Genomic DNA, 57,671 nt, shown 5'->3' with positions numbered 1-57,671 from the left:
AGTTTGAAAATACAAAAGCAGGTTATCTGGGGTCAAAAGGAAGCAAAAATGTTTCCATCCTGATGACACAAACGGAAAAGGTAAAAGTGACCGTCTATAAAGTTTTTCAAAACAATATCTATGCCTTCACAAACAGGGGTTCAGAATGGGGTTATTCGGACGAATACGATGAAACAACCAATAACTATACTTATCACGACTTCCAGTATTATGAGACGTCCGGATTCGGTGAAAAGTTATTTGAAAAGAATTACAAGACCGGCGATTTAAAAGATTACGGTCATGCCAAATTGCTGAACATAGATTTTGAGGATAAGCTGAAAGAGTTCAAGGGGATTTATGTGGTTAAAGTGGAAGACAACGACCGAGTGTGGCTGCAGGATTCTAAGATCATTGCTCTATCAGATATCGGTTTAATTGTGAAACAGGATAAAAAATCAGTTCATGTTTTTGCCAACTCGATCTTAAATACCGAACCGCTGAAAGATATTGAAGTAACCGTCATCAGCACCTCCAATCAGGAACTTGGAAAGATAAAAACAGATAAAACGGGGTACGCCACTTATGAAATACCGGATGCCTACAAAGATTTCCAGCTAGGGATGATTACGGCCATGTCGAGCGACAGCGATTTCAATTATGTATTATACAACAACACGCACGTCGACAACACCCGTTTTGATGTCGGTGGCAAACGGCTGAATGCAGCGAATTATGATGCCTATATTTACGGAGAACGCAGCATATACAGGCCGGGCGAAGTGATTCACCTAAATACCATTATCCGAACCAACGACTGGAACCTGCCGGGTGAGATGCCGGTAAAAGCGAAACTGTTACTGCCATCCGGTAAAGAATTTAAGGTTTTTAAAAATGTACTTGACACACAAGGCGCCTTTGAAACCACCATTCCCCTCAATGCCAATGCGGTAACAGGCGTATATTCCTTTCAGGTTTTAACAGGCAATGATGTATTGCTTGCTTCGAAAGCTATCATGATAGAAGAGTTTATGCCGGACAGAATCAAAGTGGATATCAAAACAGACAAGGCAGACTATAAACCGGCAGAAAAAGTACAAGCTATATTCAATGCTACAAACTATTTTGGACCTCCTGCTGCCAACCGAAATTACGAGGTCAATTTTTCTTTGGAGAAAAACACCTTTTCCGCTAAAGAGTTTGAGCAGTTCAATTTCTCCGTCAGCAAATATGCCGAATATCTTTCCGTTGTCCGAAACGGACAGACGGACGCATCGGGAAATGGTGTGGAAGCATTTGATATTCCCGTCGAATACAGGGAAACCGGATTACTAAAAGGAAGGATACTCGCAACCGTTTTTGATGAAACAGGAAGACCGGTGAACCGCGTTAAAACGTTCGATGTCTTCACCCAGGATGTTTTCTTTGGTGTCCAAACGGATAAAGATTTTTTCAGCACCAAACAACTCATTAAGATTCCTGTAATCGCACTGGATAAAAAAGGTAACCCATTGACCACACAATCCGCGCATGTTCAAATTATCCGAAGAAAATGGGAAACAGTACTGCAGAAATCTGACGGTCAGTTGAAGTATGTCTCTCAGAAAAAAGAAGAGGTCATAGAAAACAAGTACATCACTATCCGCGGCGTCAGCTCTCATTATGCTTTTACCGCTAAAGAAAGCGGTGATTATGAGTTCCGCATCGGCGGGCCGAACAGCGACAGTTACGTATCTTATTATTTTTATGCGTACGGATGGGGCGACACCTACTCCTCTTCCTTTGAAGTCAACAATGAAGGAAAAATCGATATTACGCTGGACAAAGACAAATACCTGGTCGGTGACAAAGCAAAAGTATTGCTCAAAATGCCGTTTGACGGAAAAGTGCTGGTAACGGTGGAACGCGATAAGGTGATGGAACACTTCTACCTGAAATCGGATAATAAGTCCGCATCCTTTAATTTGAAACTGGAAGACAACCACGTTCCAAACGTTTATATATCCGCCACGCTCATTAAACCCAACACGAACGATGGCATGCCGCTGACGGTGGCTTACGGGTATGCTCCGGTCGTGGTGGAAAATCCGGATAATAAGATTGCCATTGATTTACAATGTGTTTCTGAAACACGTTCCAAAACCAAACAAACCATCAAGATAAAATCCAAACCCAACACAGAAATGACGATTGCCGTGGTGGATGAAGGCATCCTGGCATTGAACAATCAAAAGTCACCGGATCCTTATGCTTACTTTTATACCAAACGAGCACTTGAAGTGGAGATGTATAACATCTACCCGTATTTATTTCCGGAAGTCACTTCGCTGGGCGGCGGTTTTGACGATATCGGAAAACGGGTGAACCCGCTCACCAACAAACGGGTGAAACTGGTCTCCAACTGGAGCGGCATCATTAGCACCAATACCTTTGGAAATGCCGAATATACATTTGACATCCCGCAATTCTCCGGCAGCCTGCGCGTCATGGCAGTTGCCTGGGACGGAAAGAAATTCGGTGCCGCGGAAAAAATCATCCAGGTCGCTGACCCGATTGTCATCAGCGCCGGTATCCCAAGATTTACGGCACCAAATGACGTGCTGACCGTTCCGGTAACCATTAGCAATACCACTAAAAATAAATCACAGGCAACCATTTCCCTGAAAGCGGAAGGCGTATTGCAAACAAATACCGCCAATACCTTTACTGTGGAAATAGCCGCCAACAGTGAGCAGCAAATAGACGCACAGATACTCACTAAAAACGCCACCGGCGAAGGAAAAATCATCATCCGTGTGAAAGCATTTAATGAAACCTTTTCAGACACCACTTATCTAACATCCAGACCGAATGCGACCTTCCAGAAAATCTCCGGAACAGGAACGATCAGCGGAGGGCAAAAAGGAACGATCTCTTTCGCATCCACTTCATCTTTGTTATCCCCCAAAAGAAAATTAATCATCAGCAATTCGCCATTGGTGCAGTTCGGTAAAAATCTGAGTGCACTCGTCAACTATCCGTATGGCTGTGCGGAACAGACCATCTCCGCAGCCTTTCCGCAGTTGTATTATTCCGACTTAGCCAAAAACCTAAACAACACGACCGTCCTGAATAGAAGCGCGGTGAACAATGTACAGGCTGCTATCGACAGGCTGCAATCCATGCAGTTATCGAATGGTGCACTTAGTTACTGGCAAGGCGGCGGCAGCGAATCCTGGTGGGCTACCATCTATGCCGCCCATTTCCTGCAGGAAGCGGAGAAAGCAGGCTATTCCGTGAATCAGGGTATCTTATCCAAAATGTATGGCTACCTGAACGCTCGCCTGAAAACAAAGGAACTGGAATTTATGTATTACCCGGACGGCAGTAAAAAAGAGGTCGTAAAAACAGAAATTCCGTATAGTTTATATGTGCTTGCACTGGCAGACGAATTGAAACTGTCGAATCTCAACTATTACAAATCCAACCCGGAACTGCTGACACAAAGCGGCCGCTACCTGATAGCTTCCGCTTTCGCCTTGTCAGGTGACAAGAAGAAATTTTACCAGATGCTGCCGAAAGGCTATGTCAGTGAAAAAACGGATCCCGCCTTTAATGGAAATTTCTACTCCGATTTCCGCGACATGGCATTGGTCTTGAATACACTGCTGGAAGCGGACCCAAAAAATTTACAGATTAATTATATGGCAAAACAGGTGGCACAGCAGCTGTTGAACCGGCAATACCTGAACACGCAGGAAAATGTATTTGGATTTTTAGCAATGGGGAAAATTGCGCGGGCGGCCAACAAAGGAAATGCAACAGCTACGGTCGTCTCCAACGGCAAGACCATCGGTGCATTTGACGGGAAAAATGAACTTATCCTATCCGGTAAAACACTTTCTGCCAACAGCCTGAGCATCAACACCGGTGGCAGCGGCAAAGTGTATTACTTCTGGGAAATGGAAGGCATTCCAACTACAGGCAGCAACAAGGAAGAAGACAATTTCCTGGAAGTGCGCCGTAAATACCTGGACAGAAACGGGAAGGAAATAAAGGCGGCATTCTTCCAGAATGACCTGGTGGCTGTTGAGATTGCGATACGCAGCACGAACGGCATCAACGTGCCGAATGTGGCCATCACCGACCTGTTTCCGTCCGGATTTGAAATTGAGAATGCGCGCATCACAGAGATACCGCAGCTGGCCTGGCTGAAGCCAGACGCACTGCCGGAATACAAGGATATACGGGACGACCGCATCAACCTGATTGTAACCGCAACACCGAAAATAACAAAGTACCATTACCTATGCAGAGCCGTATCCTTAGGAACCTTTAGCGTTGGACCTGTAGGCGCTGATGCCATGTACCGCGGCGAGTACCACTCGTATCATGGTGCAAGGACAATTACAGTGAGCAGGAAGGTAAATCTGTAAGGGTTTAACTTTGATGGGCAGTCGGACTGTAGATTACTAAATTAATCCTGTTATACGTTTTTTTGTTCCTTTTTAGTCCTGCAATTGGGCTACAAAAAAAGAGCAACATTGCGTTGCTCCATAGGGTTATGTTTCTGTGGGGGTTTTGTGCTTCTGCACCTCAGTTCCTGTTTGGGTGTTTATGTTTCCAGACTTTGGTGTCTGTTGCTGGTGTAAAGATGCGGCAGCATCCGTCCATTTCCTACCATACTTCAGCGCAATGTGTGACATGCTTATATTCATAATATTTTTTAGCTGATTATAATCAGTTTTTTAAAGGTTTTCTTAAAACAACACAATGGAAATAAATCTTAAAAAACAATATCGGTTTGGGATGGACAACACACACATCTGGTTGATGTCAGCAGAGGAAACAGCATCATTGAAACGGTATTTTCCGATAGGGAAAGTCAAGTTCGTTTCAAAGGCGAAGGCAGCAATGTTATATTGTTCGGAATAACATGGCCACCAACGACGAACACCATCAGCACCGAAGAGAGAAAGAAATCAGCAAACAGTATTATGAAGTGCTCACAGGTGTTTTAGAAAAATGCGACTCCATTCTTTTGTTTGGCCCGACTCATGCGAAAGAGGAACTCTTTAACCAACAGAAAGCCGATAAGCATTTTGAACAAAAAATCATTCGTGTAGAATCAGCGGATAAGATGACGGAAAAAGAGATGCCGGTTAAAGAGTAAGAAATACTTTACATCCAAAAAATAATAAATCAGTTATTTTGTAAGTATGTCAAATTATTTCCAGTACTTTCTCCGGCGGGCGGGCTACAACAGCTTTAGTACCATTGATAACTATTGGTCTTTCCATTACTATCGGATGCTCTGTCATTACCTGTATCCACTGTTCATCCGACAGATTTTTACCTTTGTAGTTTTCCAGATATACCGGCTCCTTTGTCCGGATTAAATCGTGGGGTTTCAGTTTCAGCTTTTTAAGAACAGCCTTCAATTCCTCAGCCGTAGGAACATCTTTTAAATATTCTATTGTTTTATAAGGCTGACCGCTTTCTTCAAGCAGACAAAGTGCGCTTCTGCTTTTCCCGCAGCGATTGTTATGATAAATGGTGATCATTTGATTTATTTCATTAAACACAGATTTCGATGATATTTATGAGAAGACATTAATCCTAAGCCAAATCCTCTTTTTAAATTCCTGTATAATTAAATGGGGTTATCCGTTTCAGTTCATCACGGATTTCCTGCCGGATTTTCAATTCATCTATAAATGCATGGATTTCCCGTTCACCTATTCTGGTATGGGTGCGCGTTAAGTTCTTCAATTCTTCATACGGTTTTTCGTAACCTTCGCGGCGTAGAACCGTCTGGATGGCTTCCGCGATGACAATCCAGTTGTCTTCGAGATCCTGCCTGATTTTTGCTTCATTTACCAGCAATTTATCCAGTCCTTTCACGATGGATTCCATTGCAATGATAGTATGCGCCATGGGCACCCCAATATTTCTCATGACGGTGGAGTCGGTCAAATCACGCTGCAGCCTGGATACAGGCAGCTTCTCCGCCAAATGGCTGAACAGCGCATTCGCAATACCTAAATTTCCTTCTGCATTTTCAAAATCAATCGGGTTCACCTTGTGCGGCATCGCACTGCTTCCAATCTCCCCTTCTTTTATTTTCTGTTTGAAATAATCCATAGAGACATAGCTCCAGACATCCCGGCATAAGTCAATTAAAATGGTATTGATGCGCGCATAATTGTGAAATAATGCGGCCAGATTATCATAATGCTCTATTTGGGTGGTCGTTTGGGAGCGGTGCAAACCAAGCGTACCATTCACGAAATGATTACCGAAATGTATCCAGTCCTTGTGCGGATATGCCACATGATGTGCATTGAAATTTCCCGTTGCCCCACCGAATTTGGCTGAATACGGTATTTGTGCAAAATATAAAAACTGATGATCCAGCCTTTCCGCAAAAACCTCTAACTCTTTTCCCAATCGTGTCGGGCTGGCAGGTTGTCCGTGCGTTTTTGCCAACATTGGGATATCCTTATAGGCGTCCGCTTTTTTCAGCAATTCATTGTACACGGAATAAAATGTATTTTGATACACAACCTGAAAAGCTTCTTTCAGCGACAACGGAATGGCGGTATTGTTGATATCTTGTGAAGTGAGGCCGAAATGGATGAACTCACACTTTTGCTCCAAGTCCGGGTCGATGATATTTTCCTTGATAAAATATTCCACCGCTTTCACATCATGGTTGGTCGTTTTTTCAATTTCCTTAACACGCTGAGCATCTTTCAGACTAAAGCACTGATAGAGTTTTCTTAATTCAACTACCTGATTGTCTGATATGTTTCCGATTTCACCGATTACCTTGGATAGCTCAATAAAATATTCAATCTCTACCCTGACACGGTATTTGATAAGTGCAAATTCAGAAAAATAATTTTCTAAATCCGACACCTTATTTCTGTATCTGCCGTCAACGGGTGAAATGGAAAGCAAGGTATTCATAGAGGAAGTTTTACCAAAATTACGGATTAATACAGAAAAAGAATTTGATTTTTAAATAAGATATAGTGAACAAAATGGAAATTTTAGTTTTATTTGCGGGTTGGTAAAAGTAATAAGCCATCTGTCAATAGGCAAAAGCGGCACTTTTGTTGTTTATATTAAAACTGGTGTTACTAGATTACTTATCACTAAATACGAAGAATTATCATGGCTAAAAATTTACTGATAGTAGAGTCACCGGCGAAAGCAAAAACAATTGAGAAAATTCTGGGTAAAGATTTTATGGTGAAGTCGTGTTACGGACACATCCGTGATCTGGCAAAGAAAGAAATGGGGGTAGATATCCATAATAATTTTGAACCCACCTATATCATATCTGAAGATAAAGAACAGGTTGTCCGTGAACTGCAGAAACTTTCCAAAACATCTGAAGTATGGCTGGCAACGGATGAGGACCGTGAAGGGGAAGCCATTTCCTGGCATTTGTGTGAGGTACTGAACCTTGATAAGGACAATACCAAACGAATCGTATTTAATGAGATTACCGCTCCTGCCATTAAAAATGCGGTGGCCAATCCCAGAAAATTAGACCAGAATTTATTTTATGCCCAGCAGGCCCGCCGCGTATTGGACAGAGTGGTGGGGTTTGAATTATCTCCCGTGTTATGGAAAAAATTAGGACGAAGAACCTTATCTGCCGGACGTGTGCAATCGGTAGCGGTAAGATTAGTGGTGGAACGGGAACGGGAAATCAACAACTTCCAGTCCGAAAATTTTTACAAAGTAGTTGCCTTTTTCATTACGGACCAGAAGACATTTAAAGCGGAACTGTCGGAAAAGCTAAAAACGGAAAAAGAAGCCGAGGCATTTTTGGAAGCGGTGAAAGACGCACTCTTCAAAGTAGAAGATGTACAGGTAAAACCTGCTCAAAAGAGTCCGGCAGCACCATTTACAACATCTACTCTCCAACAGGAAGCCTCCAGAAAACTGGGATTTTCCGTTTCGCGTACGATGTCCGTAGCACAAAAACTGTATGAGAGCGGTAAGATCACCTATATGAGAACGGACTCTCCCAACCTATCCGATCTGGCACTGAATACCATACAGTCTTATATCAATAAAGAGTTTGGAAAAGAATATTCCAACCGCAAACAATACGCCTCCAAAAATTCCAGCGCACAGGAAGCCCACGAAGCCATCCGTCCTACTTATATAGAAAATACGAATGAGGGCATCAACCGGGACGAAGAGCGACTGTATGATTTAATCTGGAAGCGTACCGTCGCCTCACAGATGAGTAATGCGAAGCTCGAAAAGACCATCGCAAAGATTGACATTTCCACCCGCAAAGAAAAGTTTATTGCGGAAGGAGAAGTGTTGAAATTCGACGGATTTTTAAAGGTATATATTGAAGGTACGGACGATGATGAACAGGAAGAAAGCGGCATGCTGCCTCCGTTGAATGTCGGACAGTCATTGACCTATAAAAATATCGAAGCCCGCCAACGCTTCACACAGCCGCCTGCACGCTACACGGAAGCAAGCCTCATCAAGAAATTGGAGGAACTTGGCATTGGACGACCATCGACCTACGCCCCTACCATTTCCACCATTCAAAACAGGGAATATGTGGTGAAAGGTGACCGTGAAGGACTTCCGCGTGCCTATCAAAAAATTGAGTTGTCTGCGAAGAAGGAAATCAGGAAAGAGTCGCTGTGTGAAAATACCGGTTCCTTAAAAGGAAAACTGCTGCCGACTGATATCGGTAATTTGGTGACGGATTACCTGATGGAAAATTTCACCCGGGTGATGGACTATTCCTTCACGGCAGAAATGGAAAAGGACTTTGACGAAATTGCGGAAGGTCATAAAGACTGGAGAAAATCATTGAAACAATTCTATGGCCCTTTCCACAAAGAAATTGCAGCTTCCGAGAATACTGCGTACGTCACCGGTGAGCGAGAACTGGGAAAAGACCCGGAAAACGGTAAAACAGTCGTTGCCAAATTGGGCAGATACGGACCTATGATACAAATTGGGACAAATGAAGAGGAAGAAAAGCCGCGTTATGCGAAATTAAAATCCTCCCAAAGTTTGGAAACCATCACGATGGACGAAGCGATGGAATTATTCAAGCTCCCATTAATTCTGGGCGAATATGAAGGACAGGAAGTATCGGTCAATGCCGGCCGTTTCGGGCCATATGTAAAATTCGGTGAGCAATTCATTTCCCTCCCTAAAGGAGAAGAACCTTCTGATGTAACCCTCGAACGAGCAATAGAAGTCATAAAATCCAAACAGGAAGACGATGCACCGATTGCGCAATATGAAGGAAAACCGGTCTCCAAGGGAAAAGGACGTTTCGGACCTTTCATAAAATGGAACGGATTATTCATCAATATACCGAAGGGCTATCATTTTGATACGATTAATGCGAAAGAATGCGGTGAGTTGATTGAGAAGAAGCTGGAAAAAGAAGCCAACCGTTTCATCTTAAATTTCCCGGAAGAAAAGATATCTGTAGAAAACGGCCGATGGGGTCCGTACATTAAGTTCAATAAAAAAATGCTGAAACTGACCGGCCGGAAATATACCGCTGATGAAGCAGCCCGGTTGTCTTTGGTAGATATAAAGGCGATGATAGAACCCAGGTACCGAATGCTTTTTCTAAAAAGAAAAAAAGGCACCCGCCAGGAAGGCTGCCGCAAAAGGCAAAACGACTAAAAAGAAATAACGTTATTCTTCCATGTGTGGAAAACCCTTCTTGACATTCTATAAAAAAGAACTAAATTAGAATTAAGAACTAACGTGAGTAACCTGACTGATACCGAATTTAAAGCACTCATCACCTTGCTGGATGATAATGACAATGAAGTGTATTCGCATGTCAGCAATAAATTGTTTTCACTGGGCGTGGAAGGCATTCCGTTGTTGGAATCAGCCTGGGAAACCTCAGAAAATCAATTGATTCAAACGCGCCTGGAGGATTTGATTAACAAAATCCAGTTCTCAAATGTAAAAGACAGGCTGATAAAATGGAGAGATAAAAATGGGGAGGATCTGCTGGAAGGCGCATTGCTTGTTTCAAAATTCCAATATCCCGATCTGGATGAATTCAAAATCACGCAAAAAATTGAAACGATCTCAAAGAATGTCTGGATTGAATTAAATCCGGCTCTTTCGCCTTTGGAAGAAGCACATGTGGTCAATCATGTATTCTTTCAGTTACATAATTTTTTTGGACTGCAGACACAGCAACTCGACCCTGACCTGGGTTATATCAACAACCTGATTGAATCCAAGAAGGGTAATTCGCTCAGTCTGGGTATCTTGTACATTATACTGGCACAGAAAAATGACCTGCCGGTGTATGGTGTCAATCTGCCCTATCACTTTATTATGGCCTATACCCGAAAGCATCTTAATAAGGATGAATTAGACTGCAACAACCAGGAAAAAAGTGTGATGTTTTACATCAATCCGCTGAATAAAGGCATTGCTTTTTCCAGAAGCGAGATTACACATTACCTGGAGCAGATGAAAGTGAAAACGCATTCTAAATTTTTCTCGCCATGTAACAATCTGGAAATCATCAAGACACTTATCTATAACCAGCTTTCCTGCTACGACCAGAACGGCAATACAGACAAGGCACATCAGCTGAAGGAATTATTTGATTTGTTTGTAAATGAAGACGAGGCAGATCAATCGGATGATTGATTAACGGCACAATTTTAAATTATAAAACTGCCCGAATCCACATGCAATGCCGCCAATACCACTCAGCAAATGTTCAGGGTTATCATGTACGTCAAATACTATATTGATGATGGAAGAGGCACACAACAGCATCAGTCCGCCGAAAAATACATAGGCCGGAATTTTATTTTGATGGTGGTATCTATAGCCATGAAGGATGGACGATGTGCCCAACACAAAAACACTGGAGATGATGATGTATTCCACCCAGTGGTATTGCTGGAATAAGCTGCCGGCCACCGGCAGCAAAACCACTAAAATAGGTGTTAAAATACAATGAACGGCGCACAAAAGCGAAAGAAACACGGCAATTTGTTCTGAATAATGTTTGTGCTTATGTTTAATTTTATGTACTTTCATCTGTATTTTATACTTGAAATTGGATTACAAATATACTGCATTTTTGCAACATTATTGCATTTTTCAAAATTAAATTAATGGAAATAACGGAAAATATATTAAAACACCACGATTTGCGCATTACACAGGTGCGAATGGATATTCTGCGATATTTTCAAAAAAACAAAAATGCCCTCTCACACGCCGACCTGGAAGGCAGTTTCCAAACGAAATTTGACCGGGTGACCATTTACAGGACACTCACCTCCTTTATGGAAAAAGGGTTGCTGCATAAGATAGCAGACGACTCGGGCATCGCTAAATATGCACTTTGTCAACATGAAGGAATGGAACATTCCCACAACGATGAACATGTGCATTTCAAGTGCAGAAAGTGTGCAAAAATTGAATGTATGCATTCCATAGAAATCCCCAAACTGCATTTGCCTAAAAAATACAAAGTTGAAAACGCCAACCTGCTGATTGAAGGAATCTGTGCTGCCTGTAACCAGCCTTAAACCGGTTGCAACTATTTTTGTTATAAAAATATGGAAGATAAACTAATCCATACCATACAGCCAAAAGCATACGAACGAACCATCCAAAGGAAGTACAGAAACTACAGATGGATCTTGTATTTCTCGATTGGAGGCCTGTCGTTCATGTTTATCAGCTTAACGCTCCGGTATTTCATCAGCAGTATCTACAAACCGTCAACAATCTTATCCTTAAACCCATTATTTTACTGGAATACCCTTATTTTATCTGCAAGCAGCTGTGCTGTTGAACTCGCAAAATACCATTTCAGGAAAGACCATTTCAGGAATTATAAGACAGCGCTTTTGTCTGCACTTGGATTGGGTATTTTATTCTTGTTCGGACAGGCAATGGGCTGCATACTCTTGTTTGGTTCCGATTTTACATTTAACCATCCATCTGCTGCCTATCTGTACGTGATTTCTGGTTTTCATGCAGGGCATATTATAGGCGGGTTGATTTTTCTTTCCTTCTTCCTATCGGAGAGCTGGAAAATGCTTACGGATTACGCCATTTCTGTCGTCTATTTTACGGATCCGGTTGCCTTTTCACAATTGAAGCTGTTTGCGATTTTCTGGCATTTTTTGGGTTTCTCCTGGATGTATCTGCTTTTCTTCTTTCTACTGATAAAATAAAAACATGTTTGGATTATTCAAGAAAAAACCGGAGCTGGAAGTGACTGACATTGTCTGGAAAAATGATTCCGCCAAACAAAATGGAATTTTAAAACATATCAGCACTGCTGAAAGATTTATCCTGTACTATTATTTTCAGGACACGAAAGAAACATTTACAGAAATCCTCCGTAATTCTTCCATTTCATTTGCTGATCAAGTTGGAGCGCCTGAAAAACTGGTTCTCCTTCAGGCGAAACATCCTGGCAATCCCCATTCAATCAACGATAGAAATGTCTTTTTTTTGGAACACCATCCCTCCTTCTCTGCTGAAAAACCGATATTAGATGATCTCTTTATGGCGGGTGTAAAAAAAGTGTTGTTTTTCAATTCATTGAAAGAACCCATTTTTCAATTCTTCGGTTCAGAAAGAATCGTGTTATTATTGGAAAAAATGGGATTGGAGGAGGAGGAATCCATCGAACATCCGATGATAAGCCAATCCATCAGAAATGCACAGCAAAAGATGGATGAGAAAGTCATTTTCCCTTCCAGTACAAGGAATGCCAAGGACTGGATCAGTAGCAACGTAGGAAATATCAAAGCGGAGTAAAACGGGCAAGTATGCTGCATACTGCTTCAGCCATTTCTTTGGTAACATCCAAATGTGTGACCATCCTGATTTGATTCCTGCCAAACTGAACGGCTGCTACCTCATTTTCTTTCAAATACGATAAGACCGTATCCACATTTGTAAGTTTATCGTTTATTTCAAAAATCAATATATTGGTTTCCACAGGCAGTACTGTCTTTATCCAGGACAACCGTTGTAATGTATCTCCTATCCGTCTGGCATTTTGGTGGTCCTCTTCCAATCGTTCCCTATTATTTTCCAGCGCATAAAGACAGGCTGCTGCCAGATAGCCTGCCTGCCGCATTCCGCCGCCAAACGCTTTCCGGATACGCCTTGCCTTTCTGATAAATTCTTTATTGCCAACCAGCACAGAACCCACCGGTGCACCCAACCCTTTGGAGAAGCAGATGGCAACAGAATCAAAGAGGCTGCCGATTTGCTGTGGAGTGTATTTTTTGGCAACCATCGCATTGAACAGCCGGGCGCCATCGAGATGCAGTTTTAAATTCCGTTCGAGGCAAACCTCCCTGATTTCCCGAATGGCTTGCAGTTCATAGCAACTGCCGCCGCCTTTGTTGGAAGTATTTTCCAGACAAACCAGACTTGTTTTGGGCAGCCAGTCAAAATCCGGCTGTATATTTTCTCTGACTTGTTCCGCAGAAATAAGCCCTCTGGCACCATTCACCAGTTTTACCGAAACGCCCGAATGAAAGGCAAAACCGGCCGTTTCGTAATAATAGATATGAGCAGTCTTATCCAGAATGATTTCATCCATAGGCTGTGTATGCGCTTTTACCGCAATCTGATTGGCCATCGTTCCGCTGGCACAAAACAATCCTGCTTCCTGCTGAAACAGCCCTGCCACTTTAGCTTCCAGTAAGTTTACCGTCGGATCTTCACCAAATACATCATCGCCCACTTGAGCGGCAAGCATCGCTTCCAGCATTTCAGGGGAGGGTCTTGTAACGGTATCGCTGCGTAAGTCTATCATGGCTTTTAGGATAAATATTATGTGCTGTTCGTTATCGGAGAATGATTACCCAAAAACCTGCCGGATAAAATTACTCAAGGCTTCTTTCCAGATAATCAGGATAAACAGAATCCCCCACAAAGCACCAAAAAGATGGGCATCGTGGCCGATATTATCCATTCCTTTTCTTCCCATATAGTACGAATACAACAGATACAGGGGGCCTACTATATAAGAAGGAATAAAAAAAGGAATCGGAAAAATCATCAGCCTCATTTCAGGATAGATAAGAATGCTGGCAAACAATACCGCCGATACCGCTCCTGATGCGCCGACTGCATTATAACCTGGATTTTCGACGTGTTTATTATAAGAAAAGACAGAACTCATCACCAAGGCAGAAAAGTATAATACACCGAACAATAAAGAACCATATCCTGCATAAATCTGATCTAAGGCATGCTCCGTGTATTTACCAAACAGAAACAGGGCGTACATATTGAAAAACAAATGCATGAAATCAGCATGAATAAAACCTGCTGTAATAAACCGATAGTACTGACGGCGCTGATGAATGACATATGGATTAAACACCAGCTTTGAAAACAGATCCTGATTGGAAAATGTCAACAGGCTCACCACCACTGTAATACCGATTAGGATGTACGTTACCATTTAGGATTTGCTTTTCTTTTTAGCCACACCCGGCAATACTTTCTTTAAGACAGCACCGGACAGGCTTTTTGCCCCATCCCTGTTTAATATCCTGCTGTTGATGAAAACCTGTGCCTTATTGATAAAGCCCGGCACCACATAGGCTTCTTTACCTAAATTATCGAGGGCGGCTTGCACCACCGGAGCAGCCTCCATCAGCATCGGACCTTCTTTCATTCCTTTGGTCATCTCCGACTTCGTCATACCCGGACACAACGCGATCACATCTACATTCTTATCTTTGAATTCATAATTCATGCTTTCCGCCAGAGACAGAATATATGCCTTGGTCGCGGCATAATGCGACAGAAAAGGATGTGCATTGAATGCACTGATACTGGAGGTGAATATTATCCCGCCCTTGCCGCGGCTGATGAATTGTTTACCGAACTCATACGCCAGTATGAATGGGGCTTTTGTATTCAATTGCAGCATTTGCAGGTTGCGTTCGAGGCTGCCTCTGTAGAAATGGCCTTCACAGTTCATACCGGCATTATTGACCAATAAACCAACTTCCAGATCTTTGGTTGCATCCAGTATGTCGGAATGGAATCCGTCTTTACTTAAATCCGCTTCCAGCACTCGGCATTGAATGTTGTATTTTTGAATCAACTCGGCAGCTAATGTTTCCAGCAACTGTTTCCTGCGGGCAACAAGCACGACATTTAATCCTTTTACAGCGATCTGATGCGCAAATTCTGCACCAATTCCACTGGATGCGCCGGTAATAAGGGCCCAGCTTCCATATTTTTCAACAAACTTTTGATCCATAACACATTTTTTTAGATAAGAAATAAATTATTTTGCAGTCTTCACAATCTCATTAATCAAATTACTGCGCAGGATGGAAGAAGCCGTCAGCACACCACTCATCAGCGCACCACCGATACCCACGGTAACAATATCCTGGCCGGTAAGATATAAATTTTTTATCGGCGTGGTAGGCTTTAAAAAATCTTTGGCAAATCGCTCCGGGTCATGGTCTAATCCATAAATCTCGCCATGGATATAATTGCAGAAATGTTTGGTGGTGATTGGGGTTGACAATTCGTACATATCAACCTTTCCTCTCAACTGCGGTTCATATTTGTACAAATGTTCCAGCAACCGTTGAGCAAATTTTTCTTTCAGTGCATCATAAGTTTCTCCCCTTTTTTTCCAGCGGGTATCTTCCCACTCTTTAAACCAGTAATATTTTGCCACCGTAATGATCTCAATCGTGGAACGTCCGGGATATTTCTCCAGAAACTTCGGATTTTTTGCTGCCGGAAAAGAAATATACACTACCGGAAATTCATTATTGTAATCCTGCAGATAATTGTCAATCGCCTTGTCGTGGTCGGTACCGTTCGGATAAATCCAGTAATTGGCTTTGGGGAGCTGCAATTCCTCAGATGTATGTTTCAACCCGATATACAAACTCAAGTGCCCGTAGGACTGAGGTAATTTCAGGGCCTCCTCCAGATGCCGGATACGTACCTTCTCCGTTTCCGGAATTAAATTCTTATAGGTGATGTGCACTCCCGCGCCACTTACCACCAGATCACTTTTAATAATTTTTCCATCCTGCATCACCACGCCTTTCGCAACACCATTTTCTATGAGTATTTCCTTTACTCCGGCTCCAATCAGTATATTTCCGCCTGCTTTCAGAATTCCGGGTGCAATGGTATTGAAAATCTCTTCACTGCCGCCAACGGGATAAAAACCGCCGTTCATGTAATGCAATGCCACCGCCGCGTGAATCACAAAACTGCTTTTGGACGGCGGCATGCCATAATCACCGAACTGAGCTGACAACACCGCTTTTAATTCTTCATTATCGGTTAGTTGATCCAGTACTTCTTTGGTCGTTTGTTTGTAGAATCTCTCATATCCTTTGCTCATAAAGGAGGATGCAAAGAAACGAACAAAATCCGGCAGGGCTTTTTGCATAAAATAGCCTTTAGATGTCTTGTTCACCTCAAACAGCAATTCCACGTACTTATCAATTGCTCGGGCATCATTTTCCGCCGGAAAATATTCTTTCATCCGCTGCTTCCATGCCTGGAGCCCTTTGACATACTCATAGGTTCTGCCCTGAATGACAATCCGGTCATACACTTCCCCCATATCCGCCCATTTCAGGTTTTTATCGGTTATATATTCAAAAACCACCCGCAGCAGGGAGCCTTTGCGGTCCATATCACCGACATAGTGCAGTCCAACATCCCATTCATAATCGTTACGGGTGAATACATGTGTAAAACCTCCCGGGGTTGTGTGCTTTTCACATATCAGCACCTTTTTCCCTCTTTTAGCCAGTATGGATGCTGTTGTAAGGCTTCCTAATCCTGAGCCTATACATATTACATCATAATGATCTTCAATATGTGGATGCTGTTTATACGACTGAAATAATGGACTGGACATATTTTCTAATTCTATTTTTTGAATATATTCTAATTGATTCGCGTTTCGAAATCTATCAATACCTTATCGCGCATAACGTCCGGCAATGTATTGATTATTCTCAATACACGCTGCACTTCTTTATTGGATAAATGGGTAAAAACCGTTAAAACCTCTTCTTGCATATCAAACTGATAGGCAACATTAATAATTCGCTTCAATCTCGAATCATCAAATCCTTCCACAATCTTTGCGATATAACCTTTATTCTCCACAAAGGATGAAATCCGTATCAGGTCTTCTTCGCTGCTGATGATTTTCGATAATTCCACCAGCCTGCTGACATCAGACACGTCCACAAAACCGGCTGCGGTGACAAATTTCTTGGTACGCACCAGTTCCGCCGTTACTTTCTTTAGAATATCCATCGGTATCTGATTAATCAGATTTCTGGCATTTTCCGGTGTCATAAAATCGGAAACCGTAGCCAGAAAAGAAATGCTCATGTGCCGCATGATGGCAATGGCGTCGCGTTCCGGCATGTGATAACTCATATTAGCGGCAATCAGCGGCCCCAAAACAGTTTCAGCGACCTTGGCATTCATAAAGTTGGGCATGAACCTGGAAACACCCGTCAAACGTTTCCATATATCCGTCTGCTCCAGATGTGAAATACCGATAATCTGCAAACGCAGCTGCTGCAGTTCATCTTTGGTTAATTTCTCTAAAAAGGTAAAAGTCTCCTCCTCTTTTACCTGCAGGAAATGCAGCAACTTTTGCAACTCCGTCTGTTTTCTGTCATGCGCATTCATGTACATAAATATAGAAAATTGATTGATAAAATCTTACTTTTGGACGGTGAACGTTTTTGAAACAAAAATTATATGTAAAACCTTTCAGGGGTTAGAACAGGTCCTGGCAGACGAATTAGCCGGATTAAAGGCAAAAAACATAGAAATCATCAAACGCGCCGTTGTTTGTGATTATGATACGGAATTGCTTTACCGATGTAATGTAGAACTTCGCACCTGCCTGAAGGTTCTGGTGCCTTTATTTGAGTTTGAATCCTCTTCTCCGGAGGACTTGTATGCCTTTGGTATTCGTCTGCCCTGGGAGGACTATATGGACATCACACAGCGTTTTGCAATCGATTTCACCATTCAGTCTGACCACTTCAAACACACCCAGTTTGCTTCCTTAAAACTGAAAGACGCCATCTGCGACCGGTTTCGAAAATATAATGACGACCGCAGGCCGGATGTAAACACCGAAAAACCGGACATGCTGTTCAATCTGCATATCAGCAGAGATAAAGTAACCATTTCATTGGACAGTTCCGGCACCTCCCTTCACCAGCGGGGCAACAGAATCGAACAAACCATCGCTCCCATCAATGAAGTGCTGGCAGCAGGATTGATTTTGATGAGCAAATGGGACAGACAATCTCATTTTGTGGATGCCATGTGCGGCAGCGGCACCATAGTCATTGAAGCAGCAAGTATGGCTATCAATAAGGCGCCCAATCTGGACAGAGATTATTTTTGTTTTAAGAACTGGAAAAACTACAAGGAAGCGCTCTTTAAAAAAATCATCGTTCAGCTAAAAACTGCCGTTACCGATTTTCCTCATAAGATTATCGGGTCTGACAACAACAAAAAATCCGTTTTCATTGCCCAGAACAATGTGCGGAAAGCAGGTTTTTCCAATCTGGTGGAAATCAGGGAGGCCAGCATACAAAAGATGATTCCACCGATGGGCAACGGTACACTGATTATCAATCCACCTTATGGGGAACGGATGCAAACCTATGAAATTGACAGATTGTACAAGCAAATCGGTGACGCATTCAAGCAGCATTTTACGGGCTACACCTGCGGCATCATATCCAATAACATCGAAGGACTAAAGCTCATCGGGTTAAAACCCCTGCGGAAATTTCCCGTAATAAATGGTAAATTAGATTGTCTATTTTGCCTTTATGAAATTTACGAAGGCAGCAAACGAACACCAAAACCAACCGTATGAACCGCCGCATCCTTCTATTGACGTTTTTTACCCTTGTTTTTACTACATCCTGTGATTTTTTCAAGACTAAGGATGATAACTATATTGATATTCCGGAGGGATTGACAGACGAACAACTGCAGGAAGATAGATATGCATACAAACGCGATAAATCTTACCGGGAAAAATTTCTGCAACAGACCAAAACAGACAGTGCCATTGTCACCATTTACAATATCATAAATTATAAGGTAAAGGATGAAACCGAAAATATCAGCGAAGGTTTCTCCTATCTGATTGTCGATTTATCGATAGACAACTTCACAAAGCAGCCGTTTAACATGGCCGGATTTCTAAAAAGCTGTCATTTGTCCAATTCCAATCCCGAATATGCCTACAGCAACGTAAGCTATGCCTTGAAAATGTATCACCTCCAATCCGACTCATCCGAAATAGATATGTCAAACATTCAGAAGTTCTTTCAGGAAACCATGCCACCGAAAGAATTTTACAGAGCGAAATTGTTTGCTTATGAAGTGAGCCGGGACGATAAGGAGCCCTTGTTTTTCAACTATAAGATTGGAAATCAGAAATTTGAATACAAAGTACGGGACAAGCAATATTAAGTTTTTGGTTTCTAAAAAATTATATCCCATTTAATTTTCATTTTCAGTTATACAACTTAACTTTACAGTCCATAACAAGCATTCTAACTACGTTATGGCAAAATTTATCTTCGTTACAGGTGGTGTTACCTCTTCTCTGGGAAAAGGCATTCTGGCCGCATCACTGGCAAAACTCCTTCAATCCCGCGGACTTAAAGTGACCATACAAAAGTTTGACCCGTATATCAATATTGATCCGGGTACCATGAATCCTTATGAGCATGGAGAATGTTATGTAACGGAAGACGGTGCTGAAACCGATCTGGACCTAGGGCATTACGAACGGTTTTTAGGTGTTCACACCTCTCAGGCCAATAATGTTACCACCGGAAAAATATACCAGGAAGTTATCAGTCGTGAGCGCCGCGGTGACTACCTCGGCAAAACGGTACAGGTGATACCTCATATCACCGACGAAATCAAAAGAAGAATGCTGCTATTGGGTAATTCAGACCAATATGACATCATTCTTACCGAGATTGGCGGAACGGTCGGCGATATTGAATCTTTGCCCTTTATTGAAGCAATACGTCAGCTGAAATGGCAGTTGCCGGCCAAAGACTACATGGTCATACACCTGACATTGGTTCCATACCTTGCTTCTGCCAAAGAATTAAAGACCAAACCCACTCAGCATAGTGTAAAAGAGCTGCAATCCTACGGGGTACAGCCACATATCATCGTTTGCCGAACAGAAATGCCTCTGGGAAATGAACGGAAGCGGAAAATTGCGGAATTCTGCAACGTAGATTACGATTCCGTTATTGAAGCGCTGGATGCGGAAACGATTTATGACGTTCCGCTGTATCTTAAAAAGGAAAAACTGGATGAAATTGTGCTGGAAAAATTCGGCTATACGAATGTACCGGATACGGATCTGGCGGAATGGAATGATTTCTTACAACGCTATAAATTCCCTAAAAAGGAAATCACCATCGGGTTGATTGGAAAATATATTGAGTTAAAGGATGCCTACATTTCGATTTATGAATCGTTCATTCATGCCGGTGCAAAAAATGAGTGCAAGGTAAATGTGGAACGTATACATTCTGAAGAAATCCATAAAAACAACCTGAAAGAAAAGTTAGGTCATTTAAACGGCATCTTTGTGGCGCCCGGATTCGGGCAGAGGGGTATGGACGGAAAAATATACGCCATTGAGTATGCCCGTACAAACAATGTTCCTTTCTTTGGTGTGTGTTTAGGCATGCAGATGGCGGTTATTGAATTCGCGCGCAACATGCTGAAACTGGAAAATGCGAACTCCACTGAAATGCATCAGAACACCAATTATCCGGTGATTGACATGATGCAGGAGCAAAAAACGATTGTGAATATGGGAGGTACCATGCGTCTAGGTGCCTATACCTGCAAAATCAGGGAAAATTCACTTGCACACAAGATTTACGGTGAAACGATAATATCAGAACGGCACCGTCACCGCTATGAATTCAACAATAAATACCTGCATCTGTTTGAAGATCATGGGATGATTGCCAGCGGCTTTAACCCTGACTCGGATTTGGTGGAAATCATCGAAATACCTTCTCACAAATATTTTATCGGCGTACAGTTCCACCCTGAACTGAAAAGCACGATTTTAAAGCCTCATCCATTATTCTGTACGTTTGTAAAAGCATGCCTGGAATAGCTATTTTTGAATTTGGCATTAAAATAGCCTGTCATTAACTGTGGTGTTGCCGGATTTATGAGAAGCACAAAATACATATTGAATTTTGTAATCGCTGCAGCATTTAGCAGTTGTTCCCATAATAAAGGGGAAAAAAATCAAAAATATGTATCGCTGAACACGGATTCCACCACTTCAAAACAGATTGCAGCCAACAGTATCCGCTATTATTTGGATTCATTAACAGACACCAATGCTTTCAGGTCGTTTAATGAGAGATATACCCATGAACAAAAAGAAATCATCGCAGCACTCAACAGGCTGACGCCGTCCAGAATCAGAATGGGAAAACCGATTATTATGCCGGATACCGTGTATTCACATATCATGCCCTACTCGCCCTTCCCCCACCAACTTGACCAATGTGACAGCATTCCCAAACTTATTATCATTTGCAAACGGATTCAGGCATTCGGCGCCTATGAATTTGGAGATTTAGTGCGCTGGGGCCAACCAGCACCGGGCGGAAAAAAGCCATCACCCCGAGCGGGCTGTTTCATACCAACTTCAAGGCAAAACTTAAGATCAGTACCGTAAACGGCAGCTGGAGAATGCCGTGGTATTTCAACATCAGCAACAGAGGGGGAATCGGGCTGCATCAATATGACCTGCCGGGATATCCCGCCAGCCATTCCTGTATCCGTCTGTTTCAGAAAGACGCTTTTTGGATATTCAACTGGGCGGATACCTGGGTGCTGAATGAAGATGAAACAGTCGTTGTAAAAAATGGGACTCCCGTTATTATTTTTGGGACGTATAACTATGAATCCACGCCACCCTGGAAAGAAGTTGTTTCCGGTATAGACATTTTAAATCTTACAGAAGAAGAATTAAAGATGCTGAATGAGTATATCACCAAAATAAATGCTGGATTATAATCTTTTGCACTAGTTATTCGGCACTTCATTTGCCAGCAATTCTTTCACTTTTGCTTCCAGTTCCGTACCTCTCAGGTTTTTAGCGACAATCATCCCTTTTTTATCCAATAAATAGGTAGCCGGAATGGAGGTTACTTTATATAACTGTGCCACCGGTGACTGCCAGCCGCTGAAGTCGGAGCCATGATTCTTCCAAACCAAACCGTCTTTGGCTATCGCTTTTTTCCATTGCTCTGCATTTGCATCCAGGGAGACAGAAAATATCTCCAGTCCTTTGGCATGATATGCCTTGTATAGTTTCACCACATTTGGATTTTCCATCCTGCAAGGCTGACACCAGCTCGCCCAAAAATCCAGCAAGACAATATTACCTTCAAGATTGGATAATTGAATCGTGTCACCGCCGGGATTTTGCAGAACAATGTCGGGAGCCGCCGTATTTATGGGCAGGCCGTTTTGCTGCTCCGCCATCACCGACTCCTTATATCGCTGCATGGACTGATACCAGTTGTTTATATATTTTGATTCCGGAGCGGCATTATGTAATTTCTCAGTGATATCCACCAGATACGGTATTTCCGTTTCCAAAAATGGCCCGAAAAAATTAAGCGCAAAACAGGCAATATCATTATTCTCTTCCTTTTCAATGAATTCCTTTATAAAATCGATGTAACCTTTTTTGGGTATTTTCATAAACAGCCTTCAGAGAATCTTTCTGTGTTTCTGATGCATTTTTAAATCTGTTGTAAGTTGAATCCACATCTGAGAATTTTGTCTTGGATGCCGTCACTAAATTTTTAATATGCCCCGACCCTCTGCTGCCGCTGACCATATATTGCTGAAACTGAGCCATGTCAGCATCAATACGGATATGGTCCTTTTTCTGAATGAATAAATAAATGGAATTACGGGCATCCTCTCCAAATCGCAGGCGGTAAATCCCGTTGCCGGAATAATTCTTAATTTCAAATTTATTGTCCCGAACTATCGTCGTATCAATAATGACAGGAACCTGCTCAGAAATATCTTCCAGAAATATCTTCAGCTCATTGCCATTTTTAACAGAACCTTTGATGGTATATCCGTTGAATTGTTTACAGGAAAATAAGATGAAAGAAAAACAACACATCATCAGCCATTTGAAACTACCTTTTTTCATATTGATTCTATATTAAACGTTTAAATTTTATTGACTCAATAATTCCTGCAAGATTTTTGTTATACGTTTAGGATCGGCTGCACCTCTTGATAATTTCATCACCTCTCCCATAAAAAGATTAATGTTCCCTTTCTTGCCTTTTTTGTATTCCGTTATTTTTTCGGGATATTTTTCCAGCGCCTGTTTCGCCCATTGACTCAGTTCATCCGAATCCGAAGACTGTATCAGATTCAGCTGTTCAGCAATAGCAACGGCGGAAGCATTATTGCCTTCAGCTAAAGCCTGAAAGATAGATTTAGCACCGGAAGAACTGACAATCTTATCCTCAACGAGTTGGATAATTTCCGCCAATTGAACAGGGGACACCAAACAATCAGACAATGGTATCCCATTGTGACTGATATACGATTTCACTTCATTGATTAACCAATTCGCTGCGGTTTTATAACTGGATGTATATTTAATCAACTCGAGATAGTAGAAGGCAAATTCCCGCTCATCCGTCAAAATCTGCGCATCGTACTCTGACAAATGGTATTCAGCAATAAACTTTTCAGCTAATTGCTTCGGCAGCGGCGGCATCGCCGCTTTTATCTCCTCAATAGTTGCCTGCGTCACTATCACGGGCGGCAAATCCGGTTCGGGAAAATAGCGGTAATCATGAGCATTTTCTTTTGTGCGCAATGGAAAGGAACTGGCATCCGCCTGATTGAAACTGCGGGTTTCCTGGTCGATGGTGCCGCCGCTTTCATAAATGGCTATCTGCCGTTTCACTTCCACATCAATGGCGCGTTTAACGTTCCGGATGGAGTTCATGTTTTTTACTTCCACCCTGTTGCGGTAGTTCATCTCTCCTTTTAAACGAACAGAAACATTGGCATCACAGCGCATGGAGCCTTCTTCCATATTGCCGTCGCATATATCGAGATAGCGCACTAATTTTCTCACTTCCGTCAGGAAAGCATATGCTTCATCGCTGCTGCGGATATCCGGCTCCGATACCATCTCAATCAAAGGCACACCGGCACGATTTAAGTCTATAAGGGAATATTCGGGATCCAGCTCATGGTTGTTTTTTCCGGCATCCTCTTCCATGTGGATACGCGTGAGTGCAATCTTCCTTTTAGCATCGTCTGTCATAATCTCAACGAAGCCACCGGTACAAATCGGTGCCTTGTCCTGTGAAATCTGATAACCTTTTGGCAAATCGGCATAAAAATAGTTTTTACGCGCAAAATGATTCACCTCCGTAATGGTGCAGTTACAAGCCAGTCCCATTCTGATGGCTTTCTCCAGAACTGCCTTGTTCAACTTCGGTAATACACCCGGCAATCCCAGGGTTATGGGACTAATCTGTGAATTCGGTGGAGCACCGTAAGTTGTTTCGTCCGCTGCAAAGATTTTTGTTCGGGTATTTAACTGTATGTGCACCTCCAAGCCCACCACCACCTCATATTTGTCTTTGTAACCCATCTATCGTATTGCGCTTAAATTCATGATTAAGAGCGGTAAAAATACTAAAAATCTGCACAAGACTGATGAAATGGGTTGTTTAGCGGGGTTTGTATTTCAAGATTTTCAATAATTTAACATATTGATTGGATATTCTTTTATATATTTGAATGGGGTTTTTATGGATAAAAGTAATCTGACTAGCAAGCTAGCAATACTATTTTTTACAATTTTATCATCTTATGGTTGTAAAAAAGACGGTTTGAACATACCGGGTGAAACTCCTTTGGTCAAAACGAAAACAGAAGGTTCAAGCGTTGAAACCTATTTATACGACACCCAAAACAGGATATCCAAAAAAGCTGTTTCCTTTCCGACCAGTCCGGCTGATAATTATTTCCAGACGTTCACCTATTACAAGGATACCATCTATGTTTTCAGCAGCAACTATTCACGGCAGTCATTTAACGATACCCTGCCGGACGGTACGCCGATTATCAGACAATACAATGGCATATTAATTCTTAACAGCAATGGCCTGTTTGAAGGAAAATACAACAACAAAAATTTTAATATCATCATTGACGGACCGGATTACAGCTATACCTATGATGCCAATGATTTCCTTCAAACCTATCTCCATTCCATAACTGATGCATTTACAAATGACTCTCTCTTTAACAATGGAATTGATTATACCGAAAAAAAAGGAGTCTTTATCGGTTTTGCCGGTGAATACAAGGTGCATACAACGTATCAGTATTACACCGACAAAACAAATACAACCGGCAACAAAAATACAGGAAATCTTCATTTAGGAAAAAGCAGCACCCATCTGTTAAAACAGGACATCACTACGCATAAACACCAAACGCTGGGAGGTATTGATTTTTCTGAAACCAATAACTATACCTATGAATTTGACAGTACGGACAGGGCGATAAGGAAAATAACAGAAAGAATATACACTTCATCCTCCGGCACCGACACCACCAATACGACAGCTTACTATACGTATTACTGACAACCACCGGTTTATACAAAAAATCATTTAATGTGCAGTCTGCACTAAAAAACAGCTCTTCCGCCTGTTTTAAGGCCACTTCAACGCCGTTGACATCGGTACCGCCGGCAGTGGCATAGAAAGGCTGTCCGCCGCCGCCGCCTTTGATGGCTTTCGATAACTCCTTAATCATATTGCCTGCATGCAGGTTCTTACTATTTACCAATTCCTCGGAAATGATGATGGATATCAGCGGTTTGTCATTGACCACCGTCGCCGCTGCAAAAAACAAATTATCAAATTCATTTTTCAAATCAAACTGAATCTTTTTCAAGCCTTCCGCATTCACCCCTTCTACTTTCTCTATCAGCAGATTAGCGCTGTTCCGTTGAGTGACTCTGGCGCGCAATTGCTGTTTTACGATTTCCACCTTTTCCTGCTGGTATTTCTCGATTTCTTTTTTCAAAGAAACATTTTCATCCTGTAATTGCTGAATGGCCTTCAGGGTATCTTTCGGGTTTTTCAGCGCATCCTGAATCTGTTTCCATTCATCCAGTTTATCATTCAGGTACTGAAACGCCGTTTCGCCGCTGACTGCTTCCACCCGGCGCACACCGGCAGCCACCGCACTTTCCGACAATATTTTAAACAACCCGAGTTCACCGGTATAGCCAACATGAGTACCTCCGCATAATTCAATCGAATAGTTTTCATCCATCACCACGACACGCACCACATCGCCATACTTTTCGCCGAACAGCGCCATTGCGCCCAGCTTCATCGCCTCCTCTTTAGGCAACTCCCTGATCACCACCGGAATGTTCTGACGTATTTTTTCGTTGACGACCGCTTCCACCTTTTCCATTTCTTCGTTCGACATTTTCGCAAAATGCGAAAAGTCAAAACGCAGGTATCCGCTGTTATTCAGGGAACCTTTCTGTGCCACATGTGTACCCAATACCTGACGCAATGCAGCATGCAGCAAATGTGTAGCCGAATGATGGATGGTTGTATTTTTTCGGATATCCTTATCTACTTTTGCCCATACATCACCGCTTAAATCCGCAGGGATCTCATCCACAAAATGAACGATCAGATCATTCTCTTTTTTGGTATCGGTGATGGCAAATGCTGAGATTGCTTCGCCTGCCGCACGCAAATACGTAAATTCCACTGTCCCTACATCACCCACCTGTCCGCCGCTTTCCGCATAAAAAGGCGTCTTGTCCAGCACAATCTGATAATGTTCCTTTCCTTTGGAACTGATTTTCCGGTATTTTAAAATTTTTGCGGATGTTTCCAACGTGGTATAACCAACAAATTCCGTTTTTCCGTCTTCCAGCACCTGCCAGTCATCCACACTCAGTTCCGTAGCGGCACGGCTGCGTTCTTTTTGTTTCTGCAGCGCTGCTTCAAAACCTTTTTCATCGACCACCAATCCGTGTTCGGAAGCGATCAGGTTGGTCAAATCAATTGGAAAACCATAAGTATCCAGCAATTCAAAAGCTGCTTTTCCTTCTATCACCTTATCCGCTTCTTTGACAATATGGTCGATTCGTTTCAAACCGTTATCCAATGTTTTCAAGAACGAATTTTCTTCTTCCAGCACCACCTTGCCCACAAAATCCACCTGCTGCTGTAATTCCGGGAAAACCTGTTCAAACTGTTTTGCGAGAACAGGTACCAGCAGATGCAGCAACGGCTCTTTTCTGTCCAGGTAAGAAAAATAATAGCGCACGGCACGGCGGAGGATCCTTCGGATGACATATCCTGCGCCGGTATTTCCTGGCAATTGTCCGTCGGCGATGGTAAAGGAAACGGCACGGATATGATCCGCCAATACCCGAAAGGCAATAGCCTGTTTAGTATCGCTTCCGTCGTATTTTTTACGCACTAATTTTTCCGTCGCCGCAATGGTTCCGGAAAAGACATCCGTATCATAATTGGAGGATTTGCCCTGAATGACACGTACCAGGCGCTCAAAACCCATGCCCGTATCGACGTGTTTGGCCGGCAGCGGTTCGAGGCTGCCGTCTTTCAGGCGGTTAAACTGGATGAATACGTTGTTCCAGATTTCTATCACCTGCGGGTGGTCGGCATTCACCAGTGTTTTTCCGTCCACCTGCCTAATTTCTTCATCGGTACGGCAGTCCACATGTATTTCCGTACAGGGGCCGCAGGGACCGGTGTCACCCATTTCCCAAAAGTTGTCCTTTTTATTACCCAGCAAAATACGGTCCTCAGCAATCCACTGCTTCCAGAAATTAAATGCTTCTTCGTCTTTTGGCAGATTTTCTTTGGCATCCCCTTCAAAAATGGTGACGTATAACCTGTTCTTATCCAATTTCAACACTTCCGTCAGCAACTCCCAGCTCCAGGCGATGGCTTCCTCTTTGAAATAATCCCCAAACGACCAGTTGCCCAACATCTCGAACATGGTATGGTGGTAGGTGTCCACGCCCACCTCTTCCAGGTCGTTGTGCTTTCCGGAAACACGCAGGCATTTCTGCGTATCGGCAATACGTAGATTTTCAGGAGTATCATTGCCTAAAAAATAATCCTTGAACTGGTTCATGCCCGCATTGGTGAACAACAAGGTCGGATCGTTTTTGACCACAACGGGTGCAGACGGCACAATCTGGTGGCCTTTGCCTTTAAAAAACTCCAGAAACGTGGTACGGATTTCCTGCGCAGATAAAGTACTTTTCATCCTGCAAAGGTAATTATTTGGGTTGCAAATTAAAAATGTCCTGTTTTAAGGAATGTGGGTAATTTACAGAAGGCAGAGAACTGTCTGCCTGTCGGCAGATACGTCACGCTTATTGCCTGGCTGCATACTTGGCGAGTTAGGGTAAATTAAAAGATGCTCTTTCTAATGTAATGCAGGATGTAAAATAACAAAGCCACTTAATCCCCCCACTCGCGCAAGTATGCGGTAAAGCTAAGTGCGGATACGTACTTGTGTGTTGTTTAATCAACTTATATAGTGTTTAATCTTGGCTCAATTTGTATGATATCTATCCGTCCTTTCTGTCCCGTATGATATTGTTTTGCGCTGCTATACAACCAATCTTCTGCTTCTTCAACAAATCCCGCTTCTACTGGGTTGTCATGCAAATAATCTAACTTCTGATGCATGATTTTTTCCGTACTCAATGCTATCGGATGATTGTCTTGCTGCCACAATTGAAAACCTCTATTATTACTGTTTTGTCTTCCTGCTTCTTCCATCATTTGTATCATCCATTCCTTTCTGCTTTCTTTCGGATGCCGGTGAATTGCTTTTCTTAATTCTTCTGAAGTATGGCGCTTAAGGTCACGCATGATATTTGACATCGGATTACCTCTGCTACCGATAATTAAATGAACATGGCTTGTCATTATACAATATGCATACACATCTAAGTCTTTATTGTGCTGGCAATATTGTATGCTCTCGCCTTTGTTGGTTTGCAACCAACAAACCACATTCCGAACAGTATCGCACGTCAATCATCATCATGTATTAAAAAGTCCCCTCGCCTTTGTTGGTTTGCAACCAACAAACCACATTCCGAACAGTATCGCACGTCAATCATCACCATATCCATGTATTAAAAAGCCCCAGTTTTTCTCATTTTTAATATAGTATCTCGCACTACTGTAGCGGTAATCTTCCGCCGTTTTGCACAAACCTGCCTTTACAGGATTGTCGTGAATATAATTCATTTTTTGTTCATACACTTTGGCTGTCCGTAATTCAACGCTCAATGAGTTTCGCTGCCACACCTGATATTTCCGGTCTCTTAAATTTACTTCAATTTTCTCAATTACAGCAGGCTGGTGCGATTTTAAATGCTTCAAAATTTTCTTTGCCGTATAATGCAAAAAATCACGCTGTACATCCGGACGTCTGTATCCTTTTCTGATTCTCCATATCAGGTGAAAATGATTGTCCATGATTACAAAGGCATGTACCGCTATTTTCCCTTGTTCCGTTAAATACCGAAGGCTTTCTGTAATTATAGCTTTTGCCTCCAGGCTTTCAATCAAATGAAGCCATTCATAGCACGTGATGGTGATAAACTCAGGAAAATGCTCTTCATAAACTACGTTTTGCATTTTACTAATTTAATGAATTTTAGCAGATAGGCGGTGGCAGTGAAGTTTTGGCGGGCGGTAGTTTGTTGGTTACAAACCAACAAAGGCGGGGAGGTTTATATCTTCTGCTCATTTTAAATTCTCTAATTCAAAGCTATAAAAATATTTTATTTTTTACCATTTTTACTTCCGCACAAGTACGCCGCGCTTTTGGCTTTGCCGCATACTTGCGCGAGTTGGGGTAACAGTTTGTTGGTCAAGAAGACCAACAAAGACGGGGTAAAATTATTTTATTTTTTATACTACCGCACAAGTACGCCGCGCTTTTGGCTTTGCCGCATACTTGCGCGAGTTATGGTTGATGAAAGTGTTTGCCGTGAGTGCCGACAACCTTTTAAACGATAATGAAAACAGTGTAGTAGAGCTTCAAAACCATGAACTCAACGAACAGTTGATGTTAATTTCTCAACTGGATGAAGACGAAAAAAATGCACTGGTTAAAATCATTAACTCAATGCTCACAAAAAAAAGAATGAAGGATTTACTGGACGGTAAAGTGAAGCTATAATAAAAAAGCCCTCAAAAAATGAGGGCTTTTAGTTTTTATTGCCTATCAAAATAAATCATTTCTCCGCCTGATTCATCTAATAGTTTTACATATAGTCGCGGTTTACTTGAGGTTAAGGAAGTATTCACATCCAAGTAATAATAACTATCATTTATTGTGAGCTTGAGTTGTTTGTCTTCTAATGACCAAGTGCCTTGCCATATATTAGTTTCTTTATTAAAAGTTATGTAATACTTATTTGCAACATCTAATGGAACATTCGTAGAGCTAAAAGTAAAATCTTTATTAAGTTGGATTTTACAATTCTCTTTTGCATTCAACCATACCCCAATAAATTCGTTTTCTTTTAATGCCGAACTGCACCCTGCGAATAATAAAACCATACACAACACAATAAACTCAAAATGTTTTTTCATCATTCGGATTAATATTTAATTGTTTGAGTCCATTGAAAAACCTGTTCTGTTTCAGATGTTGCTCCTGTTCTGCCTGCTACTTTCGTATTTAAAAAATTACCGATAGTATTTCCATACCATTCTTGATAGCCAATAACAGGAGGACGTGTACCTGATTCTAAAGTTGATGTGTTATGAACGGTAAAAACTACTGTTGCTATTCTCTTCTCAACATCATTTGCTGTTACTTCAATCCACAAGCTATGAGAACCCAAATACGTAAACATCAAATTGCCTGTTTGTCCGCCAGTAGCTAAAGTTGAATAATCTTGAACATATTTTCCAACACCTTCTAAACCCTTTAGTTGATAAGGATAACCATAATCAGGTAACGATGAATTTGGTGATAGACTTTGCAATTTTCCTGTAACATCAGACAAAGTGTCTGTAAATTTATATCTTCTGCTCATTTAAAATTTTCTAATTCAAAGCTATAAAAATATTTTATTTTTTACCATTTTTACTTCCGCACAAGTACGCCGCGCTTTTGGCTTTGCCGCATACTTTCGCGAGTTTGAGGCTCTGTAAAATACAATTCCTCATTGTCTGTATATTTATATCTTCTGCTCATTTAAAATTCTATAATTCAAAGATATAAAATTCTTTTATTTTTAATACTTCCGCACAAGTACGCAACGCTTATTGCTTGGCTGCATACTTGCGCGAGTTTGAGTTTGCTAAATAAATAAACCACGCCGATGCGTGGCTTTGTTTTGTTTACTTGTTTTTGTACAATAGATTACTGCAAATACAGTATTACTAAGAGACTATTTATCACATTCATTTAATACCCACCCTTCATTACTAAATGGCAGAATTAGTTTATTGTCATATCTAAAAAAAACATTAACAAAAGAATCATTATTTATATTTAATTTAATCATATATACGTCAATAGGTGTATATTCAATTACGTACGAATATGTATAATCACTTTTATGCAATGAAAAACTATCATTAATTAAAGGCTTAATATTATTCTCTAATAACCAATTATTTAATTCTCTTTTAATAGTATCTATTTCAATCTTTGAAAAAGAATGAGGTTTTGGGTTAATTAATTTATCTATTCTACCATTACAATATATTGGTATATATGATTTATTTACTACAAACTCTGTAATATCTACTTTGTCTTCACCAAGCATATTTGATGTATAATATCTATTACAACTCAACATAATTAAAGATGCTATAAAAAAAAGATATTTCATAACAATGTTATTGAGTTTTAGGTTCATAAGTCTTCATATCAGATGGTACATTTACAGGTGTTGAAAATGTGCCTGTTGAAACAGGATTCAACGCACCATTAGAATCAAATGTGGCTCCGTCAACTTTTTCTCTAGCATCTATAATCTTTTTAATTTGACCTAATGACATACCATTAAATGTTGGTGTACCAGGCGGTAAAAATTTACCCTTAAATTGTTGACGCTGTAATGGTGTTCTCGCCTTTGTTGGTGTTCTTCACCAACAAACCACTTTCCGTACTGATTTGCAACTCAATCATTTGCATTTGTCAAAAAATCCCAATCCATTTTGTTTTGTTTATAATACCCGGCACTGCTATACTTATATTCTTCTTCGGATGCACACAAACCGGCTTTCAACGGATTGTTATGGATGTAATCCAACTTCTGTTTGTAAACAATTTCACTCCTTAATTCTATACTCAACGAATTGCGCTGCCAAACCTGATATTTTCTGTCTTTTAAATTTACTTCTATTTTTTGTAATATCTCTGCCTGTTCATTCCTTCAGGTAATGGTTATAAATTCAGGAAAATGGTCTTCGTAAATAATATCTGACATGCACCAATTTAAGTATTTTTGATTACGGTTTCATTTCGGCTAACAGTTTGTTGGTCAAGAAGACCAACAAAGGCGGAGAATTATCCGTAAAGCTGGTACTATTAACAATACCATTTTTGATAATGTAGTGGATGCCGTGTATAATTTGATTAAACGATAAACCATTTCTGTTGTTGGTACGCAACCGCTCTTTGCCAACGCCGCATACCAACAACGGCGAGCGCAAGCCAAGCCATTCATAGCAGGTGATGGTGATAAACTGAGGAAAATGCTCTTAATAAACTACGATTTGCATCTTACAAATTTAATGAATTTTAGCAGATAGGCGGTGTCACTGCTGTTTTGACGGGCGGTAGTTTGTTGGTTACAAACCAACAAAGGCGGGAAAAATATTTTATTTTTTACCATTTTTACTTCCGCACAAGTACGCCACGCTTATTGCCTAACTGCATACTTGCGCGAGTTGGGGATCATCCATTCCTTTCTGCTTTCTTTCGGATGCCGTTGAATTGCTTTTCTTAATTCTTCTGAAGTATGGCGCTTAAGGTCACGCATGATATTTGACATCGGATTACCTCTGCTACCGATAATTAAATGAACATGGCTTGTCATTATACAATAAGCATACACATCTAAGTCTTTATTGTGCTGGCAATATTGTATGCTCTTCATTAATACCTCCTTATACTCATCTCGTATAAATAGATCTATCCAATTCACAACTGCAAAACTTATAAAATACAACTCCTCTTTACTTCCGCACAAGTACGCCGCGCTTATTGCCTGGCTGCATACTTGCGCGAGTTTGAGAAAGTAATCAATTAAATATCTTAAAAGATTCTGCTATGCTTGACCGTTTGAATGATTTACAAAACCTTTCTGCTAAAGATAAAGATTACATTCTTTATACCCTCGATGGTTTAATTCGTGACGCCAAAGCTCGTAAAGCTTACGCAGTATAAAATAAAAAAGCACAAGTACATTTTATATTCTTGCCTTATTTTACAATGCAACATGAGACATGAGTTAAAACGATTAGTTATTTAATTCTACAATATAACGGTGAACTTTCTTCATCTGTATATAAACAATTTTGTTTTTTTATAAAATACATAAAACCACCTCTATTATTAATATCTTCTTTGTATTCTTCCAGTTCTATATCAGAATCTATATCGCTAAATAATTTATTAATTATTTTCCATTTATTGACATTTATTAAGGTATCATTCCTAATTAAATTATAACTGCCATCTTCTTTTAATTCAATAATCTCATTAGATATTGAATTTCGATATACACCTACATAAGTTGATTTAAGTGGGATATTTGAATATTGCAATGCAATGTATAAAATACCAAATGAACTAATTATAAAGAATATTTTTTTATTCATTTAATTTCCTTGTTTAAAATATGCTGGTTTATTTTGGTAATTCGGCAATCTACTATAATCTATAGGAACTAATATCTGTATAGTTTGGCTAATTATTGATAGAGGTACATTGCCTGCAACATTTCTATCATAGTTGGGTCCCATGTGTGCATTCAGAGAATTTCTACTGGTCTCATTACTTATTGTTAATCTTAAATATTCTGTTCCTTCTTGTGATATATTAATTGTTGCCGAACCTAAAAATAACTCCCCCCAATTTTGGTTATTAATTGGTCCAACATGTCTCATAATAGTTCTAGGAATTTCTAGGATATTGTAAATAGGAGTTGGTGATGTGGCATAATTATAACCACTAACTGAATTGAGTTGCATTGTCGCATCTTTATTCTTATCATAAAAAGAAATCTAAAGCTGAATTTACAATAGTAGAACTCTCTAAATTCCTAGAAAGTCCTGATGAAGGACTAAAATCCCTATGATCAGGTCCTGTACCTGTTGCAAATTCGTAACTCAAAATTGATGCTGTAGCATTTCCACTACTAAAGAAATGTTTAAATTTATCATTTTCTGTCATAGTGCTCATTTCATTAAAAGATAAAGAAGAGCATAAATTTGATAAACTTTCCATCTTTGATACTAATGAAGCATCACTTTTAGGATTAGTGTATTGTTTTTTAAAATTCCCAACAGTTCCATCTCCATCTGTTGTATTAAATCCCCACTCTTTGCCAGACTTATATACTTTGCTCGGATCTAACCCCTGAGATTTAGCATTTTTCCTAAATTGCTTTGCTTCTTTTTTAGTTCCGTACAAGCCATTAGGGTCACTCCAAAATATTGGATTATTATTAAATGTTGCATAGCTACTCTGCCAAGAAAATGTAACAGGGTCAATATTCCACCGTCTTCCAAGTTGAGAGGAATACATCCAGTATTCAGCAAAGAAAGTTCCTTGTTTTATTTCGGTTTCGTGTTCTTGTCCGTTAAAGCCGAACCGATACCTATTCAAAGAACTATACGAAGCTAAAGTAACATTTTTTCCGGGCATTTGCATCCCAAACGGAAAGTATTGCTGGGCGCTCAGCACTCTGGCCAGGTAGCCCACCGCCCCTTTCGTGCCGGCGGCGTCGCCTTTGTTGGTGTTCTTCACCAACAAACCACTTTCCGTACTGATTTGCAACTCAATCATTTGCATTTGTCAAAAAATCCCAATCCATTTTGTTTTGTTTATAATACCCGGCACTGCTATACTTATATTCTTCTTCGGATGCACACAAACCGGCTTTCAACGGATTGTTATGGATGTAATCCAACTTCTGTTTGTAAACAATTTCACTCCTCGCCTTTGTTGGTGTTCTTCACCAACAAACCACTTTCCGTACTGATTTGCAACTCAATCATTTGCATTTGTCAAAAAATCCCAATCCATTTTGTTTTGTTTATAATACCCGGCACTGCTATACTTATATTCTTCTTCGGATGCACACAAACCGGCTTTCAACGGATTGTTATGGATGTAATCCAACTTCTGTTTGTAAACAATTTCACTCCTTAATTCTATACTCAACGAATTGCGTTGCCAAACCTGATATTTTCTGTCTTTAAATTTACTTCTATTTTTTGTAATATCTCTGCCTGTTCATTCCTGAAATTCTTTAAAATCTGTTGTGCCGTATATTTTAAAAAATCTCGCTGTACGTTTTCACGATTCAAACCTTTGCCTATCCGCCATATTATATGAAAATGATTATCCATCAATACAAAAGCATGTACATTCACCTTCTTTTGCTTCGTAAGATATCTTAAACTTTCAATAATTATTTCTTTTCTTGCTCTCGTTCTATGATACATTCCCAATTATAACAGGTAATGGTTATAAATTCAGGAAAATGGTCTTCGTAAATAATATCTGACAAGCACCAATTTAAGTATTTTTGATTACGGTTTCATTTCGGCTAACAGTTTGTTGGTCAAGAAGACCAACAAAGGCGGAGAATTATCCGTAAAGCTGGTACTATTAACAATACCATTTTTGATAATGTAGTGGATGCCGTGTATAATTTGATTAAACGATAAACCATTTCTGTTGTTGGTACGCAACCGCTCTTTGCCAACGCCGCATACCAACAACGGCGAGCGCAGCGAGCCAAGGCAATACTATTAAATCGTAATATATTTTTTTAATATTAAAATATACCTCTTGTCGTTAGAATAATTTATTATTTCTATTGCCTCTAGGAAATCATTCTTTAAGTAGGTTGAAGTATACTTAAGAGTATCATTTGTAGCATATTTCTGCAATATTTTATCTTTTTTTATCTTGGATTGACTATTATTACAAGAAACAGTATATATAATTATAGATATTAAATATTTATTCATTTTTTGCATTAGTTTTTATTCTTCAACTTTCCAAAAAATAGATTCTCCTGCGGTGCCTGTAGATATTAATGCAGAACCCTTATATCCAGTATTATACATAAAATAACTATTATAAGGAATACCATTAAATATATAATTAAATGTCCAATTATTTACATCATTAAACACATCTGCAGGAATTGAATAAAATGTCCCATAGTATTTTGCTCTGCCTTTAGGTATTTTTCAAGTTGTTTATAAGCAAATGAAATATAATGATACAAATCAATTTTTATACTTGAGAACTCTTCAAATTTGTTGTGAGGTGTGCCATTGGGAGAATTCAAACCCCAAGCCAAAAAATCTGTTCCATCCCAAAATGTAGCACCACCTGTTGGGTCTGTGCCTCCATTTACTACATCTATAACACCTGCTCTTGCTCCAGTTATAAATTCAGGAAAATGGTCTTCGTAAATAATATCTGACATGCACCAATTTAAGTATTTTTGATTACGGTTTCATTTCGGCTAACAGTTTGTTGGTCAAGAAGACCAACAAAGGCGGAGGTATTCACCACTGACAGTTTGTTGGTCAAGAAGACCAACAAAGGCGGGGTAAATGTATTTTATTTTTTATACTTCCGCACAAGTACGCCGCGCTTTTGGCTTTGCCGCATACTTGCGCGAGTTAGGGGAACTAGCTTGGTAATTTATTTTTAGCAGAATCTGGCACTACTGATATATCAATATTTTTTGATTGAAAAAAGGATACCTCATATTTAGTTGGTCTTCCTAAAAATGAATATTGGATTTTATTTACTTTATTATCTTTATCTTTTAAAGATATCTTGAACAAATTAGAACCACGTATTTCAGCAAAACAATATTGTATTGATAAGATATCTTCATATTTTTTTATTCTTATTCTTTTATTAAAAAAGATACCTCTGTGTAGTTCTATATAATCTTCAAAAAACAATATTTTAGGTTTGCTTTCAATAAACATCCAAATGCTTACCAAGACAAATATTAAATATAATATTAAATATACAGGTGAATTTCTTAGTGCTATTATACCAAAACCTAGTAAAAACGCAGCTAGATATAGAATATCAGAATACTGAGGTGTATAGCTAAATTTATACTTCATCTTATTAACATATAATATATCATTAATCACTTTTCTTCTTAGTAGATTTTGAATCAACTTGTTCTTTCAATAAATTAGCTGAATCTAAAACTCCTTTTGCATCAAATGCTAAACTTGCAGCTTGAGTTGGAGAAATCTTTTTATCAGTTAAACTCTCAATTGAAGTATTTTGTAATCCTTTATAATCGACAACCATTTTAAAAGATGTAACAAACTTCTTTAAATTTTTATCTTTTATATTATCACTACCTTTTAGTAGGTCATCAACATCATTAAGGACCCCCATAACTTTCCAAAATTCAATTCCTGATTTTAATTCACCCGCACCTATTGCAAAACTAAAGCCTGTCAAAACATTATCTCTAATTTCTGATATTTTTGGATCACTCCAAATATCTTTAAAACCCCACCAACCCATTTTTATAGCATCAGAGAATGACTGTTTATTACTTTTTACAGGATTAGGGTCATATGCTAATGTAGTTGAATTTGAACCTGCTCCTATAGTTAAAGTTCCTTTAGCTAAACCTGTAAAACTTGTACTTGTATTTCCCCCATACCAGATGTGTACTCCTCATAACCAATAGCAAATAGATTTTTTAATCCAGAATAACCTATCCACATTGACTTTTTATAATTTAACCACTCTGATTTACTTATCTTTCTATACATAGCATAACTACCAGATATTTGTGTTGAAAATAATAGATTTTTACCATCAATAACAGTTGTTAAAATATTCCCATTTGAAGTATTATTATAGATAACAATCTTTTCTTCTAATCCTTCTAAATCAATTGCAATAATAGGTTTATTACCAGCAAATTGATAAGGGGCATACCATGGATAATCGTTAATTAATGGGTCTACAGACAAGAACCTTCCAATACGTGAGTCGTAGATGCGAAAACCATAATCATAGGAATTCCCTTGTCCTTTCACCTCATCATCCTTTTCCTTACCGTTAAAGCCGAACCGATATCTATTCAAAGAACTATATGAAGCTAAAGTAACATTTTTTCCGGGCATTTGCATCCCAAACGGGTAATAGTGCTGCGCCGTCAGCACCCTGGCCTGGTAGCCCACCGCCCCTTTCGTGCCGGCGGCGTATGTCTTCACATCGCTCAGCGTCGCCATCACATTGCCCAGGTGGTTGCTCAGCTCGTACTGCCGCCGTGCGCTGTAGCGCACATACTGCCCGTACACACTCGGCGTGGTGATGTCGTAGCGTATCGTATCCTGATAAGTGCCCAGCCGGCTGCTGCCATACAGGTTGTACTCCACATCCACTGCATGCCCCTGCCAGCCGCCCAGCGGTGTAGTGCCCGTAAACGTGCCCGGTATCGGGTAAAAGCGTTTGCTCTCCGTCGCCAGCACATTGCCCTGCGCATCCCGCCAGTAGTAGGTGGCGTCATAGGTGCTGTCCTTTCCGGCAGGCACCGGGTGTTTCGCGTTTTTCAGCAGCTTGGCGATGCGGTTGCCCGTCGCATCGTACAGGAATTCCATCGCCGGCTTGCCGTTCTTAAAAAATATCTTCTCAATCTTGCCGTACACATTCCAGCGGATGCTGTCTATGTTTTCCGCGTTGTCCTTCGTCAGCTGCCCTATCGCGTCGTAGTCGTAGTTGGCGCCTGCCAGCTGCGCGCCCAGCACGCCCTGGTCGTCGATGTCTTCCGTAAACGCCGTCTTGCTCGTCTGCAGGTCATTGACATGGTACAGTTTATTGTTCGTCAGCTTGCCCGTCGTCGCGTTCACCGGATAGATATAGGTCAGCGAGTCCATCAGCGCGGCCGTGGTCGGCGCGGCGGCCGTGTACGAACTGCGGTTCAGCTTCAGGATATTGCCGTTTTTGTCATAGGTGTACGACGTGCGGGCTTTGTTGGTCATCGTGGTCAGGTAGCTCTCGCCTTTGTTGGTGTTCTTCACCAACAAACCACTTTCCGTACTGATTTGCAACTCAATCATTTGCATTTGTCAAAAAATCCCAATCCATTTTGTTTTGTTTATAATACCCGGCACTGCTATACTTATATTCTTCTTCGGATGCACACAAACCGGCTTTCAACGGATTGTTATGGATGTAATCCAACTTCTGTTTGTAAACAATTTCACTCCTCGCCTTTGTTGGTGTTCTTCACCAACAAACCACTTTCCGTACTGATTTGCAACTCAATCATTTGCATTTGTCAAAAAATCCCAATCCATTTTGTTTTGTATATAATACCCGGCACTGCTATACTTATATTCTTCTTCGGATGCACACAAACCGGCTTTCAACGGATTGTTATGGATGTAATCCAACTTCTGTTTGTAAACAATTTCACTCCTTAATTCTATACTCAACGAATTGCGCTGCCAAACCTGATATTTTCTGTCTTTTAAATTTACTTCTATTTTTTGTAATATCTCTGCCTGTTCATTCCTGAAATTCTTTAAAATCTGTTGTGCCGTATATTTTAAAAAATCTCGCTGTACGTTTTCGCGATTCAAACCTTTGCCTATCCGCCATATTATATGAAAATGATTATCCATCAATACAAAAGCATGTACATTCACCTTCTTTTGCTTCGTAAGATATCTTAAACTTTCAATAATTATTTCTTTTCTTGCTCTCGTTCTATGATACATTCCCAATTATAACAGGTAATGGTTATAAATTCAGGAAAATGGTCTTCGTAAATAATATCTGACATGCACCAATTTAAGTATTTTTGATTACGGTTTCATTTCGGCTAACAGTTTGTTGGTCAAGAAGACCAACAAAGGCGGAGCTCTGCTGCATACTTGCGCGAGTTTGATGCATACTTGCGAGAGTTTGCGGATAACACCTGCCAAGGGCGGAGCTAGTTGGATATATAACAATTTTTTTCCTTATATTTAAGTAAAAACCTTATTCTCTTAACTATAAAATCTGCACCATTATAATACAGAATCATATACATATCACTACCCCATTCTCCTGATTTAAATTTTTGATCAAAAATGTACTGTTCATTTTTTATTAAAGAATCTTTTTTTATATGCCAATCCCTAAAATCAATTCTGAAATAACTAGTATCCTCGTTTTTAATACAATCTTTTAGATTTAATTCTACTTCTTTTAAAATAGAATCAAGCAATAAAAAGTGTTTTCTGGAATCTTCAAGCATATTTTCACCAGAATCATACTTTTTTTTAAAATTAAATTCTATCGAATCAATATATCTTAAGTTTATGTGTTTATCATCTTTTTTTATAGCTACATTATTACAAGAGAGTAAAAAAAATGAATAAAAATATACAAAGTTGAAACTCATAAAATATCACAATTTATCTAATCTATTTTTCCATCCTTTAATATTAGCGTTATAAACCTTACTTCCACTTAATGACTCATAATAATTTAATTGTTGTGTTTTAAATTCTTCAGTAAATTCATCTGCATCTAATGTATTTAAAGTATTAATTTGATCATCTGTTAACTTTTTTGCATCTATAGAATATGTAGTACCGGCTAAATTATTTAATGTAGTTTTTACACTTTTATTTACAATAGCAGGAGTTAATACACTTTGGTCTAATATTGCATTTTGTGCTCTACTGCTATTTATGTCATTAATTCTATATTTTTCAATTCTAGTCTTAAAATAATAAAATTGTGCTTGTAAAGAAGAAATTTTCGCAATATTATCGGCATTATTATCAATACCAAATAATTGAGCTGCTGGTTTCCATTCTCTATTTTCTGCTATTCCATAGTTTGTTTTTCCACCAGGATCTGTATTTAAATCTACATAACCACCTTCTGATTCTAATATTCCATCTAATAAATCTTGTACTGGTTTTGTAAAAAAAGCTTTATAAATATTTTTCTGTATACTTTCATTAACATCAAGTATACAAACACTATTCCCTGCAGTTTGCAATAAATTATTCTTTAAATTTAAATATGACAGACTCATACCTTTTTCTTGTACTTGTAAATATAGTTGTTGGATTTTTTCAACTGTAGAATTATTTAATACTCTTTTATAATTTGTTGATTTATCATCAGAGCCAACAAAATTGCCACTTTCAGAATAGTAGTCATCATCACCATTAGGGTCTACTTTAATAATTGGATTATTACTAAAAGCATCATAAGAACTTTTCCATGGTTTTAAGACAGGGTCAACATTCCATCGTCTTCCAAGTCTTCCATCGTAAACCCAAAATTCTGCACTAGTAACAGATGTGTTAATTTCCGTTTCACGCTCCTGACCGTTGAAAGAGAACCGATATCTATTCAAAGAACTATATGAAGCTAAAGTAACATTTTTTCCGGGCATTTGCATCCCGAACGGGTAAAATTGCTGTGCCGTCAGCACCCTCGCCAGGTAGCCCACCGCCCCTTTTGTGCCGGCGGCGTACGTCTTCACATCGCTCAGCGTCGCCATTACATTGCCCAGGTGGTTGCTCAGCTCGTACTGCCGCCGTGCGCTGTAGCGCACATACTGCCCGTACACACCAGGCGTGGTGATGTCGTAGCGTATCGTATCCTGATAAGTGCCCAGCCGGCTGCTGCCGTAAATAGCATATTCCACATCCACGGCATGCCCCTGCCAGCCGCCCAGCGGCGTGCTGCCCGTAAACGTGCCCGGTATCGGATAAAAGCGTTTGCTCTCCGTCGCCAGCACATTGCCCTGCGCGTCCCGCCAGTAGTAGGTGGCGTCATAGGTGCTGTCCTTTCCGGCAGGCACCGGGTGTTTCGCGTTTTTCAGCAGCTTGGCGATGCGGTTGCCCGCCGCGTCGTACAGGAATTCCATCGCCGGCTTGCCGTTCTTAAAAAAGATCTTTTCGATCTTGCCGTACACGTTCCAGCGGATGCTGTCTATGTTTTCCGCATTGTCCTTCGTCAGCTGCCCTATCGCGTCGTAGTCGTAGTTTGCGCCTGCCAGCTGCGCGCCCAGCACGCCCTGGTCGTCGATGTCTTCCGTAAACGCCGTCTTGTTCGTCTGCAGGTCATTGACGTGGTACAGTTTATTGTTCGTCAGCTTGCCCGTGGCGGCGTTCACCGGATAGATATAGGTCAGCGAGTCCATCAGCGCGGCGGTGGTCGGCGCGGCGGCCGTGTACGAACTGCGGTTCAGCTTCAGGATATTGCCGTTTTTGTCATAGGTGTACGACGTGCGGGCTTTGTTGGTCATCGTGGTCAGGTAGCTGTTCAGCGTGGTGGCGTGCGGCAGCAGTGTCTGCGACTCCACGATGCGGTTAAGCTGGTCGTATTTGTATTCTTCCAGCGTCCATTTCAGCGAGTGGTTGGTTGGGAGCTGTTTTGACGGGCGGGTGTTTGTTGGTTGCAAACCAAAGGCGAGTATTTTGATGGTTTTTGATGCTTTAATTGCCGTTTTGCTACTACAATTCTTGCGGTTCGTAGTTGACAGGTGACGCTTCCCTCGCTAATGCCATCCAAAGCTAAACACCTGTCACGGGCAAGGGGTGACGCTTACCTACGCTTCTTTGCCTCGCTATGCTAAACACCTGTCACGGGCGAGGATTTTTTACCATACTTGGACTAGTTGGTGTTACCCTGCACATATTATTGAAACAAGATAATATTTTTTATCGTCTGTGTTAAATTTAAATTTAAAGTTTCTACTCTTCTCAAATCCATTTTGTTTATATTCAATAACAACATCCAAGTCTTTATTCCCATTTATTATCGATTTATACTGTTCTATTTGTTTGATAGTATGTGCATCAAAAATAACATTAATATTCTTACAAAAAGAAGCCTCATCTAATAACCCTCCATATTCTCTATTACTAAAACATTCAACAAATATTGGAAAGCCTTTAATTATTGTTACAATAGAATCAGAATCTTTATAATTTTTTAAAATAAAATTAATTAAATTCAATCTACATGTATTATACACAAATGAATCTATATTATTATTTTCTAATATTTGAAGTTGTTCAATATTGTTATTTTTACCACCCTTTGTATTACATGAAATAGCAAGTATAATAACTAAAATAGTATGAAAAATATATCTCATATTTATTATTTTGTACTTCCACCATTTGCAGCAGTTCCTGTGAAAGTTGATTTCAAATAATTTTGATTTTTATCTAATGGCGTAGAATTATAATTTGAAGGCATAAAATATTCAAAGTTACTTTTTATAGGATAAATACTAATATTTACTTCATCATCTTGATTACCTCCTAAAACATACAAATTACCTTTTCCGTCTAAACCAACTACAAAACCAATATGATTATTCCCAAAAGTAACTAATGCTCCATATTCAGGTTCATCAATCTGTACCCCATCAGTCCAATTATTCCACATTCCCATCCAATTCTCAACAGCTAAAGGATTAGTTGATTCACCTGTATATCCACTTTCTTCTAAGCAATAATTTACAAATGCACCACACCAAGCTGTTTTATCCATAGTCGACCTCATGTCGCTAGGCACTCCGTCATAATTTAAATATTTCACAACTTCTGGGTTGTTCGCATCTTTATTTAGATCCTCTTTTATGCCAATTTGTGATTTTGCTTTATCAATCCATGGTGTTCTTCTTTGTTTATAACTCCTTTTATTTTTATTATTATCTACTGTATATACAGTAACATTAGTTATTCCATTATTTTCAGATATTACTTGTGCATTTTCAACTGTTCCCTTTGGTGCCAAAAGTACTGGTGTAATTCCGTAACTAATTCCATTACTAAGACAAAAAGCCAACCACATACCTGTTGAAGAATTAGGACTATATGTTGCATTATCATAAGCAGAAGTGTAACCAGCTATTTCTGTATATCCAACCCATCTATATTCAGAAATATCTTTTGAATTTAACTTGACTTTTTGTCCTTTACTGTTATATGGTTGCCATTCTAGTCCATCCAAATCAACACCATCAATTACTCTATTCATTGCAAACGCATATGGTGTCCAGCTTGGATAACCTTTAGTTAATGGGTCAACACTTAACCAACATTGCACTACCTTTTTACCTACCATACCATTACTGTACGCTACTTTTAGCGTTGGTTCAGTTTGATAATATGCAAGTTTTAGGCAACCCAATTTTTTACTTTTTATTCGGGATAAATTTACGTAAAAATATCGGAACACTTTTTATTTTCATCTGAAAAAAGCCCCGCAGGGTATTGACTTTCCATATCTTACAGCTATTTCATTTGAAAAAAAGTACAGTTCATTTATTCGGTGGGTAATACATCGGCTCGATTTTTTATAATTAATGCCCTTGTACAATGCTTCATTTTAGTACAAAAGCTGTTGGGCATTGATTATAAAAAATGAGCAAACAACCGCAGGGCGTTAGTTTTTTTCAATTAATAATCGTGGCTTTGCCACACCTTACGCCTGTGGCTTTACACTTGCTTGAACGGAGTGAGGTGTACTATAAACTCAAAAAATAAATCTTTTTCTTTTGCCCCTGTACCGCTGTTCGGGTGGGTAGCGTGGGTAAAAAATAATAAAAATAAATTTGAGTTTGGCTGGGTGGCTATTGCGTATAAGGCTTGGCTTGGCGATCGTTTTAATGTCGCCAAACCATCCTTATACGCTGTAGCTTACGGCTGTTTTTTCTGGCGTAGGTTTTTGTTTTGTGCGGTGGCTGTAGCTCTTTGATTTTTGCTTTTACCATTGAAAAAAATAAACAGATTAAAAGCAAAAAGCAATGTGCTACAAGTGTGTGGGTACAAAAACTATGACAGAAAAACAGACGGCACCCAAGCCAAGCCAATTTATTTTTATTATTTTTTTTGCGTTGTTGGGTGGGCTATTATTTCACAGGGGCAAAAGAAAAAGATTTATTTTTTACCGCTTCCCTTTCGCTTTGCTCAGGGTTACGCTTTTGATTTTATTGTAATGGGTGTAGTTTATTGATATTGGCTTTCAGTTCTTCTAATCCGCTTTGTTTGTATTCTTCGGTGCTTCCTGCTCTTCGGTGTCCTGCAAATACTTGTACTAATCTTATATCATTATTGGCTTTTAGATAGTGAGCAATTACGCTTTGTCTTATCTTGATTGGCAATAGTTTTTCGTGTGGCTTTCTGTCCTGATTAATCATTCGGTTTATTATTCCTGGAAAGAGATTTTTACCTGCTTCCGATAATATAAATAGTTCACTTTGGGTTTGGGTTTTATTGATTATTTCGGCTCTTGTTCCGTTTATGTATTTGTAAAATAGCATTATCTGATTGGGCTTTAAATGTAGCGTTCTGCCTTTGTTCTTTACGTTTCCTGTTACTTGTATCGTTCCTTTTTCTAAATCTATTTGACTGATTTCTATTTGAGTAACTTCTAAAACCGTCAAGGCTTGATAAATTAAAAGGCTGATTATTACTTCATCTCGCTTTTGCATTACTTGATTTTTGGCTTTGTAGCTTTGTAATAATTCTTCTAAAACTACCGCACTGTAAAGGCTTTCTACTTGTATGCTTCTATTGATTTGGTCTTGTAAATAGAGCTTTTGGCAAGGGTGGTCTTTTCGCTTTCCTATGGCTACTAAATACCGATAATAGATTTTGATTGCAAATAAATTGTTCCGTAAACTTTTTGGGTGAAGCTGTAATTTTCGTAAATATCCAATGTATTGTAAAACGTCTGTATAGCTTGCTGTTTCTGCCTTTTCTTGCATATAAGCGGTGTATCTCAATATGATATTTTCATAACCGCCTATACTTGTTTTGCTGTAATGTTCTTGTAAATATTGCTGTAAACTTTGCTCATTCGTCTTCATCTAATATCATCTGTTTTAACTGCTCTTGGCTTATATGGGTGTAAACTTCTGTAGTTTCTAACTGGCTATGTCCTAAAAACATTCTCACTTGTTCCAAGGGTACTTTTTGCTCTATTAAATGGGTGGCTATGCTGTGGCGTAAATTGTGTATGGTTATTTGCTTGTCTATTATGGTTTTGTTTTCGGTTCGGTGTATGATTTTTTTTAGGTATTTGTTATAAGTCCATTTCATTATTCTTGTGTTCTTACTGCCTATCATAAAGGCTCTTATATCTTTGGTTTCTATATAAATTCTGGTCTGATAAAAATAATTTTCCAAGTCTTTTACTACTCCGTTTGATAGTGGTATCACTCGCCTTTTATTAAATTTTCCTGCTGGTACTATGATTATATTTTCTCTTAGTTTTATGTCTTCAATATTTACGGCAACTAATTCACTTACTCGTAATCCACAACCATAAGCAAGGCTTAAAATGGCTCTTTCTAATAGGTTTCCGCAGGTGTCGTACAGTTCTTTGATTTCTGTTTGGGTCAATACATTTCTTGTTTGTTCGCTTTTACTTGGATAAGGGAACTTTAGCGTACTGGTGGGATTATTGATTACTTCGCCATTGGTTTGAAGCATTATAAAAAATAGTTCTATGCTTCTTGTGTGGTTATAGGCTGTTTTTAGGTTTAGTTTTTCGCCTGTTATTTTATTGGGTCTGTCTTTTATGTGGTTGTAATATTCGGTGATTAATGGGGCTGTAATGGCTTGTAGTTCTTGTATTCCGCCCATTTCTGCATAGTGTAAAAACTCTTTTAAATGTCTTGTCTTGGTATTGCTTCCGTGTTTGCTGTGTCCGAGCATCAGCAAGTAATCTAAAAAGGCTTTTGCTTTCTGTTGATAGGTTTCGTTTATGACTATAATTGAACTTTTCATACTGTCCATTCCCTTTTTTGGCGAACACCGAACACTAGGCTGTTTTTCGGCTTTATCCCTTTATTATCAATGTGTTTAGCGTTCGGTTTGGTGTTCGTTAGTGTTCGGTATTTCCTTAATTTCTTACTTTTACTAATCATATTCCTATCTTTTGCAGTTGATTATTTAAATCGTCTTTTAGCTTCGCTCTTACTTGTGCCATATTATCCCAATAGCTTATTTTATACTTAAATCCTTTGTTCATAAAGCCATATTGCTTTAAGTATTCTAATTGTACCAACTTGTTTAGATTGTGCTGTAACTGGGTTTTCTTTAGTCCTGTGGCGTTCATCGCTTCAAAACGTGTAAACTCATATTCTCTATTATTCTTGGCTTCTACCATTATTTTTATCCATTCAAAAAACTGCCTTACACTTCCGTCTAATTCGTCCATTTTTAGTAAAATACTTTCAAACAAAATATCTATGGCATCTTTTACATCTTCTTTTTCTGTGATTAATCTGCCTTGATTGTCTTGCTTTCGTTGGTACTGTTTTAAGATTGTGATTTGCTTGATTATGCTTTGGAAGAGTTGGTTTAATCTTCGTCTTTGGTGTACTTCATTGGGTAGTTGTATCAGTTCTGCAAAGGGATTGATTACTTCATAAGGCTTTAATAATCGCATACAATTTTGTATAAATTCGGTGGTTTCTTTTTCGGTTTTGCTGTCTATTTTTCCGCTTGCTTTTTGGTTTTGATAATTGATTACTTTTTGTGTTTGCTCTTTGCTTTCGTCTATCGTGATTACAAAACATCTGCCTAAATTATCTTCGTAATACTCGCCTTTGGTGGTGGCTGATAGCGAAGCTATCGGGCCACGAACTATTTTTTCGCCACTTTCAAACTTGCCGTTGTCTTGCTTTTGGGTGCTACTGCTTATTAAAATATCATTGCTCTGTAATTCTCTAAATGCTAGTAACGCCTTTTCTTCCAAGCCGTCTGCATCTTCAATAACTATGAGCATATTCATTAATTCGTATTCGCCATAATTGTAAAAACTGCTTTCGGTTACTCTTGTAAATCGCTTTACATCTTCGGGTGGCATTAGGTTGGCTATGACCTTTATTTGGGTGGTTTTTCCGCTTCCGCTGGTACCTTGTACGATTGAGTGCAAAGTTTCTTTCATCTTGTAACTACTGGCTATTACAAACAATAACAACCTGCTTTTTTCTTCGCCTACTACACCGCTTTTGCCTATGAGTTCGTTTAGGTTTTGCAGTACATTTTTTTGCTTCATAAAGCCAATACATTTACTGGCTGTGGCTTCGCTTACTTTGATAATTACTTTTTTGGTGCTGTGTAGTGGTTGATTTTGTTGTTCTGTTTCTCTAAAGTTTTCTAATAAATGAGTGAGTAATTGCAAGTCTTTTTCTATGCTATCTTTGCGTACTTGGATCAGGTCGCTTACTGTGTCTGCTGTGCTTTGTATTTGTTTGTAATCGCATAAGTCTACTTTGGTTCGGTAGTCTTGTTTGGTTTCTTTATGGATAATTTGCAGGGCTATTTTTAAGCTGTCCAACTGTGGTTTTAATCCGCCTTTTACCGTATAGTTTGCACCCATTCCACTAAAAAATATATTGTTCGGGTTGTCTGTGTTTAAGTGGTGGCTTGGGTTTTGGTTGATTTGGACTACTTCAGCTTTTTTATTTTCAACTGGTTTGCCATTTGTTTTTTCATTTGAAAAAGAAAAATTTATTTCTTTAACTTTCTCTTTTACTTCAGATATTTTTTGTTCTACAAATGCCTTTCTTTCATTCAATAAATGGATTAATATTTCTGCTTCGTGTCCTTGTCTCAAGCTGTTTATGTCTTCGTTTTCAGGTGTTTCTACTATGCTTATTTTGGTTTGTGACTTTTGTTCTTGTAGTAGTTTACCATATTTATTTATCGCTTCTTTTCCTGCATTATCTCCGTCAAAAAACAATATGATTTCTTCTAATTCTATCAGTTCTTTAATGGCTGTTTGGTGTTCGTCTGTTAGTCCGTTCGTTCCGTAGAGTGATAGTATTTCATATTCTGCTGTAATTTCAGGCACTTGTAAAAGTGTGGCTCCGTCTATGATTGCTTCGCATAGTATTAGTTTCTTGGCTCTGCTATTTGGGTAATGTGGATATAATCCTGCTCTTTCTTTTAAATAGTAATGTTTGCTTTCTTTTTCATTTAATGTACTTCTAAAATATAGCCCTGTGATTTGATTTTGCTTGTTTCTCAAGGCAAAAACAATACACCATTTGCCAAAAGGTTGATAGGCTTTTTCGCCTGTTCTTGCTACTAAATTTTTATCTATCAATAAGCCTACTTCTAAAGCTTGATTGATTATTTCTTCTGTTTTTCTTGCTCCGTGGTGGAACTGTCCTGCATTGTAGCCTACTTCTATTTGCTTAAAATCTAAATTCCTTTGCTGTAAATATTCTTTGGCTGGCGGGCTGTTGTGTACAGCATTTCTAAAGTAGGTAAACATATTGGCAAGGAATGTTTCTCGGTTCTGCATTGGCTTACTTGGCTGTACTATTGTGGTATTATTTGTTACTGGTGCATCTACTCCGATTATCTCAATGGCTTTTTTTATGGCTTCGTGTTTGGTGCTACTTTCTTTATACAATATAAAATCTATTACATCTATGGCTTTACCGTGGGTTTTGCAGTTGCTACTAAAACAATATGCCGTCTGTGTTTTCCAATACAGTTGCATACTCGGTGTTTTGTCTTCGTGGAATGGGCAACATATCCGATTATTCTTGGTCGCCTTGTAGCCGTAGTACCCGATTAGGTTCGCTAATGTGAGCCGTGATTTTATTTCTTGTATGTCCATAAAAACTATTATTTAAGTTTGACCTTATATTTTATATAAGTGCAAATATAAGTATAAAGTTATAATTGCAAATAGTTTTTAGAACTATACTTTACTTAAACCTTATAAATAACTACTTTTGCAGTATAAATATTCATTCTTTATGGAACTTTCAACTTATATTTCAGAGAATATCAAGCGGTTACGCAAGATTAAAAACCTTTCTCAAAAGGAAGTCGCTATGTCTATTGATATTGCACAGGCTCAATATTCTGTCATAGAAAGCGGTAAAACCGTTCCTACGCTGGTTACCTTGGATAAAATCGCTACGGTGTTTGAAGTGGATATTTCACAACTGGTTAGAAAAACCAATGTGTCAGAAGAAGATATAAACCTTTCTATTCTTGACAAAGTAAAATTGATTGATACTTTAGACAAAGACGAAAAAGCCTGTCTACTTAAAATGATTGATATTACTATCGCTAAAAAGAAAATGAAGGATAATTTGGCTACACTTATGCAGGATTAAAAATATTTTGTGCCATTTTGAACACTTATAGCAACTGGGTAAGTTGCCATTTAGGATAATGAAAAAAGCCACTCAGTGAGTGGCTTTTTTGGTTACTTTGCATCTCTATATGTAACATTCCAAAGGCTTGGGGTATCATCAAAATCAATACTTTCGCCTTTGTAAAATAAAGTCCAAAGTGGCTCATCTGGAAAATCATTCATTCTTAAATAGCATATATCACTTGGATATTTGTCAGTAATAAAATCCCTATCTGTGTGTATTAAAGGCGACCAATTTAAAGGTAACCAAATAAGTCTATTGATTTTTTTAAACATAATTACTCCCCATATTTTTTATTAACTGCTGGATTGGGTTTTGTTCCGCCTTGCATTATTTTCTGATAATCACCCGAATACTTAGTATTGTAATAATCAAAATCTCTAATTGGGTCTGTAATATCTAAATTTGCTGCAGCTTTTCTATCTGACATTAAATCTCTTCCTTGTTGTTTTAATGCATTTCTTTGTCCGACAACCGATCTTGCATTAGCTTCAGTGGGTGCAAGATTTATATCAATTCCTTTAACTTTATCACTATACCATTTTCGAACACTTTCACCATCAAAACCACCTGTCATTTTTCTAATCTGTTCAGCTCCATAGCCCATTTTATCCATTAACCCATTAATTACGGATTTGCTTCCATATTTGTTTAATATTTGACCAAATCCACCACCTGCAAGGTCGCCAATAAAACCTGTCGTAAAATCCATTCCTGCTTGTTCAGCAGTGTAGCCGTTTGGATTGTTCATAGCATTAACAACAACATCTCCTGAAGCACTTAATGCTGCTCTTCCAATTTTTCCGCCTGGTGTTCTCCAAGGTATTAACCCTTCAGCTCCTGACCTTGCAACTTGGTAATAATTAACATTATCAAATGCTTGACTCCAACTCGAAGTATTTGAATTAAACAAATAATCCATACTTGCCTGTGCTAACATATCTGCTGCAGCTCCTGCACCTGCTTTTAATAGCCAAGGTATGATTGGTATTCTGCCGTCTGGGTCAACAAATAAAACTGGGTTGTTAAAGCAAAAAGAGTAAGGGCTGTGGCTTGGCATTTTGTGTGCTAACGGGTCAACACTTAAGAACTTAGCAATACGTGGATTGTAAATTCTGAAACCATAATCATATTGATTACCGTTACCTGATACTTCATTATCCATCTCTTTACCATTAAAGCCGAAACGATACCTATTCAAAGAACTATACGAAGCTAAAGTAACATTTTTTCCGGGCATTTGCATCCCAAACGGGTAGTATTGCTGCGCCGTCAGCACCCTGGCCAGGTAGCCCACCGCCCCTTTCGTGCCGGCGGCATACGTCTTCACATCGCTCAGCGTTGCCAGCACATTGCCCAGGTGGTTGCTCAGCTCGTACTGCCGGCGTGCGCTGTAGCGCACATACTGCCCGTACACACTCGGCGTGGTGATGTCGTAGCGTATCGTATCCTGATAAGTGCCCAGCCGGCTGCTGCCATACAGGTTGTACTCACATCCACGGCATGCCCCTGCCAGCCGCCCAGCGGCGTGCTGCCCGTAAACGTGCCCGGTATCGGGTAAAAGCGTTTGCTCTCCGTCGCCAGCACATTGCCCTGCGCATCGCGCCAGTAGTAGGTGGCGTCATAGGTGGTGTCCATGCCGGCAGGGACCGGGTGTTTCGTGTTTTTCAGCAGCTTGGCGATGCGGTTGCCCGTCGCGTCGTACAGGAATTCCATCGCCGGCTTGCCGTTCTTAAAAAAGATCTTCCCGATCTTGCCGTACACATTCCAGCGGATGCTGTCTATGTTTTCCGCGTTGTCCTTCGTCAGCTGCCCTATCGCGTCGTAGTCGTAGTTGGCACCCGCCAATTGCGCGCCCAGCACGCCCTGGTCGTCGATGTCTTCCGTAAACGCCGTCTTGCTCGTCTGCAGGTCATTGACGTGGTACAGCTTGTTGTTCGTCAGCTTGCCCGTCGTCGCGTTCACCGGATAGATATAGGTCAGCGAGTCCATCAGCGCGGCCATGGTCGGTGCGGCCGCCTTTGTTGGTTTGCAACCAACAAACCACATTCCGAACAGTATCGCACGTCAATCATCACCATATCCATGTATTAAAAAGCCCCAGTTTTTCTCATTTTTAATATAGTATCTCGCACTACTGTAGCGGTAATCTTCCGCTGTTGTGCACACACCTGCCTTTACAGGATTGTCGTGAATATAATTTAATTTTTGTTCATACACCTTGGCTGTCCGTAATTCAACGCTCAATGAGTTTCGCTGCCACACCTGATATTTCCGGTCTCTTAAATTTACATCAATTTTCTCAATTACAGCAGGCTGGTGCGTTTTTAAATGCTTCAAAATTTCCTTTGCCGTATAATGCAAAATCACGCTGTACATCCGACGTCTGTATCCTTTTCTGATTCTCCATATCAGGTGAAAATGATTGTCCATGATTACAAAGGCATGTACCGCTATTTTCCCTTGTTCCGTTAAATACCGAAGGCTTTCTGTAATTATAGCTTTTTGCCTCCAGGCTTCCAATCAAATGAAGCCATTCATAGCACGTGATGGTGATAAACTCAGGAAAATGCTCTTCATAAACTACGTTTTGCATTTTACTAATTTAAAGAATTATATCAAATAGGCGGTTGCGGTGCTGTTTTGACGGGCGGTAGTTTGTTGGTTGCAAACCAACAAAGGCGGGGGTTGCAAACCAACAAAGGCGGGACAGCAGGCTGGTGCGTTTTTAAATGCTTCAAAATTTCCTTTGCCGTATAATGCAAAAAATCACGCTGTACATCCGGACGTCTGTATCCTTTTCTGATTCTCCATATCAGGTGAAAATGATTGTCCATGATTACAAAGGCATGTACCGCTATTTTCCCTTGTTCCGTTAAATACCGAAGGCTTTCTGTAATTATAGCTTTTGCCTCCAGGCTTCCAATCAAATGAAGCCATTCATAGCACGTGATGGTGATAAACTCAGGAAAATGCTCTTCATAAACTACGTTTTGCATTTTACTAATTTAAAGAATTATATCAAATAGGCGGTTGCGGTGCTGTTTTGACGGGCGGTAGGTTTGTTGGTTGCAAACCAACAAAGGCGGGGGTTGCAAACCAACAAAGGCGGGGATAAGATTTCAAAGCTGTTCGGTATGACTGTGGATGAGATTATCCATTTTGAAGGTAAAGTTCCTAAAGAGGTTAAAATCGAAGATAAAACCACTAACGAAAAATTACGACTTATTGAGCAATTGGAAGAAGAAGACAAGCAAGCCGTTTATCGTATCATTGATGGTATGCTTACTAAAAGCAAGTTCAAAGATTTCTTTAATAAAAATGTAGCTGCTCTTTAAAGCAAAAGCCACCTAATCGGTGGCTTTTGCTTTTCTTATTCTAAAAAATTGTATCACTAATAAAACCAATGAGAGCAAAGCTCCAAGCATAAATAAAAACTTGTTTCTATCTACTGTATAGTATTTTTCCTTACTTACTTCATACCATTGGTATTTACTCTTTGCCTGCTCAAAATCTGTATTGCTTAAATCCTTAAAACTTATTTGGGGATTGCCTTTTTTACTTTTGTATCCTGTTTCGTATGAAGTAAGATATTTGATGTTATTTAGGCTGTCTGTGCATTTCACAATTACAGAAGTATCATTGTAGCCGTAGGCTAAAAAATCTTTGATTGTAAAATTTGTAGTTTCATATCTAAATCTACTGCCTATTAACTCAAAATCATCTTCATCCTTTAGTGTAAACGAAAATTGTCCTCCATCGTGTGGCTTCAAATTATAAGGCATTTTTTCATTACAAAAACTACATTCCAAGCCATAATGAAAAACCTGCTTTATCATATTTTAGATAAAATATAGTGCAGATAATAAATGAAGCACTAAACAGTATAATCCATACATTTTTTTTCATACCAATACAGATTATTTTTTTTCCTCTACTGGTTTAAAAAAGAAAGTCCTTTCTCTTGTTTTATATGGATATGGTGTGCCTCCCCATTCTAAATTAGGCCCCATTTCATCAGCCTTATACCTGTCCCAAACTTTACCTAAAGTCCTTTCTGCTACAAAATTGGGATCCCAAAAACCATCTGTTCTATTGGACGAGTTTTTATTTGTGTTGGTAAACAAGGTAAATGTTACTGCACTTGAAGTACCATTATTTGTTACACTATAATCGACCCCTGTATTTCCAATATGAAATGAGTTTGGTAAGTCTGTCATATCAACAGAAAAATATCCTGTAGCTTGAACCTTTTCAGATGTTATTTTGGTAAGTTTTGTTTGAAACTTATCAGAACCTAACAGTTGACTTGTTGATTGGTCTCCTACATCTGCAGCTGAACCACTTCCGTTATCGTAGTGAGCTTTCGCTTCAGTTGTATTATTTACAACTGGTCCACTTGCTGATTTAGTACCTACCCACAGACTACCACTTGCAAATGATTGACCTTCTTTTAAGTTCAATACTCCTTTTGCATTTGCAGTTACTCCGCCTCTGCCTAACATCTGCATTGCATTACTTTGGCTTGTTCCTAAAATTTAGCCATTGAATACGAGTTGTCGCCTTTCTGTGCTACAAGATTTCCTGTTGCATCCCATTCCCATTGTCCGTCTGGGTCGGTGTATCGTATTGGGTTACAGAAGAACGCTCTATATGGTGACCAACCTGGTGCATCAGCTGCTCGTGGGTCAACACTTAACCAACATTGCACTACCTTTTTACCTACCATACCATTACTGTACGCTACTTTTAGCGTTGGTTCAGTTTGATAATATGCAAGTTTTAGGCAACCCAATTTTTTACTTTTTATTCGGGATAAATTTACGTAAAAATATCGGAACACTTTTTATTTTCATCTGAAAAAAGCCCCGCAGGGTATTGACTTTCCATATCTTACAGCTATTTCATTTGAAAAAAAAAGTACAGTTCATTTATTCGGTGGGTATTACATTTGTCGATTTTTATAATTATGCCCTTGTACAATGCTTCATTTTAGTACAAAAGCTGTTGGGCATTGATTATAAAAATGAGCAAACAACCGTAGGGCGTTAGTTTTTTCAATTAATAATCGTGGCTTTGCACACCTTACGCCTGTGGTTTTACACTTGCTTGAACGGAGTGAGGTGCACTATAAACTCAAAATAAATCTTTTCTTTTGCCCTGTACCGCTGTCTGGGTAGCGGGTAAAAAAATAATAAAATAAATTTGAGTTTGGCTTGGTATATTGCGTATAAGGCTTTGGCTTAAGGATCGTTTTAATGTCGCCAAACCATCCTTATACGCTGTAGCTATGGCTGTTTTTTTCTGGCGTAGGTTTTTGTTTTGTGCGGTGGCTGTAGCTCTTTGATTTTTGCTTTTACCATTGAAAAAAATAAACAGATTAAAAGCAAAAAGCAATGTGCTACAAGTGTGTGGGTACAAAAACTATGACAGAAAAACAGACGGCACCCAAGCCAAGCCAATTTATTTTTATTATTTTTTTTGCGTTGTTGGGTGGGCTATTATTTCACAGGGGCAAAAGAAAAAGATTTATTTTTTACCGCTTCCCTTTCGCTTTGCTCAGGGTTACGCTTTTGATTTTATTGTAATGGGTGTAGTTTATTGATATTGGTTTCAGTTCTTCTAATCCACTTTGTTTGTATTCTCTTCGGTGCTTCCTGCTCTTCGGTGTCCTGCAAATACTTGTACTAATCTTATATCATTATTGGCTTTTAGATAGTGAGCAATTACGCTTTGTCTTATCTTGATTGGCAACAGTTTTTCGTGTGGCTTTCTTGTCCTGGTTAATCATTCGGTTTATTATTCCGGAAAGAGATTACCTGCTTCCGATAATATAAATAGTTCACTTTGGGTTTGGGTTTTATTGATTATTTCCGGCTCTTGTTCCGTTTATGTATTTGTAAAATAGCATTATCTGATTGGCCTTAAAATGTAGCGTTCTGCCTTTGTTCTTTACGTTTCCTGTTACTTGTATCGTTCCTTTTTCTAAATCTATTTGACTGATTTCTATTTGAGTAACTTCTAAAACCGTCAAGGCTTGATAAATTAAAAAGGCCATTATTACTTCATCTCGCTTTTGCATTACTTGATTTTTGGCTTTGTAGCTTGTAATAATTCTTCTAAACTACCGCACTGTAAAGGCTTTCTACTTGTATGCTTCTATTGATTTGGTCTTGTAAATAGAGCTAGGAAGGGTGGTCTTTTTCGCTTTCCTATGGCTACTAAATACCGATAATAGATTTTGGATTGCAATAAATTGTTCCGTAAACTTTTGGGTGGAAGCTGTAATTTTCGTAATATCCAATGTATTGTAAAACGTCTGTATAGCTTGCTGTTTCTGCCTTTTTTCATATATGGTGTATCTCAATATGATATTTTCATAACCGCCTATACTTGTTTTGTTGTATCGTTCTTGTAAATATTGCTGTAAACTTTGCTCATTCGTCTTCATCTAATATCATCTGTTTTAACTGCTCTTGGCTTATATAGGGTAAACTTCTGTAGTTTCTAACTGGCTATGTCCTAAAAACATTCTCATTCCTCTTGTTCCACTTCTGGTACTTTTTTGCTTCTATTAAATGGGGGTGGCTATGCTGTGGCGTAAATTGTGTATGGTTATTTGCTTGTCTATTATGGTTTTGTTTTCTTTTCTGTGTATGATTTTTTAGGTATTTGTTATAAGTCCATTTCATTATTCTTGTGTTCTTACCGCCTATCATAAAGGCTCTTATATCTTTGGTTTCTATATAAATTTCTGGTCTGATAAAAATAATTTTCCAAGTCTTTTACTACTCCGTTTGATAGTGGTATCACTCCGCCTTTTATTAAATTTTCCTGCTGGTGGTACTATGATTATATTTTCTCTTAGTTTTATGTCTTCAATATTTACGGCAACTAATTCACTTTACTCGTAATCCACAACCATAAGCAAGGCTTAAATGGCTCTTTTCTAATAGGTTTCCGCAGGTGTCGTACAGTTCTTTGATTTCTGTTTGGGTCAATACATTTCTTGTTTGTTCGCTTTACTTGGATAAGGGAACTT

64 protein-coding genes (1 of these 64 running past the window's edge) are annotated in these 57,671 nt (G+C 39.4%); 17 read left to right on the top strand and 47 right to left on the bottom strand.

Translation table 11 applies throughout. The features are described from left to right. Both IPM95_00320 and IPM95_00315 read left to right on the top strand, forming a co-directional pair. A protein-coding gene (locus tag IPM95_00320) for an alpha-2-macroglobulin family protein (GenBank protein MBK9327763.1) crosses the window boundary here: on the top strand, window positions 1-4,394 show its 3' portion. It extends 1,006 nt beyond the left edge of the window; only the last 4,394 of its 5,400 coding nucleotides appear in the window; its start codon lies off the left edge, out of view; its stop codon occupies window positions 4,392-4,394. Between the two features lie 500 nt (window positions 4,395-4,894). Further along, window positions 4,895-5,131, top strand: a complete 237-nt coding sequence (locus tag IPM95_00315) for a hypothetical protein (protein MBK9327762.1) — start codon at window positions 4,895-4,897, stop codon at window positions 5,129-5,131. 49 nt (window positions 5,132-5,180) lie between these two features. On the opposite strand, the gene arsC is transcribed toward IPM95_00315, so the two are convergent. Together arsC and purB are read right to left on the bottom strand one after the other, a co-directional pair. After that, window positions 5,181-5,522, bottom strand: a complete 342-nt coding sequence (gene arsC / locus IPM95_00310) for an arsenate reductase (glutaredoxin) (GenBank protein ID MBK9327761.1) — start codon at window positions 5,520-5,522, stop codon at window positions 5,181-5,183. A gap of 73 nt (window positions 5,523-5,595) precedes the next feature. Then, window positions 5,596-6,930: an adenylosuccinate lyase gene (gene purB / locus IPM95_00305; GenBank protein MBK9327760.1), complete on the bottom strand. Its 1,335-nt coding sequence runs from the start codon at window positions 6,928-6,930 to the stop codon at window positions 5,596-5,598. 207 nt (window positions 6,931-7,137) lie between these two features. Between purB and topA the strand changes: the two genes are divergently transcribed. Continuing rightward, window positions 7,138-9,654 carry a type I DNA topoisomerase gene (gene topA / locus IPM95_00300; GenBank protein ID MBK9327759.1) on the top strand — a complete coding sequence of 839 codons (2,517 nt, stop codon included), beginning with the start codon at window positions 7,138-7,140 and terminating at the stop codon, window positions 9,652-9,654. 84 nt (window positions 9,655-9,738) lie between these two features. Then, on the top strand, window positions 9,739-10,650 hold the full coding sequence (locus IPM95_00295; protein MBK9327758.1) for a transglutaminase family protein: 912 nt from the start codon (window positions 9,739-9,741) through the stop codon (window positions 10,648-10,650). Here IPM95_00295 and IPM95_00290 read toward each other — a convergent pair whose 3' ends face one another. Further along, window positions 10,651-11,049 carry a MerC domain-containing protein gene (locus tag IPM95_00290; protein ID MBK9327757.1) on the bottom strand — a complete coding sequence of 133 codons (399 nt, stop codon included), beginning with the start codon at window positions 11,047-11,049 and terminating at the stop codon, window positions 10,651-10,653. Window positions 11,050-11,126: 77 nt separating this feature from the next. Between IPM95_00290 and IPM95_00285 the strand changes: the two genes are divergently transcribed. From IPM95_00285 to IPM95_00275, 3 genes are read left to right on the top strand one after another with little or no spacing between them, the layout of a single operon-like run. Next, on the top strand, window positions 11,127-11,546 hold the full coding sequence (locus IPM95_00285) for a transcriptional repressor (GenBank protein MBK9327756.1): 420 nt from the start codon (window positions 11,127-11,129) through the stop codon (window positions 11,544-11,546). A 30-nt stretch (window positions 11,547-11,576) separates the two neighbouring features. Further along, on the top strand, window positions 11,577-12,200 hold the full coding sequence (locus IPM95_00280; GenBank protein MBK9327755.1) for a cytochrome c oxidase subunit III: 624 nt from the start codon (window positions 11,577-11,579) through the stop codon (window positions 12,198-12,200). Window positions 12,201-12,204: 4 nt separating this feature from the next. Then, window positions 12,205-12,792, top strand: coding sequence for a hypothetical protein (locus tag IPM95_00275; GenBank protein MBK9327754.1), 588 nt, complete (start codon window positions 12,205-12,207; stop codon window positions 12,790-12,792). Here the strand turns inward: IPM95_00275 and IPM95_00270 are convergent. Genes IPM95_00270 through IPM95_00250 form a run of 5 tightly spaced genes read right to left on the bottom strand, consistent with a single transcriptional unit; the run spans window position 12,779 to window position 17,700 of the window. Then, window positions 12,779-13,804, bottom strand: a complete 1,026-nt coding sequence (locus IPM95_00270) for an aminotransferase class I/II-fold pyridoxal phosphate-dependent enzyme (GenBank protein ID MBK9327753.1) — start codon at window positions 13,802-13,804, stop codon at window positions 12,779-12,781. The two genes, IPM95_00275 and IPM95_00270, sit on opposite strands and share 14 nt — an antisense overlap. A 45-nt stretch (window positions 13,805-13,849) precedes the next feature. Beyond that, window positions 13,850-14,458, bottom strand: coding sequence for a rhomboid family intramembrane serine protease (locus IPM95_00265; protein ID MBK9327752.1), 609 nt, complete (start codon window positions 14,456-14,458; stop codon window positions 13,850-13,852). Then, a complete protein-coding gene (locus IPM95_00260) occupies window positions 14,459-15,268 on the bottom strand; it encodes an SDR family NAD(P)-dependent oxidoreductase (GenBank protein MBK9327751.1) in 810 nt (269 codons plus the stop codon). A 27-nt stretch (window positions 15,269-15,295) separates the two neighbouring features. After that, window positions 15,296-16,909 carry an NAD(P)/FAD-dependent oxidoreductase gene (locus IPM95_00255; protein ID MBK9327750.1) on the bottom strand — a complete coding sequence of 538 codons (1,614 nt, stop codon included), beginning with the start codon at window positions 16,907-16,909 and terminating at the stop codon, window positions 15,296-15,298. A 29-nt stretch (window positions 16,910-16,938) separates the two neighbouring features. Continuing rightward, entirely contained in the window at window positions 16,939-17,700 is a 762-nt protein-coding gene (locus tag IPM95_00250) for a hypothetical protein (GenBank protein ID MBK9327749.1), read from the bottom strand. Window positions 17,701-17,746: 46 nt separating this feature from the next. Here IPM95_00250 and IPM95_00245 point away from each other — a divergent pair, with 46 nt between their 5' ends. The 5 genes from IPM95_00245 (at window position 17,747) to IPM95_00225 (ending at window position 22,125) form a co-directional block, all read left to right on the top strand. After that, on the top strand, window positions 17,747-18,913 hold the full coding sequence (locus IPM95_00245) for a hypothetical protein (protein MBK9327748.1): 1,167 nt from the start codon (window positions 17,747-17,749) through the stop codon (window positions 18,911-18,913). After that, entirely contained in the window at window positions 18,910-19,518 is a 609-nt protein-coding gene (locus IPM95_00240; GenBank protein ID MBK9327747.1) for a hypothetical protein, read from the top strand. Before IPM95_00245 ends, IPM95_00240 begins: the two co-directional genes overlap by 4 nt. A 94-nt stretch (window positions 19,519-19,612) precedes the next feature. After that, entirely contained in the window at window positions 19,613-21,208 is a 1,596-nt protein-coding gene (locus tag IPM95_00235; protein ID MBK9327746.1) for a CTP synthase, read from the top strand. A gap of 78 nt (window positions 21,209-21,286) precedes the next feature. Next, a complete protein-coding gene (locus IPM95_00230) occupies window positions 21,287-21,784 on the top strand; it encodes a hypothetical protein (GenBank protein ID MBK9327745.1) in 498 nt (165 codons plus the stop codon). Further along, window positions 21,673-22,125, top strand: a complete 453-nt coding sequence (locus IPM95_00225) for a L,D-transpeptidase (protein ID MBK9327744.1) — start codon at window positions 21,673-21,675, stop codon at window positions 22,123-22,125. Before IPM95_00230 ends, IPM95_00225 begins: the two co-directional genes overlap by 112 nt. A 9-nt stretch (window positions 22,126-22,134) precedes the next feature. Here the strand turns inward: IPM95_00225 and IPM95_00220 are convergent, their stop codons facing one another. The 6 genes from IPM95_00220 to IPM95_00195 all read right to left on the bottom strand — a co-directional run bounded on the left by IPM95_00220 (window position 22,135) and on the right by IPM95_00195 (window position 29,840). Beyond that, window positions 22,135-22,818, bottom strand: a complete 684-nt coding sequence (locus IPM95_00220) for a TlpA family protein disulfide reductase (GenBank protein MBK9327743.1) — start codon at window positions 22,816-22,818, stop codon at window positions 22,135-22,137. Then, entirely contained in the window at window positions 22,769-23,284 is a 516-nt protein-coding gene (locus IPM95_00215; protein MBK9327742.1) for a DUF4369 domain-containing protein, read from the bottom strand. The genes IPM95_00220 and IPM95_00215 overlap by 50 nt, the downstream gene beginning before the upstream one ends. A gap of 27 nt (window positions 23,285-23,311) precedes the next feature. Beyond that, on the bottom strand, window positions 23,312-24,757 hold the full coding sequence (gene gatB, locus IPM95_00210) for an Asp-tRNA(Asn)/Glu-tRNA(Gln) amidotransferase subunit GatB (protein ID MBK9327741.1): 1,446 nt from the start codon (window positions 24,755-24,757) through the stop codon (window positions 23,312-23,314). Between the two features lie 833 nt (window positions 24,758-25,590). Next, a complete protein-coding gene (alaS, locus tag IPM95_00205; protein MBK9327740.1) occupies window positions 25,591-28,449 on the bottom strand; it encodes an alanine--tRNA ligase in 2,859 nt (952 codons plus the stop codon). Between the two features lie 269 nt (window positions 28,450-28,718). After that, a complete protein-coding gene (locus IPM95_00200) occupies window positions 28,719-29,195 on the bottom strand; it encodes a transposase (GenBank protein MBK9327739.1) in 477 nt (158 codons plus the stop codon). Window positions 29,196-29,309: 114 nt separating this feature from the next. Beyond that, window positions 29,310-29,840, bottom strand: coding sequence for a transposase (locus tag IPM95_00195; GenBank protein MBK9327738.1), 531 nt, complete (start codon window positions 29,838-29,840; stop codon window positions 29,310-29,312). Window positions 29,841-30,180: 340 nt separating this feature from the next. Between IPM95_00195 and IPM95_00190 the strand changes: the two genes are divergently transcribed. Further along, window positions 30,181-30,387, top strand: a complete 207-nt coding sequence (locus IPM95_00190; protein MBK9327737.1) for a DNA-binding protein — start codon at window positions 30,181-30,183, stop codon at window positions 30,385-30,387. Between the two features lie 35 nt (window positions 30,388-30,422). Here IPM95_00190 and IPM95_00185 read toward each other — a convergent pair whose 3' ends face one another. The 19 genes from IPM95_00185 to IPM95_00095 form a co-directional block, all read right to left on the bottom strand. Next, on the bottom strand, window positions 30,423-30,803 hold the full coding sequence (locus IPM95_00185) for a hypothetical protein (protein MBK9327736.1): 381 nt from the start codon (window positions 30,801-30,803) through the stop codon (window positions 30,423-30,425). Between the two features lie 8 nt (window positions 30,804-30,811). Beyond that, entirely contained in the window at window positions 30,812-31,252 is a 441-nt protein-coding gene (locus tag IPM95_00180) for a hypothetical protein (GenBank protein MBK9327735.1), read from the bottom strand. Window positions 31,253-31,609: 357 nt separating this feature from the next. After that, window positions 31,610-31,990, bottom strand: a complete 381-nt coding sequence (locus tag IPM95_00175; GenBank protein ID MBK9327734.1) for a hypothetical protein — start codon at window positions 31,988-31,990, stop codon at window positions 31,610-31,612. Window positions 31,991-32,063: 73 nt separating this feature from the next. Continuing rightward, the gene (locus tag IPM95_00170; protein ID MBK9327733.1) at window positions 32,064-32,225 is read right to left on the bottom strand and encodes a hypothetical protein; all 162 of its coding nucleotides are present in this window, start codon (window positions 32,223-32,225) and stop codon (window positions 32,064-32,066) included. Between the two features lie 866 nt (window positions 32,226-33,091). After that, window positions 33,092-33,328 (bottom strand): transposase, encoded by a 237-nt coding sequence (locus IPM95_00165; GenBank protein MBK9327732.1) that lies wholly within the window; start codon window positions 33,326-33,328, stop codon window positions 33,092-33,094. A 367-nt stretch (window positions 33,329-33,695) separates the two neighbouring features. Then, window positions 33,696-34,052, bottom strand: coding sequence for a hypothetical protein (locus IPM95_00160; protein ID MBK9327731.1), 357 nt, complete (start codon window positions 34,050-34,052; stop codon window positions 33,696-33,698). Then, a complete protein-coding gene (locus tag IPM95_00155) occupies window positions 34,053-34,424 on the bottom strand; it encodes a hypothetical protein (GenBank protein MBK9327730.1) in 372 nt (123 codons plus the stop codon). Between the two features lie 19 nt (window positions 34,425-34,443). Further along, window positions 34,444-35,241 (bottom strand): hypothetical protein, encoded by a 798-nt coding sequence (locus IPM95_00150; protein ID MBK9327729.1) that lies wholly within the window; start codon window positions 35,239-35,241, stop codon window positions 34,444-34,446. Between the two features lie 204 nt (window positions 35,242-35,445). Further along, entirely contained in the window at window positions 35,446-35,619 is a 174-nt protein-coding gene (locus IPM95_00145) for a hypothetical protein (protein MBK9327728.1), read from the bottom strand. Further along, window positions 35,616-35,903 (bottom strand): transposase, encoded by a 288-nt coding sequence (locus IPM95_00140; GenBank protein ID MBK9327727.1) that lies wholly within the window; start codon window positions 35,901-35,903, stop codon window positions 35,616-35,618. Before IPM95_00140 ends, IPM95_00145 begins: the two co-directional genes overlap by 4 nt. A 683-nt stretch (window positions 35,904-36,586) precedes the next feature. Further along, complete coding sequence (locus IPM95_00135) at window positions 36,587-36,901, bottom strand: hypothetical protein (protein ID MBK9327726.1); 315 nt, start codon at window positions 36,899-36,901, stop codon at window positions 36,587-36,589. Window positions 36,902-37,109: 208 nt separating this feature from the next. Next, entirely contained in the window at window positions 37,110-37,562 is a 453-nt protein-coding gene (locus IPM95_00130) for a hypothetical protein (GenBank protein ID MBK9327725.1), read from the bottom strand. 22 nt (window positions 37,563-37,584) lie between these two features. Then, entirely contained in the window at window positions 37,585-37,980 is a 396-nt protein-coding gene (locus tag IPM95_00125; protein MBK9327724.1) for a hypothetical protein, read from the bottom strand. A 104-nt stretch (window positions 37,981-38,084) separates the two neighbouring features. Next, window positions 38,085-39,527: a hypothetical protein gene (locus tag IPM95_00120; protein MBK9327723.1), complete on the bottom strand. Its 1,443-nt coding sequence runs from the start codon at window positions 39,525-39,527 to the stop codon at window positions 38,085-38,087. A gap of 204 nt (window positions 39,528-39,731) precedes the next feature. Beyond that, entirely contained in the window at window positions 39,732-40,190 is a 459-nt protein-coding gene (locus IPM95_00115) for a transposase (protein ID MBK9327722.1), read from the bottom strand. 215 nt (window positions 40,191-40,405) lie between these two features. Beyond that, the gene (locus tag IPM95_00110; GenBank protein MBK9327721.1) at window positions 40,406-40,858 is read right to left on the bottom strand and encodes a hypothetical protein; all 453 of its coding nucleotides are present in this window, start codon (window positions 40,856-40,858) and stop codon (window positions 40,406-40,408) included. 6 nt (window positions 40,859-40,864) lie between these two features. Next, window positions 40,865-42,883 carry a hypothetical protein gene (locus tag IPM95_00105; protein ID MBK9327720.1) on the bottom strand — a complete coding sequence of 673 codons (2,019 nt, stop codon included), beginning with the start codon at window positions 42,881-42,883 and terminating at the stop codon, window positions 40,865-40,867. A 222-nt stretch (window positions 42,884-43,105) separates the two neighbouring features. Further along, window positions 43,106-43,582 carry a hypothetical protein gene (locus IPM95_00100; protein ID MBK9327719.1) on the bottom strand — a complete coding sequence of 159 codons (477 nt, stop codon included), beginning with the start codon at window positions 43,580-43,582 and terminating at the stop codon, window positions 43,106-43,108. A gap of 5 nt (window positions 43,583-43,587) precedes the next feature. Further along, entirely contained in the window at window positions 43,588-44,559 is a 972-nt protein-coding gene (locus IPM95_00095) for a TIGR02594 family protein (GenBank protein MBK9327718.1), read from the bottom strand. Between the two features lie 648 nt (window positions 44,560-45,207). Between IPM95_00095 and IPM95_00090 the strand changes: the two genes are divergently transcribed. Next, complete coding sequence (locus tag IPM95_00090) at window positions 45,208-45,450, top strand: hypothetical protein (GenBank protein MBK9327717.1); 243 nt, start codon at window positions 45,208-45,210, stop codon at window positions 45,448-45,450. Here IPM95_00090 and IPM95_00085 read toward each other — a convergent pair. The 3 genes from IPM95_00085 to IPM95_00075 all read right to left on the bottom strand — a co-directional run bounded on the left by IPM95_00085 (window position 45,425) and on the right by IPM95_00075 (window position 50,079). Next, window positions 45,425-46,306: a tyrosine-type recombinase/integrase gene (locus IPM95_00085; protein ID MBK9327716.1), complete on the bottom strand. Its 882-nt coding sequence runs from the start codon at window positions 46,304-46,306 to the stop codon at window positions 45,425-45,427. The genes IPM95_00090 and IPM95_00085 overlap by 26 nt on opposite strands. Next, a complete protein-coding gene (locus IPM95_00080; GenBank protein ID MBK9327715.1) occupies window positions 46,293-47,228 on the bottom strand; it encodes a tyrosine-type recombinase/integrase in 936 nt (311 codons plus the stop codon). Before IPM95_00080 ends, IPM95_00085 begins: the two co-directional genes overlap by 14 nt. 136 nt (window positions 47,229-47,364) lie before the next feature. Continuing rightward, a complete protein-coding gene (locus IPM95_00075; GenBank protein MBK9327714.1) occupies window positions 47,365-50,079 on the bottom strand; it encodes a toprim domain-containing protein in 2,715 nt (904 codons plus the stop codon). Between the two features lie 142 nt (window positions 50,080-50,221). On the opposite strand from IPM95_00075, the gene IPM95_00070 reads away from it, so the two are divergent. Next, window positions 50,222-50,587 (top strand): helix-turn-helix transcriptional regulator, encoded by a 366-nt coding sequence (locus IPM95_00070; protein ID MBK9327713.1) that lies wholly within the window; start codon window positions 50,222-50,224, stop codon window positions 50,585-50,587. 92 nt (window positions 50,588-50,679) lie between these two features. Here IPM95_00070 and IPM95_00065 read toward each other — a convergent pair whose 3' ends face one another. Genes IPM95_00065 through IPM95_00040 form a run of 6 tightly spaced genes read right to left on the bottom strand, consistent with a single transcriptional unit; the run spans window position 50,680 to window position 53,628 of the window. Next, on the bottom strand, window positions 50,680-50,904 hold the full coding sequence (locus IPM95_00065; GenBank protein ID MBK9327712.1) for a hypothetical protein: 225 nt from the start codon (window positions 50,902-50,904) through the stop codon (window positions 50,680-50,682). Between the two features lie 2 nt (window positions 50,905-50,906). After that, complete coding sequence (locus IPM95_00060; GenBank protein MBK9327711.1) at window positions 50,907-51,980, bottom strand: RHS repeat-associated core domain-containing protein; 1,074 nt, start codon at window positions 51,978-51,980, stop codon at window positions 50,907-50,909. Between the two features lie 17 nt (window positions 51,981-51,997). Further along, window positions 51,998-52,678, bottom strand: a complete 681-nt coding sequence (locus tag IPM95_00055) for a hypothetical protein (GenBank protein ID MBK9327710.1) — start codon at window positions 52,676-52,678, stop codon at window positions 51,998-52,000. A gap of 18 nt (window positions 52,679-52,696) precedes the next feature. Further along, on the bottom strand, window positions 52,697-52,969 hold the full coding sequence (locus IPM95_00050) for a hypothetical protein (GenBank protein ID MBK9327709.1): 273 nt from the start codon (window positions 52,967-52,969) through the stop codon (window positions 52,697-52,699). Continuing rightward, window positions 52,932-53,225 carry a hypothetical protein gene (locus IPM95_00045; protein MBK9327708.1) on the bottom strand — a complete coding sequence of 98 codons (294 nt, stop codon included), beginning with the start codon at window positions 53,223-53,225 and terminating at the stop codon, window positions 52,932-52,934. Before IPM95_00045 ends, IPM95_00050 begins: the two co-directional genes overlap by 38 nt. A gap of 22 nt (window positions 53,226-53,247) precedes the next feature. Beyond that, a complete protein-coding gene (locus IPM95_00040) occupies window positions 53,248-53,628 on the bottom strand; it encodes a hypothetical protein (GenBank protein ID MBK9327707.1) in 381 nt (126 codons plus the stop codon). Between the two features lie 138 nt (window positions 53,629-53,766). On the opposite strand from IPM95_00040, the gene IPM95_00035 reads away from it, so the two are divergent. Next, window positions 53,767-53,967, top strand: coding sequence for a transcriptional regulator (locus tag IPM95_00035; protein ID MBK9327706.1), 201 nt, complete (start codon window positions 53,767-53,769; stop codon window positions 53,965-53,967). Window positions 53,968-53,979: 12 nt separating this feature from the next. On the opposite strand, the gene IPM95_00030 is transcribed toward IPM95_00035, so the two are convergent. The 3 genes from IPM95_00030 to IPM95_00020 form a co-directional block, all read right to left on the bottom strand. Next, a complete protein-coding gene (locus IPM95_00030; GenBank protein ID MBK9327705.1) occupies window positions 53,980-54,468 on the bottom strand; it encodes a hypothetical protein in 489 nt (162 codons plus the stop codon). 81 nt (window positions 54,469-54,549) lie between these two features. Beyond that, entirely contained in the window at window positions 54,550-55,134 is a 585-nt protein-coding gene (locus IPM95_00025) for a hypothetical protein (GenBank protein ID MBK9327704.1), read from the bottom strand. A 26-nt stretch (window positions 55,135-55,160) separates the two neighbouring features. Continuing rightward, window positions 55,161-55,358: a hypothetical protein gene (locus IPM95_00020; protein ID MBK9327703.1), complete on the bottom strand. Its 198-nt coding sequence runs from the start codon at window positions 55,356-55,358 to the stop codon at window positions 55,161-55,163. A gap of 633 nt (window positions 55,359-55,991) precedes the next feature. On the opposite strand from IPM95_00020, the gene IPM95_00015 reads away from it, so the two are divergent. Continuing rightward, window positions 55,992-56,234, top strand: a complete 243-nt coding sequence (locus IPM95_00015) for a hypothetical protein (GenBank protein MBK9327702.1) — start codon at window positions 55,992-55,994, stop codon at window positions 56,232-56,234. Window positions 56,235-56,489: 255 nt separating this feature from the next. On the opposite strand, the gene IPM95_00010 is transcribed toward IPM95_00015, so the two are convergent. Both IPM95_00010 and IPM95_00005 read right to left on the bottom strand, forming a co-directional pair. Beyond that, window positions 56,490-56,711, bottom strand: coding sequence for a site-specific integrase (locus IPM95_00010; GenBank protein MBK9327701.1), 222 nt, complete (start codon window positions 56,709-56,711; stop codon window positions 56,490-56,492). Window positions 56,712-56,774: 63 nt separating this feature from the next. Then, entirely contained in the window at window positions 56,775-57,080 is a 306-nt protein-coding gene (locus IPM95_00005) for a hypothetical protein (GenBank protein ID MBK9327700.1), read from the bottom strand. Window positions 57,081-57,671: the final 591 nt, after the last annotated feature.

It is taken from the genome of Sphingobacteriales bacterium, from assembly GCA_016719635.1.
GTDB lineage: Bacteria > Bacteroidota > Bacteroidia > Chitinophagales > JADIYW01 > JADJSS01.
The sequence above is the reverse complement of the archived record's forward strand: the minus strand, read 5'-3'. Positions and strand labels throughout refer to the sequence as shown.

What these genes read in the sequence shown, in the direction of transcription:
- IPM95_00255 (MBK9327750.1), bottom strand. Translation starts at nt 16,909, where the DNA reads ATGTCCAGTCCATTATTTCAGTCGTATAAACAGCATCCACATATTGAA.
- IPM95_00065 (MBK9327712.1), bottom strand. Translation starts at nt 50,904, where the DNA reads ATGTTTAAAAAAATCAATAGACTTATTTGGTTACCTTTAAATTGGTCG.
- IPM95_00235 (MBK9327746.1), top strand. Translation starts at nt 19,613, where the DNA reads ATGGCAAAATTTATCTTCGTTACAGGTGGTGTTACCTCTTCTCTGGGA.
- topA (MBK9327759.1), top strand. Translation starts at nt 7,138, where the DNA reads ATGGCTAAAAATTTACTGATAGTAGAGTCACCGGCGAAAGCAAAAACA.
- IPM95_00315 (MBK9327762.1), top strand. Translation starts at nt 4,895, where the DNA reads ATGGCCACCAACGACGAACACCATCAGCACCGAAGAGAGAAAGAAATC.
- IPM95_00275 (MBK9327754.1), top strand. Translation starts at nt 12,205, where the DNA reads ATGTTTGGATTATTCAAGAAAAAACCGGAGCTGGAAGTGACTGACATT.
- IPM95_00280 (MBK9327755.1), top strand. Translation starts at nt 11,577, where the DNA reads ATGGAAGATAAACTAATCCATACCATACAGCCAAAAGCATACGAACGA.
- IPM95_00085 (MBK9327716.1), bottom strand. Translation starts at nt 46,306, where the DNA reads ATGAAGACGAATGAGCAAAGTTTACAGCAATATTTACAAGAACATTAC.
- IPM95_00095 (MBK9327718.1), bottom strand. Translation starts at nt 44,559, where the DNA reads ATGGTAGGTAAAAAGGTAGTGCAATGTTGGTTAAGTGTTGACCCATTA.
- IPM95_00175 (MBK9327734.1), bottom strand. Translation starts at nt 31,990, where the DNA reads ATGCTTGGTGAAGACAAAGTAGATATTACAGAGTTTGTAGTAAATAAA.
- IPM95_00215 (MBK9327742.1), bottom strand. Translation starts at nt 23,284, where the DNA reads ATGAAAAAAGGTAGTTTCAAATGGCTGATGATGTGTTGTTTTTCTTTC.
- IPM95_00010 (MBK9327701.1), bottom strand. Translation starts at nt 56,711, where the DNA reads ATGCAAAAGCGAGATGAAGTAATAATGGCCTTTTTAATTTATCAAGCC.
- IPM95_00070 (MBK9327713.1), top strand. Translation starts at nt 50,222, where the DNA reads ATGGAACTTTCAACTTATATTTCAGAGAATATCAAGCGGTTACGCAAG.
- IPM95_00130 (MBK9327725.1), bottom strand. Translation starts at nt 37,562, where the DNA reads ATGAAGTATAAATTTAGCTATACACCTCAGTATTCTGATATTCTATAT.
- IPM95_00040 (MBK9327707.1), bottom strand. Translation starts at nt 53,628, where the DNA reads ATGCAAAACGTAGTTTATGAAGAGCATTTTCCTGAGTTTATCACCATC.
- IPM95_00260 (MBK9327751.1), bottom strand. Translation starts at nt 15,268, where the DNA reads ATGGATCAAAAGTTTGTTGAAAAATATGGAAGCTGGGCCCTTATTACC.
- IPM95_00025 (MBK9327704.1), bottom strand. Translation starts at nt 55,134, where the DNA reads ATGTTAGGCAGAGGCGGAGTAACTGCAAATGCAAAAGGAGTATTGAAC.
- gatB (MBK9327741.1), bottom strand. Translation starts at nt 24,757, where the DNA reads ATGGGTTACAAAGACAAATATGAGGTGGTGGTGGGCTTGGAGGTGCAC.
- IPM95_00120 (MBK9327723.1), bottom strand. Translation starts at nt 39,527, where the DNA reads ATGATTGAGTTGCAAATCAGTACGGAAAGTGGTTTGTTGGTGAAGAAC.
- IPM95_00165 (MBK9327732.1), bottom strand. Translation starts at nt 33,328, where the DNA reads ATGAAGAGCATACAATATTGCCAGCACAATAAAGACTTAGATGTGTAT.
- IPM95_00160 (MBK9327731.1), bottom strand. Translation starts at nt 34,052, where the DNA reads ATGAATAAAAAAATATTCTTTATAATTAGTTCATTTGGTATTTTATAC.
- IPM95_00030 (MBK9327705.1), bottom strand. Translation starts at nt 54,468, where the DNA reads ATGATAAAGCAGGTTTTTCATTATGGCTTGGAATGTAGTTTTTGTAAT.
- alaS (MBK9327740.1), bottom strand. Translation starts at nt 28,449, where the DNA reads ATGAAAAGTACTTTATCTGCGCAGGAAATCCGTACCACGTTTCTGGAG.
- IPM95_00195 (MBK9327738.1), bottom strand. Translation starts at nt 29,840, where the DNA reads ATGCAAAACGTAGTTTATGAAGAGCATTTTCCTGAGTTTATCACCATC.
- IPM95_00005 (MBK9327700.1), bottom strand. Translation starts at nt 57,080, where the DNA reads ATGAAGACGAATGAGCAAAGTTTACAGCAATATTTACAAGAACGATAC.
- IPM95_00190 (MBK9327737.1), top strand. Translation starts at nt 30,181, where the DNA reads ATGAAAGTGTTTGCCGTGAGTGCCGACAACCTTTTAAACGATAATGAA.
- IPM95_00170 (MBK9327733.1), bottom strand. Translation starts at nt 32,225, where the DNA reads ATGTCATTAGGTCAAATTAAAAAGATTATAGATGCTAGAGAAAAAGTT.
- IPM95_00220 (MBK9327743.1), bottom strand. Translation starts at nt 22,818, where the DNA reads ATGAAAATACCCAAAAAAGGTTACATCGATTTTATAAAGGAATTCATT.
- IPM95_00185 (MBK9327736.1), bottom strand. Translation starts at nt 30,803, where the DNA reads ATGAAAAAACATTTTGAGTTTATTGTGTTGTGTATGGTTTTATTATTC.
- IPM95_00045 (MBK9327708.1), bottom strand. Translation starts at nt 53,225, where the DNA reads ATGCAAAACGTAGTTTATGAAGAGCATTTTCCTGAGTTTATCACCATC.
- IPM95_00055 (MBK9327710.1), bottom strand. Translation starts at nt 52,678, where the DNA reads ATGTGGTTTGTTGGTTGCAAACCAACAAAGGCGGCCGCACCGACCATG.
- IPM95_00020 (MBK9327703.1), bottom strand. Translation starts at nt 55,358, where the DNA reads ATGGTAGGTAAAAAGGTAGTGCAATGTTGGTTAAGTGTTGACCCACGA.
- IPM95_00180 (MBK9327735.1), bottom strand. Translation starts at nt 31,252, where the DNA reads ATGAGCAGAAGATATAAATTTACAGACACTTTGTCTGATGTTACAGGA.
- IPM95_00135 (MBK9327726.1), bottom strand. Translation starts at nt 36,901, where the DNA reads ATGTCAGATATTATTTACGAAGACCATTTTCCTGAATTTATAACTGGA.
- IPM95_00100 (MBK9327719.1), bottom strand. Translation starts at nt 43,582, where the DNA reads ATGAGATATATTTTTCATACTATTTTAGTTATTATACTTGCTATTTCA.
- IPM95_00270 (MBK9327753.1), bottom strand. Translation starts at nt 13,804, where the DNA reads ATGATAGACTTACGCAGCGATACCGTTACAAGACCCTCCCCTGAAATG.
- IPM95_00155 (MBK9327730.1), bottom strand. Translation starts at nt 34,424, where the DNA reads ATGCAACTCAATTCAGTTAGTGGTTATAATTATGCCACATCACCAACT.
- IPM95_00150 (MBK9327729.1), bottom strand. Translation starts at nt 35,241, where the DNA reads ATGATTGAGTTGCAAATCAGTACGGAAAGTGGTTTGTTGGTGAAGAAC.
- purB (MBK9327760.1), bottom strand. Translation starts at nt 6,930, where the DNA reads ATGAATACCTTGCTTTCCATTTCACCCGTTGACGGCAGATACAGAAAT.
- IPM95_00110 (MBK9327721.1), bottom strand. Translation starts at nt 40,858, where the DNA reads ATGAGTTTCAACTTTGTATATTTTTATTCATTTTTTTTACTCTCTTGT.
- IPM95_00075 (MBK9327714.1), bottom strand. Translation starts at nt 50,079, where the DNA reads ATGGACATACAAGAAATAAAATCACGGCTCACATTAGCGAACCTAATC.
- IPM95_00285 (MBK9327756.1), top strand. Translation starts at nt 11,127, where the DNA reads ATGGAAATAACGGAAAATATATTAAAACACCACGATTTGCGCATTACA.
- IPM95_00290 (MBK9327757.1), bottom strand. Translation starts at nt 11,049, where the DNA reads ATGAAAGTACATAAAATTAAACATAAGCACAAACATTATTCAGAACAA.
- IPM95_00250 (MBK9327749.1), bottom strand. Translation starts at nt 17,700, where the DNA reads ATGAATGCGCATGACAGAAAACAGACGGAGTTGCAAAAGTTGCTGCAT.
- IPM95_00240 (MBK9327747.1), top strand. Translation starts at nt 18,910, where the DNA reads ATGAACCGCCGCATCCTTCTATTGACGTTTTTTACCCTTGTTTTTACT.
- IPM95_00035 (MBK9327706.1), top strand. Translation starts at nt 53,767, where the DNA reads ATGACTGTGGATGAGATTATCCATTTTGAAGGTAAAGTTCCTAAAGAG.
- IPM95_00140 (MBK9327727.1), bottom strand. Translation starts at nt 35,903, where the DNA reads ATGTATCATAGAACGAGAGCAAGAAAAGAAATAATTATTGAAAGTTTA.
- IPM95_00265 (MBK9327752.1), bottom strand. Translation starts at nt 14,458, where the DNA reads ATGGTAACGTACATCCTAATCGGTATTACAGTGGTGGTGAGCCTGTTG.
- arsC (MBK9327761.1), bottom strand. Translation starts at nt 5,522, where the DNA reads ATGATCACCATTTATCATAACAATCGCTGCGGGAAAAGCAGAAGCGCA.
- IPM95_00115 (MBK9327722.1), bottom strand. Translation starts at nt 40,190, where the DNA reads ATGTATCATAGAACGAGAGCAAGAAAAGAAATAATTATTGAAAGTTTA.
- IPM95_00125 (MBK9327724.1), bottom strand. Translation starts at nt 37,980, where the DNA reads ATGGGTTGGTGGGGTTTTAAAGATATTTGGAGTGATCCAAAAATATCA.
- IPM95_00080 (MBK9327715.1), bottom strand. Translation starts at nt 47,228, where the DNA reads ATGAAAAGTTCAATTATAGTCATAAACGAAACCTATCAACAGAAAGCA.